Origin of the sequence: Microvirga arsenatis (assembly GCF_009910705.1) — a bacterium.
GTDB lineage: Bacteria > Pseudomonadota > Alphaproteobacteria > Rhizobiales > Beijerinckiaceae > Microvirga > Microvirga arsenatis.
On sequence record NZ_JAAAXJ010000020.1, the window covers coordinates 1 to 54,872 of the forward strand.

The following is a 54,872-nucleotide window of genomic DNA, read 5'->3' on the forward strand; positions in this document are numbered from 1 at the left end:
ACGGCTGGAAGACGCTGACACAAGCGTCAGCCCCGAAGGAGACGATTGACCTCGCCGCCTGACCCAATACGATGTTCATGCCGGAGATCGCGCCACCCGAATTTCAACACAGCTCGCGACGGCACCACCCAAGTAGCCATGGTGAGGATGATGGTGCAATCATAACTCATCCAATCAAGTATTCAGGTCATGCTGTCTCGGACAATTGGCCTCTTCGCCGGAGTGAAAGGCCACCCCAACAAATGCCGTTGAACATCACGCCCCTCCTGCGCGCTCTCTCGATAACCGCTTTCACTCTTGGCCTACCGGATGCGGGAGGCAGCAAAGCTCTCGCGGCGAATACGATCCACGGCTTTTATGTCGGCACTTGGCGCACTGGAGACATCGGCCAGGTGATCTACCGCTACCTGGAAAGGACGATCCTTTACCTGGATACCGGCGTCCGCGCCCACAGTTTTGCTCCTAAGCACAAATGCGACGATCACACATACAAGCCATTCAGAGAAACTTTGCGCGCCACACTGCCAAAAGCAGAGAGCGACAGGAGGCACCTCGTCTGGCTGGACGAGCTGAAAGCCCAATCGTGTGATTTGATCTTGGAGCACAGGATGAGCCGCGGCATGCTCAGGGTCGAATACAGGACAACCTTTTACAGCCCCGTCAGGTGCTCTCAGATTAACAGCTTCATCCGTTCAGACAGGTTCAGCAGCATTTACGATCGGCCAATCCTTGTCAGCGGTAGCATGTCGGGTGAGGCCAGACTGGAGAGTGACACCGAAATCCTCAGGGACATTCATGCAAAGTACGTGACATGCGACGATCTCGGGCCAAACCGGATCAGGGTTACAGCGCGTCTACCGAGGGTGTAGATTGGCTCGCCGCCTCACACAGGTACAAGACAATTGCCCCGAAATTCCGATCCGTTTCCTTACAAACCGTGCAGAGGCTCGGTTAGATTGTGATGGGCGTTCCCCACGACCGAGGATCAAGCTCCACCATGATGGCCGTCAAGATCATCTGCTTTGCTGCGATTGGAGCCATGCTCGGCCTCATAGTATTCTTTGTTCTAAGCTTCGTTGCAGTCATGCTTTTAGGAAGCTTGGTGAAGCCACTAGGACTAGATCTTCATCACTTATTCCCTCTCTATGCGGGAATCCTTTTTACACTATTGGGTTTACCTATCGGCGGTTATTATGGAATGATATTCGCGTTGAGGAGCCGTGGTTTCTCGATCGGTGATTATTATCGCTCAGTAAGGGACTTCCTGAACGGCCCTTAGCTCGACGGACAACCAGGCGCGTGCGCCGAGATTTATCCGCACCGTCCTTGGACGTCCCTTTATGAGGTTTATTGAAGCGCCTAACAGTCCACACTCCCAGGAGCGAAAGGGACGCAGATTCAGATGCGAGCAATAGCCATCATTACCTGTTTTCTGGCTGGCCCAGCGCTCATTCTAATATTCGCGCGGCATCTACGGCCTGTTATGACTTGAACCCTTTGCACCTGGAGGCGTTTTGCTCGTCCTGTTTGAGGAGGAGCCATGCTGACGGACACGCAATGGGCGATGCTGGAGCCTTTGGTGGAACAGTGCCGTCCGAAGGGCAAAACCCCACCGCACGATCTGCGTCGCACGATGGAGGCGATCCTGTGGCGGCATCAGAATGGCGCCAAGTGGCGCGCTCTCCCCTGTGAACTGGGCCCTTGGTGGCGGGCCGCTCAGACCTTCATCCGCTGGGCTCGCCTGGGTGTCTGGGAGCGTCTGCTAAACCTGGTGCAGGAACGTGGGATCCAGCTGGGCATGACATTCCTCGACGGCACCAGTGTGCGTGCGCATCAGAAAGCCGCCGGAGCGCGCCGAAAAGGGGCTCTCAAGCTCAACGAGACGATCGTGAAGCACTTGGCCGATCGCGTGGCGGCTATGGCACCAAGGCTTGCGTGATCGCCGACGGTCTCGGACGCGCCATCGCGTTTCGGATCGCGCCCGGTCAGGCGCACGAGCTGCCTGACGCCATTCCGCTGCTCGACAGCCTGTCGGACGTGCCGAACTGGGTGGTGGCCGATCGTGGCTATTCCAGTCACAGCTTCCGCGGGCACATCTGGAGCCTCGGTGCGAGACCGGCGATCCCGGCCAAGTCCAATGAGGCGCCGGTGGCATGCCCCGAGTGGATTTACAACAATCGCAATGTTGTCGAGCGGCTCTGGGCCAGGCTGAAGGAGTGGCGGGCTGTTGCAACCCGCTACGAGAAGACAGCCTCATCGTTCATGGGCATTCTCTGTCTCGCAGCCACACTCGACTGGCTCAAGACCTAACAGGACCTAGCCTTGCTCAAATAGCGCAAAGCTGACCAAGATCGGCAGGAACAAGTGACCCAGCATCATCAACTCCAGTGTTCCACGATGGGCAGCTGGGGGACATCCCGGTCAGGGATAAACTGTCGAGCCTAACGGCGCAGAGTTCATCGACATGGCAAGGATTGAGGTTGTCATCCAGAGCGATGACGCGGCTTCAGGATATCGTTCTTTCAACTGTTTCATGGTCCCAGCGGCCTCCTCCGAAAGGCAGTCGCAGAGAAGAATGACGTTGTGTACCGGAGCGCAGTGGCGCGACCTGCCCGAACGCTACGGTCCTTGGCAAACGGTTTATGAGCGCTCGACCCGGTGGCGCCGTGACGGGTTGTTCGACACGATCCTGGATCAGCTCCGGCTCAAACTGAATGCCGAGGGGCTGATCGATCTGGATCTGTGGTGCATCGACAGCACCAGTGTCCGAGCTAGCCGCTCGGTCTCTCCCGGGGCGGCTTCGGCAGCAAGATCCACCTGGTGAGCGATGGCGCAGGCCTGCCGCTGGCCTTTACGCTCACACCTGGGCAACGGCACGAGGCGCCGGTGTTCGAGCAGACCCTAAGGGCTGTCCCCCTACCCAATCCGAGAGGCCGTCCACGAACAAGACCCAAGTATCTGGCGGGTGACAAGGCCTACAGCTACCGGCCTGTGTTCCGTTATCTGCGGCGGTGCCATATTCGACCCGTGATTCTGCCACGCACCGGCGGCAACATGGGGCGGGGCTGCGCGCAATCCTTCCATACAGACCTCTACCGCAGACGCAACGTGATCGAACGCTGTGTGGGATGGCTGAAAGGTTGCCGTTCCATGGCCACCCGGCAGGAGAAGCTTGCTGTCAACTTCGCTGCGATGGTGAAGCTCGCTTTCATACGCCAGTACCTGCGCACGATCAGCCCGTCAGACAGGACCTGGTAGCGGCGGGTGCGGAGGCTTTCGCGATGTGTGCCTTTAGGTGGCTGGTCAGCCTTCAGCCGCTTCCCGTCTAAGCTGCTTTTATGCAATATGATCAAGCAATCCCAGATCCTGATGACGTTAGCCTGAACAACGATGAGCAGCCTGCACCAATACCCCGCCATATCGGCTCATAACGAAGAGACCGAGCAAGATCGCATCTCGCGGCTGCATCAGGCTTTTGGCGTGATGTGCGCAATTGCCCGCATAGTCTGGCCCGAAGAAACAGGCTCCGGCTCGGCTGAGCCAGGGCTGACTCATTCCCGCTGGGACGGGGCGGTAATAGCTTTGCGGGACACCAGTGGGCAACTCGAGGTGATCTGGGCCTCGGCCGCTCACCGGGAGCGCTTTGGTGTACTGGCCGAACTCGCATGGGAAGCCATGTCAGAGGCGCGGACGAATGTCGTTCACCGCCTCCCAATGTGATTCCCAGTTCGTCTTAAAGGGCGGATGATCCCTTGCCTTATGTGAGAAGAGAGCGCTTCTGCTGGGTGGTGTCTGCGCCACGCCGGCCGTACCGTCAGAGGCATGGATCAGTTTCAAGCACCGTTCCCGAATGCCAGTATAATGGCGTTCGAACTATCACGCTGGCCCAAGGGTTACCCGTGGTTTTCCGTATGCTTCACCGACGTGGGAGAGATCGCTAACCATGGCGACAGGAAGTGCTCTTTCATCCATCGCGCCCTTGCCGCACCTCCGTAGAACCCCTTAGGGGAAGCATCGGGATGTTGCGGTAGATCAAAAGCCGCTACTCCAAGGCTCATGTCAGCCACACGATGTGACGTGAGTTTCCCAATGCAGACTGCCCTTCCCGCTCCCGCAATCCGCGGTTATGCCGAGCCGGTGCGGCGTGCCCCCGAGGTGAAGGTGCTCGGCGCCACCCGCGTACTCGCCAAGGACGAGGAGCTGTTCGGCGAAGGCGACCGGGCTGCATTCTTCTACAAAGTCGTGTCGGGTGCCATCCGCACCTCGAAGCTCCTTTCCGACGGTCGCCGTCAGATAAGCGCCTTCCATCTGCCCGGTGACATCTTCGGGATTGAGGCCGGTGACGAGCACCGCTTTTCCGCCGAGGCCGTTGATGAGGCCACCGTCATTGCCTATCGCCGATGCAGCCTGGAAAGCTTCGCCAGCCAGGATGGCGCCTTTGCCTGCCAGGTCGTGAACGCCATGATGCGGTCGTTGGAGCGGGCGCAGGACCACATGATGCTGCTCGGCCGCAAGAGTGCGTTGGAGAAAATCGCGACTTTCCTGCTCGACCTCGCCGAGCGTCTTGGCGACGATCACGTGGACCTACCGATGTCGCGCACCGACATCGCTGATCACTTGGGGATCACCATTGAGACGGTCTCGCGCACGCTTACGCAGCTCGAGCGTCAGAACATCATCGAACTGCCAGCTCACCGCCGCTCGATCCAGCTCACGAACAAGGCAGCGCTCCGCCGCCTGGACAGCTAAGCCGACGGGCGGCACCGGGACGCTCCTGCAATCATCAGCTGCGGAACCGGTCCTGTGACTCGCAGCAACCATTCGACTGCCCTGGACAATGACGGGCGCATCCAGGCTGGAGTCTGCCTCGTGCCGGAGATCGGTGTCACATGATGCAGGCTTGCATCTCGGTGTTACGGCTATGCAGGTGACAGGCAGATCGTGCTTTCGGTTAAACGGGCACCGTCTCCTCTGTTTTGTACCCGTGCTTCTTGCCCTGCACAACGCTGAAGAGGCCTTTGGGATGGGGCAGGCTCTGCCCCTGCTGCTCGGTCAGGTACCCGACGTTCTCCGCGCTATCCTCCCCGATATCACGTTTTCGAGTTTTCTCGTCGCGCTCGTCGTCGTCACTGTTGCGCCAGTGCTGATCCTCGCTTCGATGGGTCATCGACAGCCTAGTGGCTGGCCGGCTTATGCTCTCCTAGCCGTTCAAGCGACAATCCTTCTCAATGTGCTCAGCCATCTCATGGCTGCAGTCAAAACAGGCGGCTATGTGCCAGGACTTTTCACGGCACTCCTGATAAACTTCCCCTTCTCAATGCTATTACTGGGGCGAGCATGGCGGGATCGCTGGTACTCAGGAAAGGCGATGGTTGCTCTTGTACCCCTGGCCTTCCTTCTCCATGGACCGCTTCTTCTCGCAATCTTAAGCTTGGCATCGCAATTGATTCCGCGCTTTTGAATTCGGTCGCGCTGCCTGGGCACCATGTTCTCACCATGGGCTTCGGCGAGCGCCATCCTGTGGCTCCGAACGCCAGGCCGGACGGAAGCGACGATCCGGAGGGGCGGCAGAAGAACCGCCGCGTCGAGATCCTGGTGACGCCGACCCGTTAGAGCGTCAGGTAAATCGTGGAGCCATTCCTGGCAGCGGCGACGAGGAGGTGTCGAGAACCGTGAGCTGATAGAAGGCATGCAAGCGCTCGGCCCCTTTGGTTGATTGTGGAAAAAGCACCGGCAATCGGCACCTCAATCAGCCGGTCAACAGGCAGGGCAACAGCGCACGCACTGCTGCGGGCCGCGGGGAACTACGGCCTGAGGCTGGAGTGGGGTCCTGTCGCAGGTCAGGACCGCATAGACAAGCCGCATGCTCCTGTCCTACCGGTCCGCCAGAACGGTGACGCCCTCTGCGATCAGTTGCGACAGCGGCCGCCCTCGGCGATGCAAGCGGCTTCTCTCGGCGAGTATGGCGTCGATGGTCATGATGTTGGGACAGTAGCGCCTCACGGCCGGCGCCCACCCGCGCTCGAGGTCGCGCCGGCAGAGCCTGGCCACCGGGCAGGCCGAGCAGACGATGCTCATCTCGCGAAGGACGGTGGGACGGGTGAGCTCGAGCCATTCCGGTGCAAGTCCCATGGCGTCAAGGAACCGGTGCAAGTCCGCTCCGCCCCTGGCGCCATGGGCCGCCATCCGGTCCAGCTGATCTGATGAGAGGCCGAGGTCCCGGGCAAGGGTCGCATGCTCATGGATGCTGAGACAGGCCAACTCCTTCCGTGCCTGCCTGCTGGACCACCAGCGCCTCAGTGTCGTCATCAAACTCATGAAAGCCTCCTGCCCCGGCCAAGATAGGCTGTCGTCCCCTGGCCGCTTTGCTCCAGCACAAACTTGGTGCTGGTGTCCGCCGGCACTGGAGCGCCTCAGAGGGGTCCCCTCCTCAAACCTCCGCCTTGGCTCGTTCCCAGTAGCCGGGGCAGGCCTGCGCGAGAGCCTGCGCTCCATCGCCACGTTCCTGTTCCTCAGCCCCGCTCGCATCGGTGCGGCTGTTGGAGCCTGCGTGGGTCCGCTGCTCCGAAAGAGATTGGCTGGTTACGGCCGGGGTACTCCATCTCAATGATCGAAACCCGCGCGCAAAGGTTTAGCTCTGAGCCAAGCGCTCCGGCCCGTCCGTGCCCCTGCGGCTCCGAGACCGAACGCTCGACGCCCCGCTCTGAGTGTGGTTCCACCCTCAGCGGGGCGTTTGCCTTGTGGCCAGGCCAGATGCTTGTCCCGGGTGAGATCACCCGCCCTGCCGATCGACCAATCGCGGACGAGCCAATCTCCGCCCAGAACTTGGTGACGATTAGGGTCAGGAGCGGCGAAGAAAGCTAGATCTTGGTGCGCGAGCGTCTGGTCCTTCCCTGGCAGGAGGGACAGACGCGGTGACAAGCATCGCTTCTTCCTGAACGGTATTGCCAGGAGAATAATCCGCATTCTACCCTCCGGGTTGTAGGCTTCAGCTTGGTGAATCAACCGAAAGCCGAGCCACCTTTGGGAGCGACAATGCGTCTTTCATTACTCACAGTCATGGCAGGATCCCTGTCGTTGGGGGCCTGTGCCACGGTCACGCGCGGCACGACGGAACAGATCACCTTCGACTCCTCGCCTCCAGCCGCGATGCGGACCTCAACCGGGCTGACCTGCCCCACGACACCTTGCACGTTACAAGTCGACCGCAAGTCAGAGTTCGTTGCGACGTTCTCCAAGGACGGCTACGAGAGCCAGGACGTGATGGTTCAGACCCGCGTTGCCGGCAGCGGCGCAGCGGGCTTTGCCGGCAACGTGCTCATCGGCGGCCTTGTTGGCATGGGCGTTGATGCAGCGACCGGAGCGACCCTGGAGCACTATCCCAATCCCGTCACGGTCAGCTTGGTGCCGCTGGCGGTCTCCTCGAAGTACCGAGCCCGCAAACCCGCCCCTGCTCGAGGGCCGGTCAAGGAAGCTGCTCCTCCGACATCGTAGCCGGTAAAGACGCAACCTCCACAGCCTCAGTCACCAGCCGGAGCTTGTTTTGCAAGCCAAGACCGATCCTGATGTTTTGGGTTGCCACTGAACTCTGGCTGGTCTGCCCCCTGAGAGGTGGTCCTCCCTGAGGTATGGCTTTCAAGCCGAATGGAGGACTAAAGATGAGCAAGAAGAGACACACGGCCGAAGAAATCGTCGCGAAGCTGCGGCAGGTGGACGTGCTGACGGCGCAAGGCCGCACGGTAGCCGAGGCGATCCGGCAGATCGGCGTGACGGAGGTCACCTACTACCGCTGGCGCTCCGAGTACGGCGGGCTGAAATCCGACCAGATCAAGCGCCTGAAGGAACTGGAGGCCGAGAACGCCAGGTTGCGCCGGGCCGTTTCCGACCTCACCCTCGATAAGATGATTTTGAAAGAGGCGGCCAAGGGAAACTTCTAAGCCCCGCCCGCCGCCGCGCCTGCGTGGAGCACGTCAGGGCCGAACTGGGCCTGTCCGAGCGACGAGTCTGCCGTGTTCTCGGCCAGCATCGTTCGACCCAGCGCAAGATCCCCACCACCCCGGATGACGAGGCGGCTCTGACCGCCGACATCACCGCTCTGCTGCGGGAGGCGGGCCGGCGGGTGAACAAGAAGCGGGTCTAGCGGATCTGGCGGCGGGAGGGGCTGAAAGTGCCACAGAAACAACCGAAGAAGGGGCGGCTCTGGCTCAATGACGGATCCTGCATCCGGCTGCGGCCGGAGTATCCCAACCATGTCTGGAGTTACGACTTCGTCGAGGATCGCACCCATGACGGGCGCAAGTTCCGCATGCTCAACATCATCGACGAGTTCACGCGCGAGTGCCTGGCTATCCGGGTGAACCGGAAGTTGAAAGCGGTCGATGTGATCGACGTGCTCTCGGATCTGTTTATCCTGCGCGGTGTTCCGGGCCATATTCGCTCCGATAACGGCAGCGAGTTTGTGGCCGAAGCCGTGCGTGAGTGGATCACGGCTGTAGGTGCCAAAACGGCTTACATTGAGCCGGGCAGCCCGTGGGAGAACGGCTGCTGTGAAAGCTTCAACTCGAAGCTTCGGGATGAATTGCTGAAAGGAGAGATCTTCTACACGCTCAAGGAGGCCCGGATTGTGATCGAAAATTGGAGGCGCCACTACAATACCATCCGCCCGCACTCATCGTTGGGCTACAGACCGCCCGCCCCGGAGACGGTGCTATGGCCGGCTGCGCAACCCCAACCAGCTTCGCCGGCCACCCCGGCCGTAGCACCGCGGCCGATCATGCACTAACATTAACCCCGGACCACCTCATGGGGGCTGGCCACTCATGGGACCGCAGCGATAGAGGGAGCCGACCGAGCCGACGGAGCACGGTGTTGCCTTGTCAGCCGACGAGCGCGGCTCCGAGGGCACCCACGCCGTAAGCCACGCCGGCTGCCAGCGCCCCCACGAGCAGCATCTCCAGGCCCGATACGAGCCAGCCGCGGCCGGTAAAGAAGGCACGGCCTGCCCCCACCGTGAACAGCGTCACTAGAGCCAGCGTGGTTGCTGCGGCGAACCGGTCGCCATCGAACCACGGCAGCAGATAAGCGAGAAGCGGAATGAGGCCGGCGATGATGAAGCCGAGGAAGGTTGCAAAGCCATGGCTGGCCGCGGCGGCCAGCGTCGGGATCGCGCTGCTCTGCACGTCCGAGCGGCGCGATAGGACATTGCTCGCACCCATGGAGAAGCCGTCCGCCACGAGGTTAGCGAAGCCCAGAATGAGGATGACCTTGGACGACAGCGCCGCACCGGTCACGCCAGACACCACCGCCAGGGTCGTGATGATCCCGTCATTGGCTCCGTATATGAGATCGGGAAGGTATTTGCCGACCAGGCGGTACACAGCCCCGTGAGGCGCCGGGCGGGTGGAGTGCGGGAACCCGTTGCAAGGCATGGATGTGCAGGAATCCATGAAAGTCATGTCGGTTCGATGCTGACAAGTTCCGTGTGGCCGAAGCCCTTCCGGTAATCGAGGACGGAGATCACTTTCGGGGCGATCCTGAAGAACGCGACACCCTCGAGCGTGCCCGTGGCATACTCCGCGATTCCTTGAGGAAACTTCCGGAGCAGGAGCTGTCCTGCCAGCGCGATCTCCCGCGGATCCGTGAGGCGGGTCGCATGACCTCCGAGCGAGAGGCCGCGGATCTCGCCCCAGTTTGTGTACGGCAGGTTGACCGTCAGGGATACCTTGTCGTTGCGGCCGATGTTGCGGGATTTCTGGGACCCTTCCGCACATCCGAAGTAGATGTCCAGCCCGTCGTGGGCGTAGCTGACCGTCGTGGCATGCGGGTATCCGTCGCCACGGACCGTCGCTATCGTCATGTCGTTCGCGCTGTGCAGGATGGACAGGATCTCTTCGCGCATGCTTGCGTTCATAACGTCATCCTCTACTCGTTTCCCGGACGGCCAGTCAGGCATCGGGACGGCCCGTCGAACCACATTGGCTTCATCCCCGCCGAAGCGCCTTGATCACGGTCAATGCCGAGTGGAATCGAGCCACCCATGATTTCAGCCGGGTTCGTCGGGAATGGCACCTCGGACCTCCGCCAGGCTGCCGCGCGCTCCCGCGGGTGTCTTGCCTGATCCTTCGGCATGACGCCTTAAGGAAAGTGAGTTTCCACGAATCGGAACGATGGCGCAGGATCCCATGCCTTCAATGCTGAAGAACGGCCCGGCACCCCTGTTCCTCCCCTGCCGATCCGACAAGGAGACGGCGGCGTTCCGGCGCTGCTTCTCCGGGCGAGAGCATGAAGGAGCTCTCGCTCGCCAAGATGTTGTTCCTCGTGGTGCACCGGGGAAGGCGAACCCTAGCCCTGTATGGAATTCAGGTAGGCGAGAAGATCGTTGATCTGCGCTGGATCGAGCTGGAACTGGGGCATGGAGGGATGGCCTGTCGTGATGCCCTCCGCGAAAGCCTCCGCCAGGCTCTCGATAGGATAGCGGGTATGGAGGATCCGGAAGGGCGGCGCCTCCGGAATGGGGCTCTCGCCGACGCGACCGATGGCATGGCATTGGGAGCAGTTCGTCTGGGCGAACGTGAACCCGCGCTGCACGCGTCCCGATTGGGCCATGAGGGCCGATGAACCCAGCGCGAGCGAAATGCCCACGAGTGTGAGGCGCCTCTTCATCGCTGCGCTTCCGGTCCTGCGGGTTCGGCCACCTTCACGGAGACGATCTGGAACGTATGGGGCTTCCCGTCATCGTCCTGCATGGTGACGTACTCGCCCACAACGAAACGATGCTGATGCAGGTGATAGCCCGCCTCCTCATCACCGGGACGATCCTGGTTATAGTCGATCATCCATGTCGCGCCACCAGATCCACCTGGACGATGGACCAGAATGCCATGCCGCTCGCCCTCGTCGGCCCAGAAGCGGCGGACCCGGCAGTACTCGCGCTTGTCCGCCCACTCGACCTGGTCCAGACGCCCCCGTGGATCGAGGGGAGCGGTGATCTCGTAGCCGTACCGTGGGCTCCCGTCCGGGAACTGCTTGCTGCGGGCCAGATGGAGTATGATGTGATGGAGCATCGATTCCTCCTTGGCATGGCTGCCTTTCCGAATGAGCCACGCCATTGTGGCAAAGCTTAAGGAGGGTTCCGCCCGGCCGCCTTGATCCGGATCAATACGGAGCCGGTCCCGGACCGAAAGGGCCAATCCGAGGCTACTCGCGGGCTCTGTCCTTCAGGGCGTCCTTGATGCGCCGGATGATCGCTCCCTTTGCCTTCTTGTCTGCGGCCGCCTCGATGGCATCGTTGATCTCGAGCAGCAGCTCGGCATAATCGTTGTGCCAGTCACGGTGCCCGACGCTCGCACCCGGCAGACGCTGCTCATGCCTCTCGATCCGAACCGCCCCCTCGCCCGTCAGGTCATAGATGTCATCGATCCCCGGAATGATGGCGGCCGGCGTGCGATCGAGATCGGCAAGGGTCGATTGCAGCGCCCTGAGCGGCGCGTCCTCGCCATGAACCAGGAAGATCCCACGCCGGACCGGAAGGCGATCGGCGAGCCACGACTTCAACTCCGGCCCGTCTGCATGCCCCGAGTAGAGGTCGAGCGTCCGCATGCGGGCACGGACCTTGATCTCCTCACCCTGGATCCGGACCTTCGAGGCGCCGTCCTGCAGGATCCGTCCGAGCGTGCCCTGCGCCTGGAAGCCGACGAAGAGGACGGTGGCCTCATCCCGCCAAAGCCAGGCTTTCAGGTGATGCCGTATTCGACCCGCCTCGCACATGCCGCTTGCGGCAACGATGATATGGAAGCTGTGGATGCGGTCGATGGCCTTGCTCTGCTCGACAGTCTCCGTGAAGCGCACCCATCGGGACTCGAGCGCCTGGACTAGATCGGCGCCATTCCTGAGTTCCCCGGCATGCCGCTTGAAGATAGCGCTGGCCTTCGAGGCCAGGGGCGAGTCGATGAAGATCGGAATGTCCGGCAGTTCACCCGCTTCCATCAGCTCCATAAGGTCGACGAGGAGTTCCTGCGTTCGTTCAACCGCGAACGATGGAATGAGCAACGCGCCGCTCGGATGCATCGCGGCCCGGACCTCGTCACGCAGCATCCGGCGGCGGCGCTGGATGTTGGTGCCGGCGCGGTCGGTGCCGCCGTAGGTCGATTCAAGGACGACGTAATCGAGGTCGCGCGGCCCGTCCGGATCGGGTTGAAGGAGTTTGTGGTCAGGACCAATATCCCCGGAGAACAGAAGACGGGTCGGTTCCTCGTTCACACCATGCGTCACCTCCATCTCAATGGAGGCCGAGCCCAGAAGATGGCCCGCATTCCAATAACGGGCCCGAAAGCCCGGGGCGACATCCTGCCATTGGCCATAAGGCACGGGACAGAAGTGCTCGAGGGACGCGACGGCATCCTCTTCCGTGTAGATGGGGGACACCGTCTCCCGTCCGCGCCGGCTGTTGCGGCGGTTGAGCTGACTGACCTCGATCTCCTGAATGTAGCCGGAGTCCGGAAGCATGATCGAGGCGAGATCGGCTGTGCCCGGCGTGGCATAAATCGGCCCGTCGAACCCGGCCTTCACCAGCTTCGGCACGAGACCGGAGTGATCGATGTGCGCGTGGGTGAGGCACAGGGCGCTGATTCCCGCCGCGCGGAAGGGGAAGCGCTGGTAATTGAGCTCCCTTTCCTCCTTCGATCCCTGGAACATCCCGCAGTCGACCAGCACGCGGGCCGCGTCCGTCTCAAGCAGGAAGCAGGAGCCCGTCACGGTGCGGGCAGCGCCAAGGAAGTGAAGGCGAAGCGACAAGACGGTCTCCTGGATCAAGGAAGGATTCGGGAATGGAAGATGCCATTTTGCTCTATCACCGTCGAGCCGCAGGCGATCTTCACGCCTACCGCGCTCTCGCTCCGAGCTTGCGCACGGCGGCGAGCCATGCCCTGCGTTTGGCCTCGCTCATCCCCTCGATCATGCCGACGAGGGTATGGCGGTTCGGGCCAATGCCGACCAGGGCCAGGATGCTGCGCTTGAGGCTCCTGAGGCTGTACGCCCCGAAGTACCAGCGGTAGGCGAAAGCGGGCATGCCCATGGTGATGACGATCCGCGACGAGCGGCCCTTGAGGGCGGTCTTCCAGCTCGCGCCAGCCGTGCCGCCCGTCATGAAGGCTGGCCGGAACGCCTGCTCCATGAATCCTTTGAGCAGCGCCGGCATGCCGCCGAGCCAGAGGGGATAGATGATGAGGACGTGCTCGGCCCACGCCAGCGCCTGTTGCGCCTCAGCAATCGCGGGAGGCGGCAACGCGCCCTCCCAGTCGCTCTTGGAGCGCAGGAGCGGAAAGTCGAGGTCGGCCACCGGAACGACGCGTACCTCGTGTCCGCCTTCGGCCGCTCCCTGGGCATAGGCATCGGCTAGGGCATGGCAGAAATGCCGGAGGTCGGACGTCGGATGACCTTGAATGATGGTGATGCGCGTCATGCCGGCTCCTCCAGCAGGGGCTGCGTTCCGCTCAATGGGCCAGGAGAACGGGGCGATCGGAGATTGTCAGCATGTCCAGGGTTGCCCCGCCGAACACCTGCTCCCGCAGGCGGGTGTGGCCGTACCCTCCCATGATGACGAGATCGGCGGATACGCGGCGCGCCTCGTCGAGAACCACATCCGCAACCCGGCGCCCCCGGCTCTCGACCGCAGAGACCTCCGCCGTGACCCCGTGGCGGGCGAGATGCCGTTCGATGTCCTGGCCCATAAGGGGGGCGGCCTTGGGATCGATCATCAGGACGACGGTGCGCGCGGCGTCCTGGACGAACCCCAGCCCTTCGCCCAAGGCGCGAGCGGCCTCCCGGCTGCCGTTCCAGGCCACCAAAACCGTCTTCACGGGCCCCGGCTGGCGGTAGCCGGGCGGAACGATCAGAAGACCGCGCCCGCTGCCGAAGAGCACCGACTCGACGAGGTCGAGCCAGACGGGCGTGTCGCCTGCACCATAGGGACGCGTGGCGACGAAGAGGTCGGCATAGCGGGCCTGCTCGGCGACCTTGATTGACATGGTACCGAAGATCTCGTCGAAGCGACGCAGTTCGGCGTTCTCTTGAAGGCCCGAGAGTCTGTCCGTCAGACGCCCTGCTGTTACATCGCCGTCCTTGCGGGTCTGCTGCTCCAATTCGGTCACAATCTGAACGATCGCGGCACCGCCGCCATCGAACGGCATGGTGATCGAGAGGTCAGGGAGCAGGTTGGTGAAGATGCCGATAAGATGGGTCCCTTCTCCGGATGCCAGAGCCCGACCGTACTCCAGACGATTGTCGTCTTCGGGGCTGCCGTCCAGATGGACCATCACGTCCTTGATCATCGTCTACTCCTCATTGGCCTGCCCAGGCGGGATAGTTCCTCGCCAGGGGAGCGGTAGAACCTTGATGTAGTCGAAATCCCGGATGATGCTTTGATTCAGCGCAACGCTCTGAGCCAGCGCACCTGCCAATGTGCGGCCGGTCCCCTGCCCTCCTGTGAGGGATAATGTCCGGAGCCTGAGATGCCCTCTCGCCGATCAGCGTCCCTCAGAAGCAGCCGCGGTCCCCGACGGACGTCGGAGGTTGTTCCACCACCTCCTTCCGCTGACAAGCCGGCACCCGACAGCATCCGGGCGACCGCGCCGCCGAGGCCTTTGGACACCTGGAACGATGCCGAATTGCACCAGCTCCGGGATTCCCTCGACCATATCGCCCATGCGGGGCTGGCACGCCTCACCGGCGGTCTTTCCCCGGCGGCCGTGGCCGGAGCCTTCATGGACTGGGCTGTCCATATGATGATCTCTCCAGGCAAACAGGTCGAGCTCGCCGCGAAGGGAGCTCGCGCATGGGAGCGCCTTGCGCAGTACGCGGCTCAATGTTCGGCCGCCGGGCGGACGGTCGAGCCCTGCATCCAACCCGTGCCCCAGGATCGCCGCTTTGCCGAGGCCGAATGGTGGCAATGGCCCTACAACATCATTCAACAAGGCTTCCTCCTCCAGCAGCAATGGTGGGGCAACGCCACGACCGGGGTCGACGGCGTCACGAGGCAGCATGAGGCGGTGGTCGAGTTCGCCGTGCGCCAGATCCTCGACATGACCTCGCCGACGAACTTCATCGCCACCAACCCCGTCGTCCAGCGGCGCATTATGGAGACGGGTGGGCAGAACCTCGTACAGGGACTGCGCAACTTCACGGACGACTGGGAGCGGATTGTCCATGGGAAGCCTGCCGCCGGCACCGAGGCGTTCCAGGTCGGTCGGGACGTAGCCGTCACACCCGGCAAGGTGATCTACCGCAACCGTCTCATCGAGCTGATCCAGTACGAGCCAACAACCGACAGGGTCAGGCCCGAGCCGATCCTAATCGTGCCGGCCTGGATCATGAAGTACTACATCCTCGACCTTTCGCCCCAGAACTCGCTGGTCCGCTACCTCACGGACCAGGGCTTCACGGTGTTCATCATCTCCTGGAAGAACCCGGCCGCCGAGGATCACGACCTGGGCATGGACGACTATCGCAAGCTCGGGGTGATGGCGGCGCTTGATGCGGTGAACGCCATCGTGCCCGATCAGAAGGTCCACTCGGTCGGCTATTGTCTCGGCGGCACGCTTCTGTCCATCGCAGCCGCGGCCATGGCACGCGACGGCGACAGGCGTTTGGCCACCATGTCCCTGCTAGCGGCGCAGGCCGACTTCCGGGAGGCCGGAGAACTCACACTCTTCATCAACGAGAGCCAGCTCCATTTCCTCGAGGACCTGATGCGGAGCCAGGGTTATCTCGACACCCGGCAGATGGCCGGAGCCTTCCAGCTCCTGCGCTCGAACGACCTGATCTGGTCGCGGATCGTCCGGCACTACCTGATGGGCGAGCGCACGCCCATAAACGATCTCATGGCCTGGAACGCCGATGCCACCCGCATGCCCTACCGGATGCATACGGAGTACCTGAGGCAGCTCTTCCTCGACAACGATCTCGCAGAAGGTCGCTTCCAGGTCGACGGCCGTCCCATCGCCATCAGTGACATCCGTGCACCGATCTTTGCGGTCGGCACCGAGCGCGATCACGTGGCGCCCTGGCGCTCGGTGTTCAAGATCCATCTCCTGGCCGATACCGACGTAACCTTCCTTCTCACGAAGGGCGGCCACAACGCCGGCATTGTTGCCGATCCCAGTCAGGCCAAAGGAAGCTTCCAGGTTCTGATGAGATCCGCCACGGGCCAGTATCTCGATCCCAACACCTGGACCAAGCTTGCACCTCGGTTCGAGGGCTCCTGGTGGCCGGAATGGACCCATTGGCTGGTTTCACATTCCGGAGAGCCCACCGATCCACCTGCATTGGGTGCGCCGGCGCAGGGTTACCCGGCCCTTTACTATGCGCCCGGCGTCTATGTGATGCAGGCCTGATGGGGGTCGTGGACGCGCTTCGATCCCACGGGCTGATCGCCACCTTCAGGATGCCATGGATCGTCGTGGTGGCGATGCGGCTCTGGGCATCAAGCGATCCCACGTGTCGAGCCTCGGTTTAAGGCGTGCGCTGAGCCTTTGGGCGAAGCGTCCTCGCCTTCCAGGGGTTCTGGCTCCTACTGCGACTTACGAAAGCGACTGAGCTCGATGGTCCATCGCGAGGGCCAGAATGCCAGGATGGCGACCACCGCGGTGATCAGCAGGAGGGCCACCATCACCTGCGTGATGCCGAAGATCGCGGCGTCTCGCGCGACGAACCAGCCTGTCACAATGCCAGCAACGACCAGAAGTGCCCGGACAATCCAGCCTAACATGGCGCCCTCCATCCTCGCGGGCCGATTGCGGATCTCCATCCAGTTCCGGACGAGCAATCAACCCTTGCGCCAAATTCACGCTGTCTTCGTCGAGGCGCCTTGATCTGCATCAAGGCTGATGATGGCCAGGAATCCGACGATGCCTCCAAGGTTGTAACCGATGACCGCAACCGCCAAGCTGCCCTGCGTCGATGAAAGTTCCGTGTGTGGTTCTATGCAGGGTTTAGATGGCCTGGGAAGCAGCCGAGGTGATGAACGGAGGGCGCAATGATCGCTTATGTGGAGCATTCCCCAATCCAAGACATGCCAAATGCGGGTCAGGTCTATGCACCGGACATTCTTCCGAGACTTCAATCCTTACTGGCGGTTCTGGCTGATATCGATTTAGCGTATGAAAAAAGTCTTAAGACCATCACAAGCACTCGATCGGATGGGAACTGGAGGGACGAAATGATTTCCGCCCTTCGGCGGGCCCATTCCGAGCAGCGCGCCCCTTATGTTCGGGAACTCTGCGCGCTGAAGGAGCGGATAGACGCACCGTTCGGCTGAGCCCCCAGACAGGGCAGTCCGCCCATGGAAAGGCGTAGATCCTCTACAGAGTGTGCTCACCTCTGGTCATTGAGGAGCGTCGGCTGCCCTCGCCTCGTCCCCAGGGAGATCCGTATCGCGGTGGAAGCTCGCGCGAGAGCGGCCGCTATCAATCAGCTTGATCACCGATCAGTCGGCCGACTGCCACGATGCCGTTCCGCGCCGAGAACCGCCCGCTGAAGCGGAACGGTACGCCGCCACCGACAAGAGCGCTTCGGCAGGGCCGGGCCGCAACGCATGGCTATGCCGATGCGGCTTCCCGGTTTTGCCGGAATTGCCGAGCGCGCCGATCCCCTCGTCCAGCGCGATCGCATCGACCACATACACTCTGACGCTGCCGTTCCGCAGGCGCGCCCGGAGGATGATGAACCCGTCGCAGCGTAGGATCACATAGTTGCCGGTCGCACGGGGCGAGGACAGGCTTGCTGAAGATCAGATACGCCTCGGGTTTGGCCAGCTGAACCAAACCGAAGCCTCCTGCCGCTGTGCGAAAGGCCATCCAGTCCACTTGGACGAGATCAACGGCATTGCGTTGTCCCCGGCGGCGCCAGAGCCGGGGGGTGTCTGCCCAGCCGATATAGGCGTTGACCAGCGCGGTCGAGCTGTCGCCGGCGACGTAGAAGGCGCCGTCCCGCAGCGGGAATTCAAGGTTGAGGATTGGATTGCCAGGCGGTGTGCGGCTCGAAAACGCAAGTTCCGACAGAACAGTCCCGAGGCTCAGCGAGGCAAGGGCTACGGCGCGCTCGGCCCACCGCCATGGGGAAGGCAGCGAAGAATGCCGTCTCCCCCGGAGGCGCCATGCCAACCGGGCGGCAGGGAGCGCCAGCAGCTTGGCCAAGACGAAAAGGAACCACAGTGGCAGGTAGGGCCAGATACCGGCGAGCCGCACCACCAGCAGGAGCTTCGCACAGGCCATGGTCCACAGGCCGAGATCCCCGGCCGAGACAGGGCCCGACGGCTGGTAGCGGAAGGCCCGCTCCGGATTGTCGTTGTCCAGCGCTGCATGGCAACGGAGAGCGGACGCCCGTTCTCTGCAACCGTGAGCTCCAGGGCGAAGCTCTCGCCATCGTGGCGGAGGACTGCCCGCGCACGGTTGGCGTCGATGGGCTCCAAGATGACGCCGTTGGCCGGCAGAAGCGAGGCTGGAGCCCAGAGTGCCTCAGCGAAGGCCTTGGCCTGAGCGGAGCGGACCAGATCGGGAGTTGCCTTGGCGCGGACTACCGGAACGGTGTCGAGGAGCCAGAAGCGCATCCAAGCCTAGTCCCCGATGCAGGCGTCTGGTCCCGAGATGCGGCCCAGCCTCGATCCGATCCGGGGCATCCAGTCGAACCCGTGCCACGGCGCTAGGATCTCGCCCACCATGTCGAGTACGACCACGGTGCGAAGCGGCGTTCCTCGGGTGATCGCAAAGGTGAAGTAGTGCCGGGCCGGTTCCGGCAGGGAGGCAACTATTGCAGGTGAGACAGGACCGTACCGCGCACATCATGAGCGGCAAGTTCGACCTATACCTGACCATCCTTCCATTCGTTGTGAGCCTGATAGCCTCGGGGACCGAGAAGCCACAGGGCCGGTACACCGGCGATCGAGACGGCAAGACCACTGCCCATACTCCCTTCTTCCGGTGTAGATGACTAGTAGCCCGTTGCCTCTGTTGCAGGGAAAATAAGGCGCATTGGGTGCATGGGCCTTAATCTCAATAAGCGGGGAAGGTGAGCCCCGAAAAGGTATTTGCTGCCACCTCCGTGTGCTCGCACCAACCGTCCTTTGATCCAGGTCATATCTCGGGAAGAAATAATGCATAAATTGGCTACTTAGGTCGATCACGAGATCGCAAGAAACCTTATCTGGGGCAGGCAGCGTGAGTGAAATGTTTTTCTGCTGAGCCAAGCAGATTGGATTCCGCTGGCCTTAGCCGTCCTCGTCTTCGAAATTCCACGCTACACTATCTCGCTGATCTCTCTCGCCGTGTTATGGATGACTCGAAAGCCTCAGCTGACTGAGGTCAGGAAGAACATCTCGATCAGCGTCATCATTCCCGCTTTCAACGGGGCTTCAGGGCTTCTTCGGTCCATTGCCTCGCTGCGCGAGCAGACGCTAGCTCCACTTGAAATTATTGTCGTAAACGACGGCTCGACTGATGGCACGCGCGCGATAGCCGAACAGGCGCGCGCGGCAGGCCTGATCGACTTAGTCATTCACCACGGCAGCCGCTGCGGCCGCAGTCCTGCAGTGAATGCAGGTGCCCGCTTCGCACGCGGCGATCTTCTTCTGGCCATGGATCCAGATACGGTCTTTGCGCCCACCGCACTTATGCGCCTCGCTGCAGCGTTCAACGATCCCCGTGTTGCGGCGGCCTGCTGCAATATCGGCGTCAGAAACGCGGGTGCAACACTCTGGGCGGCGCTTCAAAGCCTCGAATATCTGATGTCGATCAGCGCCGGAAAATCGTTCCTGAATATGATCGGAGCGATCTCGTGCTGTTCGGGCGCTTGCTCCATGTACCGGCGCGACGTGTTCGTGGATCAAGGCGGGCCCGATGTAGGCCCGGGCGAAGATCTCGAATTCACCCTGCGCTTGCGACGGCTTGGCTACCAGGTGCGTTTCGTGTCGGAGGCCTGGGCGGAAACGAGCGTTCCCGAGAGCGCGATCAACCTCGTGCGTCAACGCCTGCGATGGGATAGAGACGCCTTTCGGATCCGTCTCATCCAATACGGCGAGCTCAAGCTGTTCCGAGCCGAGATGTTGTCTGACACGCTCCAGCGCCTTGACTTCGTCGTCTTCGATCTGGTCCCGACCCTCTCGCTCCCGTTTTATATTGCCTATTGCGTGATCCTGTTCGGGCCTGAGACCCCGCTGTTCCTCGGGGGGGGTTATATACTGTCGCTCGGGATTTCACTGTTCAACATCGCACTCTCAAGCCTGATGGTCAGTCAGTCGCACACATTCTTCAGCCTTACGATCGCATTGATCTTCCCGCTCTACCAGGGAATTGCGATGAAGCTCGTGCGCGGCATGGCCTTTACGTTCGAGCTTCTGTTCTCCGCCTCACGTCATGACGATTACGTCCCTCCCCGGGTCAGGCGAGCACTTACGGCTCACCGCACTTGAAGGAAGTTGCCATGAACCTCCAACTCCACCGCCTTGACCCTTATATTCCTGACCCTGTTGAGAGCCGCCGCTCGCCTGCAGGACGTGTTGTCCGCCTTATATATGCGTTGGGCGTTCTGAGCGTAATCGGCTTCTTCGTCGTGCGGTTCGGCGCACCTGCTGTTATGCTAAGTGGGCCTGGAGTTGTCTCGGCTCCCCGTGAGATCGTCTCTCTGCCGTATATCGTTCAGGTTCAGCGTATGGAGGTGGAGCAAGGAGCCAAGGTCCGGGCAGGTACGCCTATCGCTCTCGTACGCTCGCCCCAGGTGAATGAGACGCGATCAAATATCACGCGTGCCATTGCTGATCTCACTAGCCGCGAGGCGGATCTGCGCGTTAAGGCACGCATCGCCCGCGACACGCTTGATGCTGTCCGCTCGCGCCTGCGTATCGCCGACGACACCCTGCGCCGCTTCGAAGCAAGCTCCAACCAGGAGAGCGCGAGTCTTGTCTATCGCACTGAGGTCTACCGAGAGAGAGCCCAAGCGATTCAAAATGTTGTGGCGTTGGAATCGGAGGCTGCTGAGGCCTCAACTCAGCTCTCCCGTTTGGCAGAGACGCGGCAGGAGATCCAAGCGCAGCTGGAGCGGCTGGACAAGGATTTCGATGGCGGTCGCGTGCTCGCGCCGGTGACAGGTATCATCGCGACACGTCTGACTAGAGCCGGTGAAACCGTGGTAGCCGGTTCGTCGATCGCCGAGATCTTCCAGGCAGGAGACATCTATATCGATTGGTACATTCCCGACTTCCGTCTGGTCGATCCGCAGCCTGGCCAGAAGGTCTTCGTCGTGCTCGGCAAGACCAGGGCTCTTGGAACAATTGACGAGGTCCTACCCATCTCCGATACCTTCGATACGCACCGCGGCTCAATCCTGCGCGAGCCTCCGGCTGGACAGGTCGCGCGCGTTCGTCTCGATCCCGGCGTTCAGGCGCCAGCGCTCAACTCTAGGGTCTATGTCCATATGTACTATACTAGCCTGACCGATCGGCTCGCCAGAGCCATCGTCAGAATCTTAGGATTGGATTGAGGTGAACAGCGATGCGGACCGATGCGGCCTGTTTGAGTTGCCCGAACTGTGGAGCCTTGGGCCTGAAGACCTCTCCGGTGATCCACCACATGATCTGCGCCTATGTCGGTCCTGATTACGACTTCGACACAACAGATGAGGGTTGCCGCTGTCCAAAATGCCGGAGAGTTCTACGTGATGAGAACAGCGATTGGGAGGTCGTCGGCTCAAGTGCGTTCTGCACAAGCTGCCGCACCGAGTTCGTCATAGCACCTTAGCGACACTCCCCAAGGTCGGGACCGAAGCGGCTCTGCGGTGTCCTCGCCCAACCCTCCCTTGACTTTTGGATTGAACATGAAGGCCAGAGCCGGCCCCGAGCGTCACAACCGAAGGCCAGACGGAGGACCGCTCCAACAGCGTTCTCGTCAATCCTGCTTGCTGATGCCCTTATCGGGCGATCCTCCCGACAGAGCCCTCATGCACGGCTTGGCCGGTGTGCTTGAACGATGTGATGTTCTCGACGGTCATCGCGACCCCATTGCTCAGTGTCTCCTCGGTGAAGAAGGCTTGGTGGCCTGTGATCAACACGTTCGGAAAGGTCAGCAGTCGCGCGAACACATCGTCATCGTTGAAGCGCTGCTACAGGGCCTCGAAGAACAGGTCCGCCTCCTCCTCGTAGACGTTCAGACCGAGATGCCCAATGGCGCCGTCCTTCAGCCCTCGCAGTACCGCCCGGGTATCGATCACCGCCCCCCGGCTTGTGTTAATCAGCATCACGCCGCGTTTCATCCGTTCTAGGCCTCCGGCATCGATGAGGTGATGCGTGGCAGGTGTGAGCCGCCAATGCAGGGTGACGTTATGGGAGAGCGACAGCAGTTCCTTCAGCGGCACGTCGCGCAACCCCATCTGCTTGCAGGTGGCGGTGGGCTGCGAATCATATGCTAGAACAGTGCGTCCGAAACCCGTGAAGACCCTGCTCACTACCTCGCCGATCTTTCCTGTTCCTGCCACGTCAGCCGTCTTCCCGACGAGGTCGAACCCGAGCAGACCTTAGAGGACGAAGTTGCCTTCCCTAAACCGGTTGTACGCCCAGTGGGTCTTGCGGTTCAGCGCGAGGATGAGCGGAATAGTGTGCTCGGCATGGGGAGAATAGGCTGGGACCCACGCCACCCTGACTCCCTCATGTCGTGCCGCAGATCGACGTTGTTTGATCCGGCCGCGCGCAGGGCCGCGAGCCTCACGCCCATGGAGGCTAGGCAGGCTACGATATCCGCGTTCAACTCGCCGTTGACAAATACGCACAACGCATCGGCGTCATTCGCCAAGCCACAGTTCTCAGCCGAGAGCCGAACCTCGAGATACGACAGCCCGGGCCCTGCCGCGGCATTTGCGGTATCGAGGCAGCGCCTGTCAAAAGGTTTAGTGGTGAAGATGGTGGCATGCATGCAGGGTATTCTTTTCCGGCAGAGGGTCGCACGGGCCCGATTCTCAGCGATGCTTGAGGTCTGGATTGAGCCCGCCCACGCGGCCCCAGAGGCGCTTCTCACCCTCAAGAATCAACAGCAGGATCATGCCCGCCGCCATGATGGCCACCCCGTCCAGGAGCGACACGGCCCGTGTGTGGAACAGGACCTGCATCGGTGGCAGGTAGGTAAAGGCGAACTGGGCCAGGACCACTGCCCCGACGCCGATCAGGACCGAACGGGTGCCCACGACGCCGTGCCATGTCAGGGACGGTGCGTGCAGGAAGCGCACGCTGAACAGGTAGAAGATCTCCAGCACCACGAGCGTGTTCACCACGATCGTGCGAGCCTCCTCGATGGGCAGACCGCGCCGGATCGCCCACGCGAACATGCCTGAGACGGCGACCACGAACAGCACTGACACGAGGACGATCCGCCACACCAGGAACCTGGACAGGATCGGCTCGTCTACGCGGCGCGGCGGGCGGCGCATCACGTCGGGCTCAGGCGGCTCGTAGGCGAGCGTCAGCCCAAGGGTCGCGGCCGTGATCATGTTGATCCACAGGATCTGGACGGGCGCGATCGGCAGGGTAAGCCCGAGCAGCATGGCGGTGATGATCGCCAGTGCTACGCCGCCGTTCGTCGGGAGGGTCCAACTGATCACCTTCTTGAGGTTGTCATGCACCGTCCGTCCCTCGTGCACGGCTGCGACGATGGAGGCGAAGTTGTCATCGGCCAGCACCATCCCGGCGGCTTCCTTCGCGACCTCGGTTCCCTTGCGGCCCATCGCGACGCCGACATCAGCCTGCTTGAGCGAGGGCGCGTCGTTGACGCCGTCCCCGGTCATCACCACGATCGCGCGATCGTGTTGCAGCGCCTGGACGATGCGTAGCTTGTGTTCGGGGCTGGTGCGCGCAAACACGCTCACGTCGCGAACCACGGACTGAAACTCGCTCTCGCTCATCCGGTCGAGGTCGGCACCCGTCAGGGCCCTCCCATCGCTCCCCCGGATCCCAAGCATCCCTGCAATTGCCGCGGCCGTGGCGGCATGGTCGCCGGTGATCATCTTGACTCTGATTCCGGCGGACTGGCACTCCCGCACGGCCACGAGCGCCTCGTCACGGGGCGGGTCGATGAGGCCGAGCAGTCCCAGCATGGTCAGGCCATCGTCGACATCGGCGAACGCCAGCGGTTTCGACGGCACCTGCGGCAGCCGCTTCGCGGCGATTCCGAGCACCCGCTGCCCCTGGCGGGCCGCGGCGTCCGCCTGGGCCGTCCACCAGCCAGCATCCAGCGGCCGCTCTCCCGATGAGGCATGCTCCCTTCCGCACATGGCAATCACCCGTTCCGGAGCGCCCTTCACGTAGAGGACGGCGCCGCCCTCGGGCAGGTGGTGCAGGGAGGCCATGAAGCGGTGCTGCGCGTCGAACGGGATCTCGTCTAGGCGACCGAACCGGCTGCGGAGTTCATGCGGGTCCATGCCGGCCTTCATGGCAAGGGAGACCAGTGCTCCCTCCATCGGGTCTCCGTTCACAGACCATCCTGCCTCTGTCCGGCGCAGGCTGGCGTCGTTGCACAGGCATGAGCCTCGGACCACCTCCGCCAGGCTGGTCCGGTCCTCGACGGATGCCCGCGTGCCGTCCAGCAAGAACCCACCTTCGGGAGCGTACCCGCTGCCCGTCACCTCGAAGCGGCCGTCCGACGTGACGACGGTCTGCACCATCATCTCGTTGCGGGTCAGGGTTCCCGTCTTGTCGGAACAGATCACGGACACGGAGCCGAGCGTCTCGACGGCAGGCAGGCGGCGAATGATGGCGTTGCGCGCCGCCATCCGCTGGACCCCGATCGCCAAGGTGATCGTCATTACGGCAGGTAGCCCCTCGGGGATGGCTGCGACAGCTAGGCCGACCACCGCCATGAAGGCGTCACCCCATGGCATCCCGTGAACCGCGACGGCGATCCCGAACACCGCCACCGACACGGCGAGGATCGCACCCGTGAGCATTCGGGCGAACTGGTCCATCTGGCGCACGAGCGGCGTGGCGAGGGTCTCCACCTCGCCGAGCAAGGAGGTGATCCGGCCGATCTCCGTGCCCGCGCCGGTGCCTGTGACAACGCCGGCTCCCTGTCCGGCCACGACGAGGCTTCCCGAGAAGGCCATGCAGGTCCGGTCGCCCAGCGCCGCATCCGCGCCGATCCGGCTCGTTCCCTTCTCCACCGGAACCGACTCGCCCGTGAGGATGCCTTCGTCGATGCGCAGGCTCCGCGCCCGGAGAAGGCGCAGGTCCGCCGGCACCCGGTCTCCGGCCTCGAGGAGCACGATGTCTCCCGGGACGAGTTCCTCGGCCTTGATGGTGTGGCGCTTCCCGTCCCGCATCACCGAGGCCTGGGCCGAGATCATGGCGCTGATGGCTTCTAAGGCGCGCTCGGCGCGTCCTTCCTGGATGAAGCCGATCACCGCATTAACGAGGACGACGAGGAGGATGACCGCCGCGTCGACCCAGTGTCCCAGGAGCGCGGTCACGGCGGCGGCCGCAAGAAGAACGTGGATCAGAACGTTGTTGAACTGCGCCAAGAAGCGGGAGAGTGCGCTGCGTCCCTCGCCTTCCGGCATCCGATTGTAACCATGTAATGCGAGACGCCGAAGGACCTCCGCAGTGTCCAGGCCCTCAGGGCTCGTGTCGAATGCCGTCAGCGTTGCTGCAACGGAATCCGCATGCCACGGTACTACCCTGAGCGGCTTCTGCGTGTCGATGGTCTCACCAGCCTCAGCAAAGCACGCCGGGTTATGCATCGTCGACCCCTTCAGGTTCTTAGGTGAGCCACTGCATATGATCCACGAGCAGTCAGGGCGTGATGGCAACCTTGAGCACGCCGTCGCGCTGGTTCGCGAACAGGTCGTAGGCCTCCTCGATTCGATCAAGCTTGAAGCGGTGGGTCACCAGGGGACGGGTGTCGACCCGGCCGGACGCGATGACATCCATCAGGCGGCGCATTCGCTCCTTGCCGCCTGGGCAGAGCGTCGTCCGGATCGTATGATCGCCCAGGCCCGCGAGAAAGGCGTCGAACGGGATCTTCAGGTCGCCGGAGTAGACACCGAGCGACGAGAGCGTGCCTCCCGGCCTCAGGACGCGCAGGGCCCCCTCAAAGGTCTGTTGGCGGCCAAGGGCCTCGATGGAGACATCCACCCCGCGCCCGTCAGTCAGCCGCATGATCTCCGCCACCGGATCGGCCTGCGTGAAGTCGATGACGTGGTCCGCACCCATGCGATGGGCCATCTCCAGCCGGGCGGGCACGCTGTCGACGGCGATGATGGTGGTCGCACCCATGAGCCGGGCACCGGCGGTCGCGCACAGCCCGATGGGACCCTGAGCGAAGACCGCCACCGTGTCGCCGATGCGGATTGCGCCACTTTCCGCGCCGGAAAAGCCGGTCGACATGATGTCCGGGCACATCAGCACCTGCTCGTCGGTGAGCCTGTCCGGCACCAAGGCGAGGTTAGCCATGGCGTCGGGCACGAGCACGTAGTCGGCCTGGGTGCCGTCGATGGTGTTCCCGAACTTCCAGCCGCCCATGCCCTTCCAGCCGTGCCTCGTGCCGGGACCGTCCTGGGCGTGGCACCCGCACAGCGCCGCGTGGCTATGGCCGGAGGTGCAGATCGCCCCGGCAATCACGCGTTGCCCGTCTCGGTAGCCCTGCACCGCCGAGCCGAGCTTCTCGATCACGCCGACGGGCTCGTGGCCGATGGTCAGGCCGCGGGCGACCGGATACTCGCCTTTGAGGATATGGACGTCGGTGCCGCAGATCGTGGTGGTGGTGATCCGGACGAGTGCGTCCAGTGGGCCCACGTCCGGGATCGGCTTCTCGTCGAGCACGATGCGGCCGGGCTCGACGAAAATTGCGGCTCTCATCTTGGGCAAAGCGATTCCTCCTGTGTGGCGCCAATGGCTCATAGGCCAGGGCGGTCGCCCTAGCGGAATGGGTGCGGGCAAGTCCGATGGCATGCCCTCTGGTAAACCTGGCTACGCGAGCCCGGCGCGAGCTGAACGCCAAAATCCTGAACCTGCACAATCGCCTCCTGGTATGGCGTTCCTAATCCTTTGTCCTCAGTACGCCATGAACAGGGGCACGGGACTCTGCTTGAGCAGTGACTGGGTGACGCCGCCGAACACCAGCTCGCGCAACCGCGAGTGGACGTAGCCGCCCATCACGATCATGTCGGCACGGGTTAAGGTGGCGTGACTGCGCAGCGTCTCGGCAACATCCCCTTCCTGGGCCGGCAGCGTCTGGACCTGCACGTTGACGCCGTGGCGGGTCAGGTGCGGCGCGATGTCAGCGCCGGTGACGCTGGCGGGCAGATCCTTCTCCCCCACCACGGCGACCACCTCCACGGTCTCAGCCGCCCGCAGGAACGGCAGGGCGTCGGCCGCCGCGCGGGCGGCGCGCCCGCTGCCGTCCCAGGCCACGATGATGCGCTTGGCATGGAAGACCTCCTGCCCGGGCGGGACGATGACGAGTGGGCGGCCGCTGTCCATCAGCAGGGCATCGATCAGGCCCCGGTCGGGAGTGAGGGCTTCCGCCTCGGCGTCGACGACGGTGAGGTCATGCAGGCGGGCCTGAGCCCTGAAGATGGCGAGCAGTTCTGGATAGCTGAGATGCAGGGCTGCGGTGGAACAGACGACCCCTGACGCGTCTGCATCGCCCTGCGCGCTACGGGCAGCCGCCTCGGCGAGGGCATGAAGGCGCCGGTTCTCCTCGTCGACGAGGCCGGCCACGACCTTGCTGATCCCGGCGCTCGACAGGGCCAGCTTCAGGGATGCGGCTTGCACCGTGACGTGGGCGCCCGCCTGCTGCGCCAGGGACAGGCCATAGCCTAGGGCAGAGGAGGTCTCGTCCGGACCGAACTCCTTCGTCAGGCCGATCAGCACGCTCTTGATGTTCCCGATCATGGCGTTCCTCCCATATGCGGCCGTGGTCGTTTCCTTCAATGATATGGTAGACGCAGGTAGGAAGGCTGCATTGATATGGCGCAAAGCCGTGCGCGGCGCATGCCGTCCAACCTCGTTCGATCGCTTCACCGGCGTGGTCCAGGTCGGAGACAGGCACCGCCCAGCCGAAACGTCTGGCTGCCCTGACATTCACCACCAGCAGGTACCCGGTCGGCTGCTCGATCGGCAAGTCGCCGGGGTGCGCGCCGTGGAGGATCTGGTCGACGAAGTAGGCCGCCCGCCGCATCTGGGCATGGCCGTCGATGCCGTAGGTGAACACGGCACCGGCTTGGGCGAAGAGCGAGTAATCGGCCACGACCGGAAGGTCCGGCTCTGTCATGGAAGCGGCCGGAAACGAGGTCCGTCGTCGTTCGCAGCAAGGACGGGACAGAAGCCCGCCTGTTCCCACGTCGGGATTACCCACAAGAGGAGTGTCGACGTCCTCGCCAATTGGGACGTAAGGCCCGATTCAATTGTGTGGGCTTCGGCCCGGCTCGTGCCCGATGATCAAGGTCAGGATCTGCCGTGGTCGCCGCAATTCAATTTAAACTGAGGCAATGCCTTCGGGAGCGAAGGTGTAGGCCAGGGTCTGCGCCGAACGATCGCCTGCTGGGCGCACCCTGGTTTGACAGTTTGCAGGACGTTCCTAGGTGTCACTCATTGACACCGGCCCCCTCCTCCTCTTTCCCGGATTTCATGAGAACCCGTAAGACACGAAACGTCTCGCTCACCCCTGAGCTGGAGGCCCTGGTCGACAACAAGGTTGCTTCCGGGCGCTACCGCAGCGCCAGCGAGGTGGTCCGCGCGGCGCTTCGCCTGCTCGACGAGAGGGAGCGCCGCATCGAGCAGATGAAGGGGGCGGCGACCCGAACATCTCATGCTGATTGAGAGGCTCTTGGACGCTACGTGGACCATGTGATCGGCAGGTATGGCGTCTCGGAGCGGCTGGCCTGCCGGGTTCTGGGCCAGCATCGCTCCAAGCGTCGCAAGATCCCGAATTGGCCAGAGCTGATCCTCCAGCCGCTTGGCTGAGATCCGGCTGCTCATGGAGCTTTCAGCGATTGTGTGCGTCAAGTTCTGCAAAGTGGGGCGGCCGGTCAGGCTGGCTAAGCGGCTTCGCGAAGAGTGCTTTTCTTGTGCTCCTTGAGATCCTCCATGTTGAGGTAGCGGTGGGCTTCCAGCCAGTTCTCGTGCGTCTCGACCGCCAGAGCCCGCACCAGCCGGCAGCATGAGGCGGCATTGGGGAAGATCCGCACCACGTAAGTGCGCCTCCTGATCTCCTCGTTCAGCCGCTCGAGCATGTTGGTGCTTTTCAGATGCTTGTGATGCTGACGCGGCAGCCGGTAGAAGGTCAGCGTCTCCTCGATCGTCTCCTCGGCCCAGGCGATTAGGCGCGGGTAGCGTCCCTCCCACTTGGCAATCCAGGCGGCCAGATCCCGCCGGGCTTCCTCGACCGAACGGCGGTCGTAGAGCCAGCGCAGCTCCTGCAGGCAATCATCATCGGCCTTGCGCGGCAGGTGATCGAGCGCATTCCGCAGGAAATGCACATAGCACCTCTGGTAGGCCGCCTCACTCAGCACCTCGCGGATGGCCGCCCGCAGGCCGGCATGATCGTCGGCCACCACCAGCTCGACCCCGGAAAGCCCACGCTCGCGCAGGCCCTGGAGAAAGGTGCGCCACGAGGATTGGCTTTCCCGGTTGGCCATCTCGACGCCCAGGATCTGGCGCCGGCCGTCCCAGTCGATGCCGACCGCAATCAGCACGGCTTGTGAGGCGACGATGCCGCCCTCGCGCACCTTTTCGTAGCGGGCATCCAGGATCAGATACGGGAACGGCTCCTCGAGCCTTCGGGAGGCGAACTGGGCCAGGCTCTCATCCAGGCGCTTGTTGATGGCCGAGATGGCGGAAGCCGAGAAGCTGTGGCCGCACAGCTCCTCGGTAATCGCCTTGACCTTGCGGGTAGACACACCCTGGACGTACATCTCGGCGAGCGTGGCTACCAGCGCCTGCTCGGAGCGCTGGTAGCGCTCGAACAGCTCGGTCGAGAAGCGCCCGTTGCGGTCCTGCGGCACGCGTAGCTCGAGCTTGCCAACCCGGGTCACCAGGGTGCGGGTATAGTAGCCCGAGCGGTAGCCCAGGCGAGCCGAGGTGCGCTCGCCCTTCTCAGCCTGGAGGGCATCGGTCATCTCGGCTTCGAGCATCTCCTGCATGACGGCGCGCACGATCTCGCGCAGCCCGTCCGGGCTCTGGCTGAGAAGGTCCTTGATGGCAGCGGCAGCAGGTTTATCCTTGGTGTTGGTCATGGTGGGGCTCCTCTCGGAGTGCGTGACGTTGAACATCACCATCCTGCCATGACCGCCCCAATCAGGCGATTTGCAGAACCTTCACCACACTACTCTTTCAGCAGCCGCTCACGGCCCGGCGGAAAACTTGTTGCGCTGAATCAATCAGGTCCGTCAGCCACCATGGCACGATAGTTCCAAAATCTCCCTTGACCCTCCCATGATTGGAAGGTGCACAACCATTCCGTCGTCAACGCCGAACGGAGTTCGTCCCATGTGCGGATGCAGCGCCCACCAGTCCCAGCAAAGCCAGGCCGCCGAACGCGAGCCGACCGCCCTCGCCCTCAGGCTCGAGGACATGACCTGCAGCCATTGCGCGGGAGCCATTACCAAGGCCGTCGAGGCCGGTCTGCGCGGCGTGAAGGTCGAGGCCGATCCAGCCTCGAAGCTCGTCCACGTCCGCGGCACTTCCGACCTAGCCGCGGTCCGGTCGCTGATCGCCGAAGCCGATTTCACCCCGAGCGCGGCCGGAGACCCTACCCGGGCGTTGGCGGACCATCGCCCGTTTTCACCGACGTGAGGAACACCATGAGACCTGTATCGTTTCTTGCCTTCGCCACCGCCTTCACCGCCCTCTCCGCCTTCGGGGCCACCGCGGATCCTGGTCACTCCGGCCATGACCACGCCGAGGAAGCGGCCTATGGACGCCCCGGCGATCCCGCAAAGGGCGGCCGCGTCATCCAGGTCGTCATGAAGGAGACCGACAGCGGCATGGCGTTCGCGCCGGAGCGCATCGAGGTCCGTCAGGGCGAGCAGATCCAGTTCGTCCTGCGCAACGGCGGCGAGCTCGACCACGAGCTCGTCATCGGCAGCGTCGAGGCCAACCGCCGGCACGCCGAGGAAATGGCGAGCCACCCGGACATGGCGCACGAGGATCCGAACGCCAAGCGCCTCGGCCCGAAGACCTCCGGCGTGCTGCGCTGGCAGTTCACCCAGGCCGGGACGTTCGAGTATGCCTGCCTGATCCCCGGCCACCGCGAGGCCGGCATGGTCGGGACCGTGGTGGTGAAGTGAGGGGAGTGGTTTGCCGTGGCGAACGAATCCGCCATACACGGCCCTGTGGCCTACAAAGACCCTAGAGGTAACCGTTTGGAAACCGGCCGCCCGTCAGATCATTACCTGATGTCAGGAGCGAATCGTTGAACACCTTGTGGACCCACTTCCGGCGCCTCGTCATGAGCCTGATGCTCGTGGCCGTGGCGTCGTTCGTGCTCCACAGCGGCGCGCTGGCGGGCCTGCACCAGCATGGGCAGGGCTCGCCCGACTGCGAGCAGATGGCCTCCGCCGGCACCGGGCATCAGCATGGTCCCCAGGTTGCGGCGCACGTCCACCAGGCCGCGCACGATCATGGCGATGGGGTGGCCCATCACCATGCCAAGGCCAAGGCGGCGGATGGGGTCGCTTCCGACGACCGGCAGGCCGATGTCGGCCCTGAGGGCTCCTGCTGTGTCAGCACCTGCCCGTTTGCGATGGCTCCCTTGGGCTTGGCTGCCATCTCCGCGCCGATGGGCATCGCAGTCGCGCTCCTGCCCACATCCCAAAACGGCTCGGGCATGAGCCTTGACGGCCTCAAGCGCCCACCACGAACCCTCAGCATCGTGTAGCCAGCGACCGGCCCCGACGCCGCGTCGCTACCGACGCCGTGCTCATGATCCGGGGTTCTCCCAATGCCTATCCGTACCAACGGCGCTCTGCGCCGCCTCCAAGCCATGCTGATCGGCCTGGGCCTTCTGACCACCATCGCCGCCGCGGTTGCCCACGAGGGACACGACCACGGCGCCCCGCCGCCCGCGGCGGTCACCACCAACAATCCACGGGTCACCGCCCAGTCGGATGCCTACGAGCTCGTCGGCATTCTCCGCGGCGACCGCCTCGGGATCTACCTGGACCGCTTCACCTCGAACGAGCCCGTGACCGACGCCAGGATCGCCGTCACCGTCGGCGGCAGCGAGGAGGTCCAGGCCGAGGCGGCCGACGACGACGGCACCTACACAGTGACATCGGCCAAGTTCGCCGGCGAAGGCCCGCTGGAACTCATCTTCGCGGTCACGGCCCCCAGCGGCGACGACCTGCTGATCGGCACGCTCCACTTGCCCGGCAAGCCCGTTGCCACGGCGCCTGCCCCGGCGCGTGGAACCCCGCTTCAGGTCCTGCAGAGCACACCCACGGTGAAGCTCGGCGGCATTGAGGTGTCCACACCCTACATGATCGCCGGCGTCGCACTCGCGCTGGGCTTCCTGCTCGGCCTGGCGGCCCGGAGACGGAGGAAGCTGGTGCCCATGGCGGGCCTTGCCTTGGTCGCGCTCGTCGTCTCGACAGCCTATGCCTTCGCCCATGAGGGACACGACCATGGTGCCGATGCGGCGAAGGCCGCTCTCCCCGCGGGCGACACGCCGCGCCGTCTGCCCGACGGCACCGTGTTCGTGCCCAAGCCGAGCCAGCGCCTGCTCAACGTGCGCACAACGGTGACAAAGCCCGAGGAAGCGCAAAAGGCGGTGCGCCTGATCGGACGCGTCATCGCCGACCCGAACCGCTCCGGCCTGGTGCAAAGCATCAACGGCGGGCGCATCATCGCTCCCGAGAAAGGGCTCCCCCGCCTCGGGCAGACAGTCCGGAAGGGCGACGTGCTCGCCCTGGTCGAGCAGGCGGTGCCCCAGGCGGACCGCACCACGCTGTCCGAGCGCGTGGGCGAGATCGAGCAGGAGATCGCGGTCGCCGAGACCAGGCTCAAGCGCGTGCGCCAGCTCTCTGATCGCGGCGTCGCGCCGCCGAGCCAGGTCACGGATGCCGAGATCGAGCTGGAAGGCCTACGCCGCCGGCGTGAGATCGTGCGCCAGACTCGGATCGAGCCCGAGGTCCTGCGGGCGCCCATCGACGGCACCATCGCCGCGGCCCGGGTGGTTCCCGGCCAGGTGGTCGCCTCCCAGGACGTGATCTTCCAGATCGTCGACCCGCAGGGGCTCTGGGTCGAGGCGCTCGTCTACGGCGAGATCGATCCCGCCAAGATCACCGGCGCCAGCGCCACGGCCGTCGACGGCACGTCCCTGAAGCTCACGTTCCAAGGGTTCAGCAAGGCGCTCCAGCAGCAGGCCACCGTGGTGCAGTTCGCCGTCGAGAGCCCGCCCGGCAACCTGTCCGTCGGCTCGCCTGTTACGGTCTTCGCGCAGAACGGGGCTTCCGTCAGGGACATCATCATGCCCCGGGACGCGGTGGTGCGCGGAGCCAACGGCGAGGCGGTCGTGTGGCGCCACACGGATCCCGAGCGGTTCGAGGCGCGTCCCGTCCGGACCGAGCCCTTCGATGCCACCCGGCTCGTGGTCCGAGCCGGCGTCGCTGAGGGCGAGCGGATCGTGATCCGCGGCTCCGAACTCATCAACCAGATCCGGTGAGGCACGGCGATGTTCAACTTCCTCGTCAGCAACAGCCTGAAAAACCGGCTCTTCGTCATCGCGGCGGCGCTCGTCCTCGTCGCCTACGGCTCGTGGATCCTGCCGCGGGTGCCGGTGGACGTGTTCCCCGACCTCAACCGCCCCACCGTCACCCTGATGACCGAGGCCGAGGGCCTCGCGCCGCAGGAGGTGGAGCAGCTCGTCACCTACCCGCTGGAGACCGCGATGAACGGCATGCCGGGCGTCACGCGCGTCCGGTCCGTCTCCGGTGTCGGTCTCTCCATCGTCTATGTCGAGTTCGACTGGAGCACCGACATCTACCGCTCGCGCCAGCTCGTCGCCGAACGCCTGGCGCTCGTGGGCGAGCAGCTCCCAACCGGTGTCACCCCGCAGATGGGACCGGTGACCTCGATCATGGGCGAGATCATGCTGGTCGCCGTGACCAGCGACACGGTCTCGCCGATGGAGGTGCGCGAGATCGCCGACTTCATCATCCGGCCGCAAATCCTGACCATAGCGGGCGTCGCCCAGGTCATCCCCATTGGCGGCGAGGTCCGGCAGTACCGCATCGTGCCCAACATTGCGGCCCTGCAGGCGCTCGACGTCACGCACGAGCAGATCGAGGCCGCGGTCACGCGCTTCGGCACCAACACCGGCGGCGGCTTCGTCGACCAGCACGGGCGCGAGTACCTAATCCGCAACGTGGGTGTCACCAAGCGCCTGGAGGACCTGCGCAACACGGTCGTGGTGCACAAGCAGGGCCAGCCGGTCTTCCTGCACCAGGTGGCGCAGGTCGACTTCGCCCCGCGCGTAAAGCGCGGCGACGCCGGCTTCCAGGGCAAGCCCGCCGTGATCGTGTCGATCCAGAAGCAGCCCGGCGCCGACACGGTCGACCTCACGGGCAAGATCGAAGCGGCGCTGGCCGAGATCCAGAAGACGCTGCCGCAGGGCGTGTCGGCCACGAACCTGCAGTTCCGGCAGGCCACCTTCATCGAGACCTCGGTCGACAACGTGAAGCGGGTCCTCCTGGAGGCCGCGGCCGTCGTCGCCATCATCTTGATCCTGTTCCTGATGAACGTGCGGGCGACCGTGATCTCGCTCACGGCGATCCCGATCTCGATCCTGGTGACGGTGCTCGTCTTCAACGCCTTCGGGCTCACCATCAACACCATGACGCTGGGCGGCCTGGCCATCGCCATCGGCGAGCTCGTCGACGACGCGGTGGTCGACGTGGAGAACATCCTGCGTCGGCTCAAGGAGAACCGGGAACTCCCCAACCCGAGGCCCGTTCTGGAGGTGATCGCGGCCGCAAGCCAGGAAGTCCGCTCGGGCATCGTCTACGCGACGATGATCATCATCCTGGTGTTCATCCCGCTCTTCGCCCTGTCCGGCATCGAGGGGCGCCTCTTCGCGCCGCTCGGCGTGGCCTACATCGTGTCGATCCTGGCCTCGCTCGTCACTTCGATCACCGTGACGCCGGTGCTGGCCTACTACCTGCTCTCCGGGCGAGTGAAGGGCCACGAGCACGACAGCTTCGTGGTGCGCCACCTCAAGCGCGGCAATGCGGCCCTGCTGTGCTGGGCCTTCGGGCACCGCAAGATCCTGTTCACAACCGTTCTGCTCGGCGTCGGCCTGGCGGCCTACGGGGCGACCCTGCTGCCGCGGGCTTTCCTTCCGCCGTTCAACGAAGGAACGCTCACGATCAGCCTTGCCTATAATCCCGGCATCGCCCTGGCCGAGAGCCATCGGCTCGGGCTGGTGGCCGAGAACCTGATCAAGGACGTGCCGGAGGTGATTTCGGTCGGCCGCCGCACAGGCCGGGCCGAGCTCGACGAGCACGCCGAGGGTGTGCACTCGTCCGAGATCGATGTCGACCTGAAACGGTCGGAGCGCTCTAAGGAGGAGGTGATGGCGGACATCCGCGCCCGTCTCGCCGTCCTGCCCGCGACGCTCAACGTGGGCCAGCCGATCTCGCACCGTCTCGATCATATGCTCTCGGGCGTGCGCGCCGAGATCGCGCTGAAGATCTACGGCTAGGACATCGACACCTTGCGCACGCTGGCGGAAGGCTTGCGCGAGCGGCTGTCGGGCGTCGAGGGGCTCGTCGACCTGCAGGTCGAGAAGCAGGTGCGCATCCCGCAGCTGCGCATCGACGTCGACTACGAGAAGGCCGCCCTCTACGGCCTCACGCCGGCGACGGTGACCCAAGGCCTGGAGACGATGTCGAACGGGCGCACGGTCTCGCAGATCGTGGAGGGCAACCGCCGCTTCGACGTGGTGATGCGCCTGTCCGACCAGGACCGCTCCACCACGGGGCTGGGCGACCTGCTCATCGCCACGCCGACCGGCCACGTGCCGCTGCGCATGATCGCGAGCGTGGTGGAGACGGACGGGCCGAACCAGGTCCTGCGCGAGAACGGCCAGCGCCGGATCGCGGTGCTGGGCAACACCGACGGCCAGCGCGACATGGCGGCCATCATCGCCGACATCCGCCGCATCACTGGAGAGACGCAGTGGCCGCAGGGTTATGTCACCCGCCTGGAGGGCACGTTCCAGGCGCAGGAGGAGGCCACGCTCCGGATCGGGGCGCTGTCCCTCCTGTCGCTCGCGATGGTGTTCGTGGTGCTGTACAGCCGCTACCAGTCGCCGGCGCTGGCGCTGATCATCATGGGCAACATCCCGCTGGCGCTCATCGGCAGCGTGATCGCGCTCAACATCGCCGGCCAGCCGCTCTCGGTGGCCTCGATGATCGGCTTCATCACGCTCGCCGGCATCTCGGCCCGCAACGGCATCCTGAAGGTCTCGCACTACATCAACCTCGCGCTCTACGAGGGCGAGCAGTTCGGCAAGGATCTGGTGATCCGCGGCAGCCTGGAGCGGCTGACCCCGGTGCTGATGACGGCCCTCTCCGCCGGGCTCGCCCTCATCCCGCTCCTCATCGGAGCGGACGAGCCCGGGCGCGAGATCCTGCACCCGGTGGCGGTGACGATCTTCGGCGGCCTGATCTCGGCGACGCTGATCGACACCTTCCTCACCCCGGTCCTCTTCCTGACCTTCGGCAGGAAGCCGCTGGAGCGCATTCAGGCCAGCCGTGCGGGACAGACAGATGCACTCACCCCCGCGGAAGCATTCTGATCCCATCAAGGAGAACCACCATGAAGCATCTCGTTCTCACCCTTTCCATCGCAGCCGCCCCCCTAGGGGCAACTGCCCACGAGGTCGCCAAGGGCCCGAACGGCGGCCCCGTCGTCGACAGCGCCGGCCACCACGTCGAGTTGGTCGCCATGGGCTCCGAGCTCGTCCTGTTCCTCACCGAGGCGGACGACAAGCCACTCGCATCCGCGGGCACCAAGAACGCCCGCGCCATCGTGCAGGACGGCGGCAAGACGTCGACCGTCCCGCTCCAGCCGGCCGAGCCCAACAGGCTCGTCGGCACCCTGGCCCAGCCGCTCGGCTCGGGCGCCCGCGTGGCCGTCTCGGCCACCATGGCCGACGGCCACGCTGTGCAGGCCCGCTTCGTCAACAACTGACCCCACACAGGAGACACAGCCATGAAGACATCCGTTCTCGCCGCCGCCCTCTTCGTGCTGGCCGGCCCGGCCTCGGCCCAGGCCCCGGCCGATCACCAGCAGCACCACCCGGGCGACACCTCCGCGCCCCAGACCCAGGCGCAGCCCCCCGCGCAGCCGCAGGGCCAGATGCCCCAAGGACAGATGCCTATGGGGCAGATGATGCAGAACATGCCCGAGCAGTGCCGGGCCATGATGCAGAACATGCCGCAGAACTGCATGGGCATGATGCAGCAGATGATGCGAGGCGGCATGATGGGTGGTGGCATGATGCAGGGCCAGAGCATGCAGGGCGCACCCTCGCAGGCGGCTACCCAGTCCGAGGCGACGAAGGCCTACACGGCAGCCATGGACAAGATGCATGCTCCCATGATGCAGGCCATCCAGAACCCGGATCCCGACGTGGCGTTCGTGAAGGGCATGATCCCGCACCACCAGAGCGCGATCGACATGGCCCGGGTGGTCCAGCAGCACGGCAAGGACGAGCAGACCAAGAAATGGGCTGCCGACGTGATCCGCGAGCAGGAGCGCGAGATCGGCGAGATGCGCGCTTGGCTGAAGGCCAAGGGCGCCGAGTGAGCCCGCATCCTGCAACCGAAGACCGTCTCTCTGATCGCTTCATGGGTCCTGGCCCTGCCAGGACCCACTCCACAGGGCCAAGGAACCTCCAAAGGGAAAAGCAGCGGCGGCCAGACGGCAAAGGTTGTTGTTCCTGGTCAAGGGAGCCAGCGGGCAGGCTGGCTATGGCTTCGAGGACAGGAGCGCGCGACGGCGTCCACCCAACCGAGATCGACCGCGTCTGCAGCGGATCAAGGCGCTTGACCTTCCCATCATGGGAAGCCCCAGGCTTCCCGCAGCTCATCGAGGCTCACGCGGAGAACCGCCATGACCGACACTCCAGCCACCAAGGGCCATGAGGGCCATAAGCGCCATCATGGCCATGGCACCCATGCCGGACACCACCATCACCATGAGCCTGCGGCGGAGGCCGGGAAGGTGAAGGATCCCGTCTGCGGGATGATGGTGGACCCGCACGCGACCCCGCACCGGGCCCAGTACGAGGGCAAGCCGTATTACTTCTGCTCCTCCGGCTGCCAGTCGAAGTTCATGGCCGAGCCGGTGAAGTACGTCGAGCCGACAGCGGCCCGGAAGGCCGAACCCGTGCCGGAGGGCATGATCTACACCTGCCCGATGCACCCGCAGATCCGGCAGGTGGGGCCGGGCTCGTGCCCTATCTGCGGCATGGCGCTCGACCCTGTCCTTGCGACGGCGGAGACGGGTCCGAGCCACGAACTCTTCGACATGACGCGCCGGTTCTGGATCGGGCTTGTCCTGTCGCTGCCCGTGGTGGCGCTGGAGATGGGCGGGCACCTGACAGGGCTGGGCCACTACCTCGGCCAGCAGACCTCGAACTGGATCCAGATGCTGCTCGCGACCCCGGTCGTGCTGTGGGCCGGCTGGCCCTTCTTCGTGCGCGGCTGGCAGTCGCTCGTCAGCCGCAACCTGAACATGTTCACACTGATCGCCATGGGCACCGGCGTGGCATGGGTCTACAGCATGATCGCAACCCTTGCGCCTGAAGTGTTCCCGGCAGCGTTCCGCGGGCACGACGGCTCGGTCGCCGTGTATTTCGAGGCCGCGGCGGTGATCACGGTGCTGGTGCTCCTCGGCCAGGTCCTGGAGCTGCGCGCCCGCGAGACCACCAGCGGGGCGATCCGCGCCCTGCTCGATCTCGCGCCGAAGACGGCCCGCAGGATCCTCCCGGACGGCACGGAACAGGAGGTCCAGCTCGACACCGTGCAAGCCGGCGACCGCCTGCGGGTGCGCCCGGGCGAGAAGGTGCCGGTGGACGGGGCCGTTCTGGAGGGACGCAGCGCGGTCGACGAGTCGATGGTCACCGGCGAGTCAATGCCGGTGACCAAGGAGGTCGGCGCCAAGGTGATCGGCGGCACCATGAACCAGTCCGGCGGCCTCGTCATCGAGGCCCAGAAGGTCGGGCGCGACACCATGCTGTCGCAGATCGTCCAACTCGTGGCCGAGGCCCAGCGCAGCCGCGCCCCGATCCAGCGCCTAGCGGACCAGGTCTCCGGCTACTTCGTGCCGGCGGTCATCGGAGTCGCGGTGCTGGCCTTCATCGCCTGGGCGATCTGGGGGGCCGAGCCGCGGTTCTCCTACGGCATCGTAGCAGCCGTGGCGGTCCTGATCATCGCCTGCCCCTGCGCCCTCGGGCTGGCGACACCGATGTCGATCATGGTCGGCGTCGGGCGCGGCGCCGGGGCGGGCGTGCTGATCAAGAACGCCGAGGCGCTGGAGCACATGGAAAAGGTCGACACGCTCGTGGTCGACAAGACCGGAACCCTGACCGAGGGCAGGCCCGCCGTGACGGCCATCGTCCCGGCGCCAGGGTTCACGGAGTCCGAGGTGCTGCGCCTCTCCGCCAGCGCCGAGCGCCCGAGCGAACACCCGCTCGCCTTGGCCATCGTCGAGGCGGCCGAAAGGCAGGGCATCGCGACCGCTCCGGTCTCGGACTTCGACTCGCCCACCGGCAAGGGTGCGCTCGGCACCGTGGAGGGCCGGCGTATCGTGCTCGGCAGCGCCAAGTTCCTGGCGGAACACGGCATCGACGTCAGCCCGCTTGCCGAGCAGGCCGAACGGCTGCGCGAGGACGGCGCGACGGCGATCTTCGCCGGCATCGACGGGAAGGTGGCGGGCGCCATCGCCATCGCCGACCCGGTGAAGGCCTCGACGCCCGAGGCGCTGGCAGGCCTGAAGGAGGAGGGCATCCGCGTCGTGATGCTCACCGGCGACAACTGGACGACCGCGAAGGCGGTCGCGCGCCGGCTCGGGATCGACGAGGTCGAGGCGGAGGTGCTGCCGGATCATAAGAGCGCCGTGGTCGAGAAGTTCAAGCGCGAGGGCCGCGTGGTGGCCATGGCGGGCGACGGCGTCAACGACGCACCGGCGTTGGCGGCCGCGGACGTCGGCATCGCTATGGGCACCGGCACCGACGTGGCGATGGAGAGCGCGGGCGTGACGCTGCTGAGAGGCGATCTGACTGGCATTGTGCGGGCGCGGCGTCTGTCGCGGGCGACCATGCGCAACATCCGCCAGAACATGTTCTTCGCCTTCATCTACAACGCGCTCGGCGTGCCGGTCGCGGCGGGCGTGCTGTACCCGTTATTCGGCATCCTGCTCTCGCCGATCATCGCGGCGGCGGCGATGGCGCTGTCGTCGGTAAGCGTGATCGGCAACGCCATCCGCCTGCGCACGGTGCGGCTGTGAGCATGCTCGGGTGCCGTCGGGGCCTTTGGCGCGAGATCAATGCCGCGCCGGGAGAAGACGTGACAGAGGAGACACAGACATGGACGTGCATGCACCTGGCCGGCAGCGGGCCGAAGCGTCCAGGTTGACGGGCTTGATCCCGTCCCCATTTGCCTGGATCCTGACGCTGGGCGCGGGCCTTCTCGGGCTGTACCTCATCGCGACCCACACGGGACACGTCTTGGAGGCCCTGCCCTACCTGCTGCTCGCCTGCCCGATGATGCACCTGGTCATGCACCGGGGCCAAGGCTGGCATGGCGGGCATCGCCATTGATGGTCGCTCGCCGGATCCGCTTGGCCGAGCTGACCTCGGGGGGTGGCGCGGTCGTTCTTAGCATCGGCCTGGGCGTGCTCATGGCTGACCATCTCGATGGCCTAGGCCCCACAATCCTCGCTGCCGGCATCGCGGGGCATGCCTGGGGCATGGTCGACAGGCACCGCCAGGATCGCCTTCAGGGCACCATCGGTCGTAGTGGGCGACCGCCCTATACTGGGCCTGCTGGATTGGACTGGCCGGGATGCTTGCGTGGATCGCGGTCCGGCCATGAACGCCTGTCCCAGGATGTGTCGCAAACGTTTTGTTTCAGAGTTTCAGCTATAGCCTCTTCGGCTTTAGGGAAAAGGGCGGCATGTTCAAGGGTAGGCATTTTGATCGGTTCGTGATTCTGCTCTGTATCCGGTGGTATCTGGCCTGCAATCTCAGCCTCCGTAACCTACAGTCGATGATGGCGGAACGGGGTATCTCAGTCGGTCACGCAACAGTGCATCGCTGGGTTGTTCGTTACTCACCGGAGTTTCTGGAGCGCTTCGCTGACCGTGAATGCCTGCTCCAGGCTCAAGCTGCCGCTGTCGGTGACCCGCACTCGCACCTGGTGGCTGGCACCCTGCTCGACTTTGAGCAGGGTGCCAGCCACCACGAGCGTGTTACCATCAATCAGAAACTCGCTTCCAACAAGCGCACCGTTGGCATCATAGCGTGGGCCCACGCCATAGTCAGCGCCGTCTCTTCAACAGGACGCCCAAGTCACGACAAAGCCGCCGTCTGCGAGCGTCGTAATGGCTGGGCTTGTCTGTGCATCATACAGATGGCGCAGAGCGGCTTCCAAACTCCTGATGATTTGGAGCACATTGGCGCATCAGCGGCACGGCACAACCTGCGTTTCACAGGCCCGCCCCTTGGGGCAGAGTAACGGAAGCCTGATCAGAGTTCGGATCCGAATTAGCCCAACGACCTATAGAGGACATCCTGCTCTGCAGCAGGCTCAAGTGCCTAAGCGTCGTGGCTGGCTTGAGGGATCGATAATCACGAGAGTTCCGGTGATCGGATCGAGAATCGTCATGAGCAGCCCTCCTCCTACTCGCGCACGACCGTGGTCGCGCCGAAATTTAGATGGGAGCCACCAGCGGTTGGGCTGACGGACAGCGCCAGCAGCCCATAGTCCCAAAGAAGATCGAGACGGTTCATCCGCGCTCTAAGAGCTTTGCAGGAGGAGCCGATTGGCAGGGTCACCAACTAGGCCATCGTAGCGCTTAAAGGGTTAACACAAGCTTGATGCGTTCATCTCCTTCCAGATGTCCTATCGTGCCGCTAACGCTCCTGTGCGCTGGGTGCATACCACCCTACCACTAGCAAGGGTTGTGATCTTAACTCTGTCCGGTACTGTGTGAGGTGTCGGTCCCCCCGACAGTTGGACAAGTTCCATGTCACTCAGGCTGCTCCTCCAGCAGCCTTTCTTTTTGGGCCGCATCCCAGTGCAGGCAGGGAACGGACAGCATCCCCGTCTTCGGCCACGTCAAGTGCTTAGCTGCGACAGCCGGGTTCTTTAGCAGTCCATGGAGTAAACCACTCTACCTCTGCGGATTATGGAAGCAGGGCATCAGAGGATCAGCCTGCTCCTGGGCAGAGGGCATCAAGAAGCTCTGAACTTCCGTTCCCTCGTTTTCACGTCATCGATGGCTCCACAAAGCCAAGCACTGCCTTCAGCGGAGAGCGGCAGGCGCAAAACGCCCCAGCCGGAGGAGGTTCGTGGGCCTCCGGCCGGGGCGTCCATGGCGGAAGGGGGACCTACTCTGCCACCCCGTCGAGGGTAGACCATGCAAGGAGGTTCACAATGGCGCATCCGAGGTGAGCGACAGATTGCCTCTACCCATTTGGGTAGGGTTCAGCGCTGGCGGATACAAGCGAAAGGCAACGCCGCGGCCGAGGGTGGCTTCGAAAGCCCCCTGCAAGGGCGCCTTCCAAGGGCGTAAGGGTGAGGAACTGTCGGGCTGATATGTAACGCGCCCGTATCTGCAACTGCTACACACCTACGATAAACAATCCCTGGCTGAATTGTACCCGCACAGGTCAAGCTTCTGACCTCCGTAGTTTACCGGAGAGGACAGAAGTGGACCCGGTGTGTATAAGTCGGAAAAACTAGCCCAGGCCGTCTGGCCTACCCGATCAATGGGCTGGACCTGAAAGCGCCCTGGCCCCCAAGGGCGCTTCTCTTTTTTGGGCGTGTTGGTCAAGCGCAGGATATCGCCCCGGATCACAAGCTCCAGGCTCTGACAATGAACGCACAGGGGTATCAGCCATCCAGAGGCTGCCGCCGGACGTTCATGAGCTCCCGCCAGGGGTCTGGCTTCTCTTCGAAGTCGGCACCAGGCCGCTTCATGATCGGGTTGGACGGAGAGGCCTCTCAATCTTTCTTGCGAACTGACCAGAGGACTGGCGTTCAGCGCCCATTCGAGATGGCCTACCCACCCGTCCCTGCACGGGACCTCAATCCGCTGGGCAGCGCGGAACTCGTATCTAGGTTCAGGCAGGGGCCTGCCAGCGATAGGGTACGTTGTCGACCCACATCCGGTGCAGGATCGCGGCCAAGCGCCGAGCCACTGCCACGATTGCCTTAGGCATCCCTCGGCGCTTGGCCACTTCTAGCCCCCACTCCCGCAGGGGCGACGACTTCTTCGTTATCCGCAGCAGCACACCAGCCGCTTCGACCAAAGCCCAGCGAATGCCTGGATCACCGCACTTGGAGATCCCTCTTCCCTGGTCGATTTCGCCTGATTGGTAGCGCGTTGGCGTCAGTCCGAAGTGAGCGGGCACCGATCGCGAACGCCCGAACCTGGCCGGCTCATCGACGCCAGCCCGGAAGCTCAAAGCCACCATGGCTCCGACACCGGGAGCTGTCATGAGAAGCTGACAAACCTCGTCGGCTTCCGCCAATTGCTCCATGGCTTTATGCAAGCGCTGATACTGCTCTCTCAGGACGCGGCGTACTTCCAAAAGCGGTTCGATCGTCAATCGCAGATGAGGAGACTGCTCCAGTAGCTCAAGAATGCGCTGGTCGAACTTGAGGCGGGACACGATGCCCACCTTGAGGCCGAAGTTACGCAGCAGACCACGAAGATTGTTCTCGGCATCCACCATCTTGGTTTGGACAAATCGACGGGCCGTCAGCAGCATCCGGATCTCCTGGCTGCGGATGGTTTTGACATGCACGGGCTTGTAGAGCCCCACCCGCATCATCTGGGCGATCCCTCGCGCATCATTGCGATCGGTCTTGTTGATCTGGGCCGATAAGGCCGCCTTCATATGCCGGGTCTCAACGCAGATGACCGGATACCCGGCGGCAGCCAGCCCACTGTAGAGCCATTGCGAGAGCGGACCGGCCTCCAGGCCGACCCGTTTGTAATGATCGCTGATGGAATGGAGCAGTGCCCCGATCGCATCCGGCTCGGTCTCAACCTTGCTTTCCTTCAGGATCCTCCCGGTGGCATCCATGATGCAGACGCTGGTAGTGCGGACGGAGACATCGAGGCCGACGAACAGATCCATGGCAGGGCTCCTTGACCAGTTAAGCTTCAGGAGCCTGCCCGGAGATTGAAATCCTGTCACTCCCAAGCCGGGAGTGCCGCGGGAGCCCCAATCATCCGATCTTTCTTTTTAGCCTCATCAATCTTGAGACGCTCCGCCGGCGCTTTGCGTGAGCGCGGTTCCTAAGCAGAGAGCACGGCCGCTGCGACCCTGAGGGGGTTTGAAGTGCTACACATCATCCGCTGCGGCCCATGCGTTATGGCACAGCACGGCGCGGCAGGCGAGAGCCGTCTCTTGAACCGGCTCTTTGGTTTTGCAGCCTGAGTAAACTGGTCGAATGAGTTTAATCACGTCAGCGGACGCTCTGTGGATGCGGTGCTTGTGCAGAAACCCGCCCGACTGGAAGGCTGGCAGGATCCATACATTCAACGGCCCACGGTCCTGCCTCTTTCAAGGCTGAAAAATAGAATTTCACGGGATCAGGCAACAGCTGAGGACGCCTCGCGAACCTTGATTGTTGCGAGGCTAACGAGTTCAGCGGAGCGGGCAATCTCGCTCATGCTAGTGCTGATGGATGACACGCTTCGTGAGGCAGTCTGCATGCTGACTGACATCTCCTGCGTCACCGCTGATTGCTCCTCGACAGCCGCCGCGATCGCCATCGAAATCTCGTTGATGTTTGCAACTGTGGACGTAATCGTGTCGATAGCGCCAACGACATGATCTGTCGCAACCTGAGTCTGCGCGATCTGCCCACTGATCTCCTCGGCGGCCCTTGACGTCTGGGTTGCGAGATCCTTTACCTCGGACGCTACGACGGCAAAGCCTCGGCCTGCTTCCCCGGCACGAGCGGCTTCGATCGTTGCGTTGAGTGCCAAGAGATTGGTCTGGGACGCGATTGCCTGAATCAACGTGGTGATCTCGCCAATCTTCTGAGCCGCCGCTGTAAGGCCTGACACGATAGCGTTGGCTCTCTGTCCCTGCTCCACCGCCTTGGTAGAAATGGCAAGAGCATGGCTCACTCTTCGGCTGATCTCGCCTACCGAGGCAGCAAGCTGCTCCGCACCGGCGGCGACCATCTGAACATTCATTGATGTTGCAGTCGAGGCTTCTACCGCATGGGTCGTCTGACGGGTGACATCGGTAACAGCGCTGGTGATCTCTCCTAAATCGGATGCAATTGCCTTCAGTAGTTCGCCTCGGCGCATGCGGTCTCTGACCTGAGCTGTTACATCAGTGGCAAACTTCACCGCTTTGTAAGGTTGTCCATTGGCATCAAGGATCGGGTTGTAGGAGGCTTGGATCCAGATCTCCCTTCCACCTTTGGCAACGCGCTTGTACTCCGCTGCTTGGTATGCGCCCCGACCCAAGGTCGTCCAGAATGCACGATACTCGGCGCTGTCCCAGAACGAGGGCTCCACGAACATGCGATGATGCTGACCTTGGATCTCCTCTAGACGATATCCCATCGCTGCGAGAAAGTTCTCGTTGGCGAACAGAATCGTTCCGTCGAGCTTGAACTCGATAACCGCTTGCGATCGATGAATCGCGGCAATCTGGCTCTCAAACTCCGCGTTGCGCCTCTTCTCCTGCTTGATATCAGTAGCGAACTTGATGATCTTGACGATCCTCCCGGTACGCCCGACAAGCGGGCTGTAAGATGCTTGGATCCAGACCTCCCGCCCACCTTTCCCAATGCGTTGGTACTCTGCCACTTGGTGCTCCCCACGATTGAGGGCAGCCCAGAAAGCTCGTTATTCCGAACCCGCGCTTTCCACAGGATCAACAAACATGCTGTGGTGCTGCCCCCTGATCTCGTCGAGGCTGTAACCGAGCACATTGAGGAAGTTAGCGTTCGCGGTCAGGATCGTGCCGTCGGTGTCGAACTCGATTACCGCCTGGGATTGCTCAATAGCCTCAAGCTTGGCCTTCATCTGTCGTGCTGACCAAAATGCGAACATCGACCTTGATCCTCCAGGCGGCTCTTGTTGCGTGCACGTCTCGGATTGTGTCGAGATAAGCCAGCAAGGCTAGGTGCGCGGCAGTCGTGACGCTGGTGCCGCCGTCCACCTGGGCCAATTTAGATCAAAACTTCTTAATGAAATGTAAGAATGAGCTTCAGGTCACAAGCACAGGGAACTTTTAGCGCGGTCGAACACCCGGATTTGTCCCTGGTTCGAACAGGAACTCGACACCGGCTTGCTCCAGTGCCGATTGTATAGCCTTTGCGTTTTCGTCCTTAACTCTCAAGGGCTCGTCATCAGCCTCAAGGCGCTTGACAGTCATGGGAGCAACTCCCGCCGCGGCGGCCAAACGTCGGACCGACCATTTAAGCATGCCGCGCCCGGCTCGCACCTGCGCGGCGGTCACGACTGGCTCAATGCGAAAGTCTAGGCCGCTCCCCTTTAGAGCGCGAGTCTCCACGCTCGTCAGGCCAGTCCGTTGGAGCTGATGAAGCCATAACTCGTCAACTGTCAGCCTCGCTAGGTTGGCGAGAAGTCTCATGTGCCCGGGAGTAAAGTCGCGGGGCACATGATCAACTAGGCAAATTGAGCCAATCCTGATCCCTGGCTCGGTTACGAAGGGCGCACCAGCATAAAACCGCAACGGAGGATTGGCCGTCACGTAAGGATGTTCCGCGAAGCGCCGGTCGGCCTTGGCATCGTTCACCACGAATACCTCATCATGCATAATGGTGTAGTTGCAAAATGACAGTTCCCTAGGCGCTTCTTCCAGTTTAGCGTCGTATCCTCTCTTGATCCAGGCGAGGCTCTCGGCAAGGAAGACCATCAGAACGACCGGGACTTGAAACAGGTCCTGGGCAACTGAGCAGATCCGGTCAACACCGGCTGGCAAACCGCCGTCGAGTATCTTCAGGCGATGCAAAGCCTGAAGCCGCTCGGCCTCGTTGGAAGGGACTGGGTATGGGAACGTCATAACAAGACTTAGGCTCTTGAGAGGGAACAAGCTATCAGAAGCGAACTTTGGGATGCTGTCCAGCCTCGTTCCCATATCTAGAGTATTTTGTCTTTAGACGGGCTCATAGCCTGATTTCCTGATGTAGTTGCCGCGCTCGGCTGGAGTGAAGGCATCGAGCACATCACCGATTGTGCTCCACAGGCTGTCGCGACTGCGAGCCGCGGCTTTGCGCAACAGGGCTTCCAGCTCTGCGAACAGTTGCTCTATTGGATCAAGACCGGGCGAATACGGGGGCAGGTACATTAGGGTCCAACCACGCGTGGTTATCGCCTCCCTGACGCCGGACACCTTATGTGCGGCGAGATTGTCCAGCACCAGCGGGGCGACAATGCCGTTTTGACGAAGACCAGCCAAAGGTAGTGGTCTTCCAGTGCCCCAAGGGCTTTCGCAACCAGACGCTGGCCTTTGGCGCAACGGCCATAGCGGCAGGTTATGTTGGTGGCCGTGCCGGTCTCGTTTAGGAACACGAAGCGGGTGCTATCCATGTAGCGCTGCCACACGCGCCAGCGGTGACGCTCGCGGGCGACATCGGGCCGATCCCGCTCGGCGGCTCTCAGCGACCTTGTTTACGCTGCAGGCCAAGCCGGCGCAGATGGTGATAGATGGTCGACAGATCAGGCGTGAGGCCAACGCGGCGCGAGAGTTCCGCCTGGATCTCTGCTAGGGTGATTTCCTCACCCTCAGCAAGCTCGCGCAGAAGAGCCTCGTATGGCTCCATGACGGGACAGCGATAGCCGCCGATCTGTGCAGGCTTGAGGCTGCCCGTCTTGCGCACACGCCGCATCAGCTTGATGGCGGCTGAGACGCTGACAGAAGAGCGCCTTGCCGCTTGGCGGATGGAGCTGCCCTCCTCAACGGCAGCGACAATGCGTTGGCGCAGGTCGAGAGGCGGAGGTGCCGTCATGCGGGAACCGCTCGTCGGTAGCCCACAGCTATGGAATCAAACCAGAGGAATCCGTGCAACCTCGAAATGCTCTAACAGCATGGTGTGCATTGACTGAAGCAGGTGAGCCCGCATTCGCGTGCAGTGAAGGCCAAGCAAATGTCTGCACGTCGTTTATAACACATGGTGGGATGGCAGAAGCGATTGTGCGATAACCGACGCAGGAAAGTTCCGTGTTCGCTGCTTCAACGCCGTTGACCTACCACAGTATGCCCCATGAGTTGCTGAGACGGATCAAGCAAGTCTGGCGCAACGCGGACTAGGTTTCAGCCTGAATTGCCATTCGCGGCCGCGGGAGGATAGCTGCCTCCTCGTCGGGCGCGGAGACAATGCCCGTCCGTTGCTAGATGCCATCGCAAGCGCGCTGCACCACCTCTAGACCGTAGATCCGCTCCAGCCGGCACACGGTGAAGTGGGCGCGGGCGAGATCCTGATAATGATCCATGAAGGCAGTGTTCACTGCTGCGCCGCCGAGCGCTCGGACGACGGGCACAGCTTGAGCTGCAACTTTCTGCGAGACCACGATGCCGAATCGAGTGGCGATCTCTGAGGCCAGCCGAATCATGACTGGAATGCCCTGCCCGACAAAGCCATGCTCAGTGATAAAGCGCACCGCCTCCGCCATGGACTGCGCCAGCGCCGCACGCACGGCGAAGTAGCTGCTCTCGGCGGGGTTCGCGTGTTCCGTGCCGCCGCCCAACGCGAAGACCTGCACGCAGGCCAGCGCGGCCGCCGAGCTCGCTAGGTCTTCGCCTTCTTGCCGCGCGATCTCAGCCACGGAGCTCAAGATCAAGGTGGTCGATATCGGCAGTTCGACCGGCAGCATAGCGAGGCCGAAAGCGCCGCCCACGGCGCCTAGCTGACAGCCGCCACCTTGTGCAGCAACTCGCTGCGCCATAGAGGCTTGGCGGTCAAGGTCGTCGCCGCCAAGCCCACGGCCACCAGCAGGGCCTTCTGGCTGGCACGCGTGACGAGGACTGAGACAGCTTTCGGGGTCAGGTTGCCAATCATCTCAACCGGCTTGTCGGCCAAACCAGCCAAGCGGGTGATCCAGTTGGGGTGCTCCAGGATGGCGACGGCCCGCTCCAGGGCGGCGCGATCGTGCGTGGCGAGGTCCAGTTGCAGGATGCTCATCTGGCCTCAACGCGCCAGGAAGCCGAAACTTTCCGCCGGGAGCCCTGCTCACCGGTTTCAAATGGTCCCGAAAGAAAAGCCACGATCGATTGCGGCGTCTGCGGTCAGCGCACGCTTGAGGCACGGCTTTGCTGGGGAGGTGATGTCGCCACAAAGACTTCTGCAACTCCCAAGCAGTGTCACCTACGGGCGGCGAGGTCTGCCCTCAGAGCGGCAATCTCCGTCCGTAACGCGTCCAAGTCGGTACGGCTCGCGGTGCTCGTCTCCGGGGATGCGGTATCCCGCTCGACGAAGAAGGAGGCAAAGCTCGCCGTGATGTAGCCGAAGACGGCAAAGCCATACAGCGACAGCAGGAAGCACAGGATGCGGCCCTCCAGGCTTCTAGGCCAGTATTCGCTGCCCATCGTAGTTAGAAGCATGCCGGTCCACCAGAGAGCATCCCAATAACTGGAGAAGCCCCCCTGCACCTCCGAGGCAGGCTCGAAGGCTAGCATGCCGCCAGCCCCGAGCAGGGTGATCAACGTGGTCAGGACGACGGCATAGCCAAGGCCGCGGCGGCTCAGGCTGGCCCGCAGGGCGTTCATACCCCGGTTGGCGGTGCCAACGATGCGCACAAGCCGGAAGCTTCGCGCCGCCCGCGCGGCCTTGAGAAAGCGCAGACCCCTCAGCAGGCGGAAGGCAGGCACGACCAGGGCAATCACCGTAAGCCAATTGCGCCGCAGAAAGGAGCCTTTGCGGGGTGCAAGCGCAAACCGGACGGTGAACTCAACAATGAAGGTGATCCAGATCGCGGTGCCAAAGACCTCCAGGGTCCGAGTGCTCCCCCAAACCAGTTCCACGATGACGAGAAGGAGCCAGGCGAAGCTGAGCAACAGCATCGGCGTCTGGAGCCAGTCCTCCAAGTCACGGAGCACACTCCAGCGCTCCTCCGTCTGGTCCGCGGCGGCACGGGGCCTGTCGTTCATCGTTCGGGCACTCCTGTTCGAGCTCAGATGCCGAGGAGAACGAAAGACCGCTCGTGCAGGTCCAGGGAGGCGTCAGGCTCTCCGCAGAACTGGACCTTGTTCACCCGAATGGTGGCCAACGTCTGTCCAGGGTTACCGCTCAGCTGATTGCTTGAGGTTGGCTGCGGCTTGGCCGAACAGGATTTTCTTGCCTTCCTCAGTCACACCAGGGCGGCTCATGTACGGTTTGCCCTGCTGGTAAGCGCGCCGTCGCCGGGCGCTCCCGCACCCGCTCGAACCAGCCCTTCAGGTCCGGGAAATCATCTATATTCTGTTGCTGGCGCTCGTGAGGCACGAGCCAAGGGTAGCAAGCCATTTCCGCAATTAATTACTCGCCCGCAATGTAGGCCTGGCTGACAAGCTGCCAGTCGAGCAGGCCGTAAGTGATTCGTCTCTTCACGTGGCGGTTGATGGCGTACGGATTTTTGTTGGAGCGTACTGCACGAAGTGATGGTTCTGCCCCGTGATTGGGCCAAGACCGCCCACATGCCAGAACAGCCATTCCAGCACGGCCCTTCAGGCTGCGCAGATCCGCCAGCAGGAAGCGCCCGGTCTTCTCGGCCAGGCACGCCAGGATCGACCCCGACTCGAACACCGACACGGGCTCTCCTCTGCCGGGTGGCTCGTCGTCGACAATAGCCGGAATGCGGTTGTAGGGTGAGCTGGCCAAGAACTCGGGCTTGAACTGGTCGCCCGCACTGATGTCCGCCGGGCGAAGACCCGCCTCCTCCGGGAACAAGCTGATTCTATGTCCGTTCGGCGTCGGCCAATAGTACAGCTCGATCATCCCTGCCTTCCTTGGCAGTTATCTAGGCTGGGCAGTAACGCCCCTGCTCAAAGCACCCCTAACTGAATCACCAGGTATGACGATCGAGCTCTATGAACTCGCAGGTGCCGAGGACGACCGGCCCTTCAGCCTCTATTGCTGGCGGATCCGTTTCGCCCTGGAGCACAAGCAGCTCGACTTCGAGCCAATGGGATGTCGCTTCACAGACAAGGATGTGATCGCGTTTTCCGGTCAGGACCAGGTGACGGTGCTGGTCGATACAGGCTATGTGATCTCAGCCTCTTGGGCCGTCGCCTGCTATCTTGAACAGGCCTATCCTGACCGACCGTCGCTCGTCGGCCGGTCGGCGGAGCAGCCCCTGTCGCGCTTCTGTGTGGACTGGACCGACACCGTCTTGCACGGCACGCTGATCCGGCTACTGGCGAGCGACATCTATGCGCACCTGCACGAGAAGAAATAAGGCTGCTTTCGGGGGCGGGAGAAACGGTCTGGGGCAACGCTGGAGGAGTTCTGCTCCGATTACGCTCAGGCCCTGCAGGAGCTAAAGCTTATCCTCACGCCTCTGCGGCGAACGTTCAGAACCTGCCCTATCTCGACGGGGAAGTTCTTCTTTAACAAATGGCCTGCTATCATCCCCATTCCCTGAAGGGAATGGGGATGATAGCAGGCCAGCCGCGTAGCGGCTATTTCCCTCGGAATTCCTTGATATTGCGTTGGATTGCCTCCGCTGCGACCTGCTCCGCAGTGCCGACGTAATAGGTCTGGGTCCATGACTGGTCCCGCCCGCAAATTCGCTTCAGCTCCGGGAATTGCTCGTGAAGGTACCGTGAGGTATAGCCCTTCAGCAGGTTGGCGATCTGGGCAGGAGCCCATCGCGGCGGCGCTGAGACGAAGACATGGACATGGTTAAAGTCCGTCTCAACGGCAAAAAGTGCGGGTTCGAGGGGCACCGCAACATCGTGGGCGCCGCGAACATGCACGTGAACGGCTCCGGCCGGAAGGTCATGTTCCCCGCTTCTGTGACGTATCAACGAGCCGGCCCGATGCGGGCGGCACGGGGAATGAACAGCCCCGCTCCGAGCTTACCGGCCCGTCGTAGTAGCCTGGACACGGGCCTGCGGGAGGGGCTTGCCCCATCCGCACCGCAGTCGCCTGCGACCTCCCTTCCACAAAGAGGAGCTTCACGCGGCGACAGGACAGCCGGATCGCCGGCGCGCCGAAAGGCGCACTCCCAAGTAGCCTGAAAAAGCAGGAAGCCCTTTCCCTTCACAGAATGGGAGTGTCACTGCTCATTCATCATAAACATCAAGCTCAAATGAGTTTACCGCGAGCCGGCCGTTCCAAACTGGTCCCCGGCTCCCCCAGGGCAGGAAGAGCCAGGGCCACGTTGGCTCTAACGGGCCTCGTGGCTGTTATGCGGGACCGAGCCCCCTTTGCGGCCCGCTTCGGCAGCAAGATGGCGGTTCCGGGAGAAGGACCTCTTTTCCGCCGGAACGCTCTTGCCGCCCTTGCTGGCGATCTCACGCTGCTTCTCTGGGCTCATGGAGGCAAAGCCACGTCGTGATGTACTCATGCTCTGTTCTCCCGATCACCTGAACAAAGGGAACTGGAAAACGGAAAAAACCGAGAGGATGGTTCAAGCTTGACCTTGCCAAAGACCCACTGATGATCTGAGTTCATTCTCTCGCTGTCCGGTCAGACTGCATGTCTAAAGGCTTCCTACCGGTGACGCGCAACCTCGTCTTAACGAGACAGGTTTACAGAGGCGAATCCGATCGACGGGTGCATTGCCTTGATGAGGTTTTGGTAGCAAGACCCTGCTGATATGCCGGGATGCGTCGAACTCCTCCCTGGCTTGAGGAAAGGGGCTGTCCCGGCATGCGCGACGGGGCAGGGAGTTCGTCTACCATAGCCTAGCCCTGTTTGGCTGGTGCGAAGGCTGGGGGCGGAATGGTAGCCGCCGGGGCTGCGATAGCAAGTGCTGAGGTCAGACCAATCATGGTTGTTCTGTTGACGAGTCCTCTAAAGATTAAGTGCCGAAGGCACTCTGCATTTTCAGTTCCGTCACAAGAAATTCGATAGCCCGGTTCTTGCGAGACGAGTTATCGCTGCGCGGAAGGGAGGCCGCAGTGTGTTATAGCGCACTGCTTCTTTCCGCGGCGCAATAACATTGACCGTTTGGGAAGGTTCCGGTCCAACGCTCACCCCGCTGTGAGTGGCTTGAACGCTGACATCAGCGATGAACGGCTGGGGATTGTCGAGCCATCGTCGATCTGTTGGATCTCGCCTGTAAGGGATGGCTCCCTAGGCAACGCATTGGTCCGAAGCGCGCTCGACATATCACCCGCACCGGAAGGGCATACATCCCTGAGCTGGGTCGTCGACGTGCTTCCATACACGGATCCGGATCGCCGGGACCAGCGTTGTGAACCTGGGTCAGGAGCGCGTGAAACGTACGAAAGGAGTTGTGACGCTCGGCTGAATGGAGGGAGGTCGTGACCGAGTCCCCTTACGAACTGCTCGGCGTGAAGCCCAATGCGTCTGCGGACGAGATCCAGAAGGCGTACCGGAAACTGGCCAAGAAGTACCACCCGGACCTGAACCCCGGCGACCGGAAGGCCGAGGACCGCTTCAAGGCGATCTCGGCCGCCTACGACCTGCTGAGCGACCCTGAGAAGCGGGCCCGCTTCGATCGCGGCGAGATCGACGCTTCCGGCGCCGAGCGGCCCCGGCGGCGGTACTACCGCGACTTTGCGGCTGAGGACGCTGGACCATCCTACCACAGCGATGCCGGCTTTGCGGATTTCATGGATCAGGACATCCTGTCCGAACTTCTCCGGCGCGGCGCACGAAGCCGGTTCGCGATGCCCGGGCATGATCTCCGGTTCCGCCTCGCCGTCGACTTCCTCGAGGCGGTGAACGGCACCCGCAAGACGGTAACCCTGCCGGACGGCCAGTCGCTCGACATCACCATTCCAGCCGGCATCCGGGACGGCCAAGTGGTACGCCTCGCGGGCAAGGGGGAGCCAGGCATTGGTGGCGGTCCGCCCGGCGACGCCTTGATCGAGGTCCATGTGCGCCCGCACCGCCTCTTCACACGGCAGGACGACGACATTCGCCTCGAGGTGCCGATTTCCCTGCGCGAGGCCGTCCTCGGAGGCCGAATTCAGATCCCGACGCCGACCGGGCCCGTCATGGTCGGCGTTCCGAAAGGCAGCAACACGGGACGAGTCCTGCGCCTCAGGGGCAAGGGCGTGCCACGGGCGGACGGTACGCAGGGCGACCTGCACGCGGTCCTGAAGGTCGTTCTGCCCGCCCGCCCGGATCCGGAACTCGAAGCCTTTGCAGAGCGGTGGACAGGCGGCGCATCCTACAATCCCCGAGATGGCATGGAGGCGTAGATGCTGACCCTGGAGGAGTTCCAGCTGCGTCTGGACGTCGATGCGGGCACGGTTCAGGTCTGGATCGAGGAAGGCTGGCTTCTTCTGCAGCGGGACCAAGCTGGCTTCGCCTTTTCGGATTTTGTCGGGCATGAACACCTGGCCACCCGCATCAGGGCCTTCGTCGACTTCCTGGCCGAACGGATTGGACGTCGTGGTTCCTGATACGGGAGTAAGGAGGCCTCCCTACGCGGGGTTCCAAACCTT

50 protein-coding genes and 7 pseudogenes are annotated in these 54,872 nt (G+C 63.1%); 29 read left to right on the forward strand and 28 right to left on the reverse strand.

Going from position 1 to position 54,872, the window contains the following annotated elements:
• Nucleotides 1-248: 248 nt before the first annotated feature.
• The 8 genes from GR303_RS21100 (at nucleotide 249) to GR303_RS21135 (ending at nucleotide 5,613) form a co-directional block, all read left to right on the forward strand.
• Entirely contained in the window at nucleotides 249-869 is a 621-nt protein-coding gene (locus GR303_RS21100; RefSeq protein ID WP_161725662.1) for a hypothetical protein, read from the forward strand.
• A 128-nt stretch (nucleotides 870-997) separates the two neighbouring features.
• The gene (locus tag GR303_RS21105; protein WP_161725663.1) at nucleotides 998-1,279 is read left to right on the forward strand and encodes a hypothetical protein; all 282 of its coding nucleotides are present in this window, start codon (nucleotides 998-1,000) and stop codon (nucleotides 1,277-1,279) included.
• A gap of 261 nt (nucleotides 1,280-1,540) precedes the next feature.
• Nucleotides 1,541-2,310 (forward strand): IS5 family transposase gene (locus GR303_RS21110; protein ID WP_161725664.1). Its coding sequence is split into 2 segments (ribosomal slippage): nucleotides 1,541-1,862 and nucleotides 1,862-2,310, totalling 771 coding nucleotides; the frame shifts between segments, so codons are not numbered across the junction.
• Nucleotides 2,311-2,575: 265 nt separating this feature from the next.
• The gene (locus tag GR303_RS21115; RefSeq protein ID WP_161725666.1) at nucleotides 2,576-2,824 is read left to right on the forward strand and encodes a transposase; all 249 of its coding nucleotides are present in this window, start codon (nucleotides 2,576-2,578) and stop codon (nucleotides 2,822-2,824) included.
• A complete protein-coding gene (locus GR303_RS21120) occupies nucleotides 2,821-3,258 on the forward strand; it encodes a transposase (RefSeq protein WP_161725667.1) in 438 nt (145 codons plus the stop codon). Before GR303_RS21115 ends, GR303_RS21120 begins: the two co-directional genes overlap by 4 nt.
• Before the next feature lie 831 nt (nucleotides 3,259-4,089).
• Nucleotides 4,090-4,749, forward strand: coding sequence for a helix-turn-helix domain-containing protein (locus GR303_RS21125; protein ID WP_161725669.1), 660 nt, complete (start codon nucleotides 4,090-4,092; stop codon nucleotides 4,747-4,749).
• A 274-nt stretch (nucleotides 4,750-5,023) separates the two neighbouring features.
• A complete protein-coding gene (locus GR303_RS25520; RefSeq protein ID WP_246205753.1) occupies nucleotides 5,024-5,461 on the forward strand; it encodes an HXXEE domain-containing protein in 438 nt (145 codons plus the stop codon).
• The gene (locus GR303_RS21135; RefSeq protein ID WP_201752176.1) at nucleotides 5,458-5,613 is read left to right on the forward strand and encodes an OmpA family protein; all 156 of its coding nucleotides are present in this window, start codon (nucleotides 5,458-5,460) and stop codon (nucleotides 5,611-5,613) included. Before GR303_RS25520 ends, GR303_RS21135 begins: the two co-directional genes overlap by 4 nt.
• A 261-nt stretch (nucleotides 5,614-5,874) precedes the next feature.
• Here the strand turns inward: GR303_RS21135 and GR303_RS21140 are convergent, their stop codons facing one another.
• Nucleotides 5,875-6,318: a hypothetical protein gene (locus GR303_RS21140; RefSeq protein ID WP_161725672.1), complete on the reverse strand. Its 444-nt coding sequence runs from the start codon at nucleotides 6,316-6,318 to the stop codon at nucleotides 5,875-5,877.
• 717 nt (nucleotides 6,319-7,035) lie between these two features.
• On the opposite strand from GR303_RS21140, the gene GR303_RS21145 reads away from it, so the two are divergent.
• Nucleotides 7,036-7,494: a translation initiation factor 2 gene (locus GR303_RS21145; RefSeq protein ID WP_161725673.1), complete on the forward strand. Its 459-nt coding sequence runs from the start codon at nucleotides 7,036-7,038 to the stop codon at nucleotides 7,492-7,494.
• A gap of 164 nt (nucleotides 7,495-7,658) precedes the next feature.
• Nucleotides 7,659-8,782 (forward strand): annotated as a pseudogene (locus tag GR303_RS21150) (IS3 family transposase).
• Between the two features lie 94 nt (nucleotides 8,783-8,876).
• On the opposite strand, the gene GR303_RS21155 reads toward GR303_RS21150, so the two are convergent.
• From GR303_RS21155 to GR303_RS21185, 7 genes are all read right to left on the reverse strand, one after another.
• On the reverse strand, nucleotides 8,877-9,446 hold the full coding sequence (locus GR303_RS21155) for a VIT1/CCC1 transporter family protein (protein WP_201752467.1): 570 nt from the start codon (nucleotides 9,444-9,446) through the stop codon (nucleotides 8,877-8,879).
• 5 nt (nucleotides 9,447-9,451) lie between these two features.
• Nucleotides 9,452-9,910 carry a pyridoxamine 5'-phosphate oxidase family protein gene (locus tag GR303_RS21160; RefSeq protein WP_161725675.1) on the reverse strand — a complete coding sequence of 153 codons (459 nt, stop codon included), beginning with the start codon at nucleotides 9,908-9,910 and terminating at the stop codon, nucleotides 9,452-9,454.
• Between the two features lie 431 nt (nucleotides 9,911-10,341).
• Complete coding sequence (locus tag GR303_RS21165; RefSeq protein WP_161725676.1) at nucleotides 10,342-10,662, reverse strand: c-type cytochrome; 321 nt, start codon at nucleotides 10,660-10,662, stop codon at nucleotides 10,342-10,344.
• Complete coding sequence (locus GR303_RS21170; protein WP_161725678.1) at nucleotides 10,659-11,063, reverse strand: hypothetical protein; 405 nt, start codon at nucleotides 11,061-11,063, stop codon at nucleotides 10,659-10,661. The genes GR303_RS21165 and GR303_RS21170 overlap by 4 nt, the downstream gene beginning before the upstream one ends.
• 133 nt (nucleotides 11,064-11,196) lie before the next feature.
• Complete coding sequence (locus GR303_RS21175; protein ID WP_161725680.1) at nucleotides 11,197-12,792, reverse strand: MBL fold metallo-hydrolase; 1,596 nt, start codon at nucleotides 12,790-12,792, stop codon at nucleotides 11,197-11,199.
• A gap of 85 nt (nucleotides 12,793-12,877) precedes the next feature.
• A complete protein-coding gene (locus GR303_RS21180; RefSeq protein WP_161725681.1) occupies nucleotides 12,878-13,459 on the reverse strand; it encodes an NAD(P)H-dependent oxidoreductase in 582 nt (193 codons plus the stop codon).
• A 31-nt stretch (nucleotides 13,460-13,490) separates the two neighbouring features.
• The gene (locus GR303_RS21185; RefSeq protein WP_161725683.1) at nucleotides 13,491-14,327 is read right to left on the reverse strand and encodes a universal stress protein; all 837 of its coding nucleotides are present in this window, start codon (nucleotides 14,325-14,327) and stop codon (nucleotides 13,491-13,493) included.
• Nucleotides 14,328-14,507: 180 nt separating this feature from the next.
• On the opposite strand from GR303_RS21185, the gene GR303_RS21190 reads away from it, so the two are divergent.
• Nucleotides 14,508-16,388 (forward strand): PHA/PHB synthase family protein, encoded by a 1,881-nt coding sequence (locus tag GR303_RS21190; protein ID WP_161725684.1) that lies wholly within the window; start codon nucleotides 14,508-14,510, stop codon nucleotides 16,386-16,388.
• A 176-nt stretch (nucleotides 16,389-16,564) separates the two neighbouring features.
• On the opposite strand, the gene GR303_RS21195 is transcribed toward GR303_RS21190, so the two are convergent.
• Nucleotides 16,565-16,762, reverse strand: coding sequence for a hypothetical protein (locus GR303_RS21195; RefSeq protein WP_161725685.1), 198 nt, complete (start codon nucleotides 16,760-16,762; stop codon nucleotides 16,565-16,567).
• A 267-nt stretch (nucleotides 16,763-17,029) separates the two neighbouring features.
• Here GR303_RS21195 and GR303_RS21200 point away from each other — a divergent pair, with 267 nt between their 5' ends.
• A complete protein-coding gene (locus GR303_RS21200) occupies nucleotides 17,030-17,311 on the forward strand; it encodes a hypothetical protein (protein ID WP_161725687.1) in 282 nt (93 codons plus the stop codon).
• 168 nt (nucleotides 17,312-17,479) lie between these two features.
• On the opposite strand, the gene GR303_RS24490 is transcribed toward GR303_RS21200, so the two are convergent.
• Nucleotides 17,480-17,677: a hypothetical protein gene (locus tag GR303_RS24490; protein WP_210254034.1), complete on the reverse strand. Its 198-nt coding sequence runs from the start codon at nucleotides 17,675-17,677 to the stop codon at nucleotides 17,480-17,482.
• Between the two features lie 405 nt (nucleotides 17,678-18,082).
• Nucleotides 18,083-18,601 carry a DUF6544 family protein gene (locus GR303_RS25525; RefSeq protein WP_425515148.1) on the reverse strand — a complete coding sequence of 173 codons (519 nt, stop codon included), beginning with the start codon at nucleotides 18,599-18,601 and terminating at the stop codon, nucleotides 18,083-18,085.
• A 723-nt stretch (nucleotides 18,602-19,324) separates the two neighbouring features.
• Here GR303_RS25525 and GR303_RS21210 point away from each other — a divergent pair.
• The 3 genes from GR303_RS21210 to GR303_RS25530 are packed head-to-tail and all read left to right on the forward strand — an operon-like array spanning nucleotide 19,325 to nucleotide 21,782.
• A complete protein-coding gene (locus GR303_RS21210; RefSeq protein WP_246205758.1) occupies nucleotides 19,325-20,458 on the forward strand; it encodes a glycosyltransferase family 2 protein in 1,134 nt (377 codons plus the stop codon).
• An 11-nt stretch (nucleotides 20,459-20,469) separates the two neighbouring features.
• Nucleotides 20,470-21,525: an HlyD family secretion protein gene (locus GR303_RS21215; RefSeq protein WP_161725690.1), complete on the forward strand. Its 1,056-nt coding sequence runs from the start codon at nucleotides 20,470-20,472 to the stop codon at nucleotides 21,523-21,525.
• Nucleotides 21,526-21,536: 11 nt separating this feature from the next.
• Nucleotides 21,537-21,782 (forward strand): TackOD1 domain-containing metal-binding protein, encoded by a 246-nt coding sequence (locus GR303_RS25530; RefSeq protein ID WP_161725691.1) that lies wholly within the window; start codon nucleotides 21,537-21,539, stop codon nucleotides 21,780-21,782.
• 169 nt (nucleotides 21,783-21,951) lie between these two features.
• Here the strand turns inward: GR303_RS25530 and GR303_RS21225 are convergent.
• The 5 genes and pseudogenes from GR303_RS21225 to GR303_RS25535 all read right to left on the reverse strand — a co-directional run.
• Nucleotides 21,952-22,949 (reverse strand): annotated as a pseudogene (locus GR303_RS21225) (2-hydroxyacid dehydrogenase).
• Between the two features lie 43 nt (nucleotides 22,950-22,992).
• Entirely contained in the window at nucleotides 22,993-25,761 is a 2,769-nt protein-coding gene (locus GR303_RS21230; RefSeq protein ID WP_161725693.1) for a cation-transporting P-type ATPase, read from the reverse strand.
• Nucleotides 25,762-25,813: 52 nt separating this feature from the next.
• Nucleotides 25,814-26,887: an NAD(P)-dependent alcohol dehydrogenase gene (locus GR303_RS21235; protein WP_161725694.1), complete on the reverse strand. Its 1,074-nt coding sequence runs from the start codon at nucleotides 26,885-26,887 to the stop codon at nucleotides 25,814-25,816.
• Between the two features lie 186 nt (nucleotides 26,888-27,073).
• Nucleotides 27,074-27,916: a universal stress protein gene (locus GR303_RS21240; RefSeq protein WP_161725695.1), complete on the reverse strand. Its 843-nt coding sequence runs from the start codon at nucleotides 27,914-27,916 to the stop codon at nucleotides 27,074-27,076.
• A gap of 214 nt (nucleotides 27,917-28,130) precedes the next feature.
• Nucleotides 28,131-28,295 (reverse strand): annotated as a pseudogene (locus GR303_RS25535) (ABC transporter substrate binding protein); the annotation flags it as partial.
• A 356-nt stretch (nucleotides 28,296-28,651) separates the two neighbouring features.
• Here GR303_RS25535 and GR303_RS21250 point away from each other — a divergent pair.
• A complete protein-coding gene (locus GR303_RS21250) occupies nucleotides 28,652-28,843 on the forward strand; it encodes a type II toxin-antitoxin system ParD family antitoxin (RefSeq protein WP_161725698.1) in 192 nt (63 codons plus the stop codon).
• A 218-nt stretch (nucleotides 28,844-29,061) separates the two neighbouring features.
• Here the strand turns inward: GR303_RS21250 and GR303_RS21255 are convergent, their stop codons facing one another.
• Complete coding sequence (locus tag GR303_RS21255; RefSeq protein WP_161725700.1) at nucleotides 29,062-30,258, reverse strand: IS256 family transposase; 1,197 nt, start codon at nucleotides 30,256-30,258, stop codon at nucleotides 29,062-29,064.
• A 253-nt stretch (nucleotides 30,259-30,511) separates the two neighbouring features.
• On the opposite strand from GR303_RS21255, the gene GR303_RS21260 reads away from it, so the two are divergent.
• The 10 genes and pseudogenes from GR303_RS21260 to GR303_RS21305 all read left to right on the forward strand — a co-directional run.
• Complete coding sequence (locus GR303_RS21260; RefSeq protein ID WP_161725701.1) at nucleotides 30,512-30,817, forward strand: heavy-metal-associated domain-containing protein; 306 nt, start codon at nucleotides 30,512-30,514, stop codon at nucleotides 30,815-30,817.
• A gap of 8 nt (nucleotides 30,818-30,825) precedes the next feature.
• On the forward strand, nucleotides 30,826-31,311 hold the full coding sequence (locus GR303_RS21265) for a cupredoxin domain-containing protein (protein WP_161725703.1): 486 nt from the start codon (nucleotides 30,826-30,828) through the stop codon (nucleotides 31,309-31,311).
• Between the two features lie 125 nt (nucleotides 31,312-31,436).
• On the forward strand, nucleotides 31,437-31,901 hold the full coding sequence (locus GR303_RS21270) for a hypothetical protein (RefSeq protein ID WP_161725705.1): 465 nt from the start codon (nucleotides 31,437-31,439) through the stop codon (nucleotides 31,899-31,901).
• Between the two features lie 63 nt (nucleotides 31,902-31,964).
• Nucleotides 31,965-33,686: an efflux RND transporter periplasmic adaptor subunit gene (locus GR303_RS21275; protein WP_161725706.1), complete on the forward strand. Its 1,722-nt coding sequence runs from the start codon at nucleotides 31,965-31,967 to the stop codon at nucleotides 33,684-33,686.
• A gap of 9 nt (nucleotides 33,687-33,695) precedes the next feature.
• Nucleotides 33,696-36,821: pseudogene (locus tag GR303_RS21280) on the forward strand (efflux RND transporter permease subunit).
• A 20-nt stretch (nucleotides 36,822-36,841) separates the two neighbouring features.
• Nucleotides 36,842-37,216 (forward strand): hypothetical protein, encoded by a 375-nt coding sequence (locus GR303_RS21285; protein ID WP_161725708.1) that lies wholly within the window; start codon nucleotides 36,842-36,844, stop codon nucleotides 37,214-37,216.
• 21 nt (nucleotides 37,217-37,237) lie between these two features.
• The gene (gene copM, locus GR303_RS24935; protein ID WP_246205760.1) at nucleotides 37,238-37,834 is read left to right on the forward strand and encodes a CopM family metallochaperone; all 597 of its coding nucleotides are present in this window, start codon (nucleotides 37,238-37,240) and stop codon (nucleotides 37,832-37,834) included.
• A gap of 306 nt (nucleotides 37,835-38,140) precedes the next feature.
• Nucleotides 38,141-40,537, forward strand: a complete 2,397-nt coding sequence (locus tag GR303_RS21295; RefSeq protein ID WP_161725709.1) for a heavy metal translocating P-type ATPase — start codon at nucleotides 38,141-38,143, stop codon at nucleotides 40,535-40,537.
• A 79-nt stretch (nucleotides 40,538-40,616) separates the two neighbouring features.
• On the forward strand, nucleotides 40,617-40,850 hold the full coding sequence (locus GR303_RS21300; protein WP_161725711.1) for a DUF2933 domain-containing protein: 234 nt from the start codon (nucleotides 40,617-40,619) through the stop codon (nucleotides 40,848-40,850).
• A 355-nt stretch (nucleotides 40,851-41,205) separates the two neighbouring features.
• Nucleotides 41,206-41,385: pseudogene (locus tag GR303_RS21305) on the forward strand (IS6 family transposase); the annotation flags it as partial.
• A gap of 1,991 nt (nucleotides 41,386-43,376) precedes the next feature.
• Here GR303_RS21305 and GR303_RS21310 read toward each other — a convergent pair.
• The 9 genes and pseudogenes from GR303_RS21310 to GR303_RS21345 form a co-directional block, all read right to left on the reverse strand.
• Complete coding sequence (locus GR303_RS21310) at nucleotides 43,377-44,399, reverse strand: IS110 family RNA-guided transposase (RefSeq protein WP_161725712.1); 1,023 nt, start codon at nucleotides 44,397-44,399, stop codon at nucleotides 43,377-43,379.
• A 458-nt stretch (nucleotides 44,400-44,857) separates the two neighbouring features.
• A pseudogene (locus tag GR303_RS21315) lies at nucleotides 44,858-46,339 on the reverse strand (methyl-accepting chemotaxis protein).
• A gap of 181 nt (nucleotides 46,340-46,520) precedes the next feature.
• On the reverse strand, nucleotides 46,521-47,315 hold the full coding sequence (locus GR303_RS21320) for a GAF domain-containing protein (RefSeq protein WP_161725713.1): 795 nt from the start codon (nucleotides 47,313-47,315) through the stop codon (nucleotides 46,521-46,523).
• A gap of 93 nt (nucleotides 47,316-47,408) precedes the next feature.
• Complete coding sequence (locus GR303_RS25540) at nucleotides 47,409-47,711, reverse strand: transposase (RefSeq protein WP_425487131.1); 303 nt, start codon at nucleotides 47,709-47,711, stop codon at nucleotides 47,409-47,411.
• A gap of 199 nt (nucleotides 47,712-47,910) precedes the next feature.
• On the reverse strand, nucleotides 47,911-48,261 hold the full coding sequence (locus GR303_RS25545) for a helix-turn-helix domain-containing protein (RefSeq protein ID WP_425487132.1): 351 nt from the start codon (nucleotides 48,259-48,261) through the stop codon (nucleotides 47,911-47,913).
• A 382-nt stretch (nucleotides 48,262-48,643) separates the two neighbouring features.
• Nucleotides 48,644-49,150, reverse strand: coding sequence for an EcsC family protein (locus tag GR303_RS21330; RefSeq protein ID WP_161725715.1), 507 nt, complete (start codon nucleotides 49,148-49,150; stop codon nucleotides 48,644-48,646).
• A gap of 5 nt (nucleotides 49,151-49,155) precedes the next feature.
• Nucleotides 49,156-49,434, reverse strand: coding sequence for a hypothetical protein (locus GR303_RS21335; RefSeq protein ID WP_161725716.1), 279 nt, complete (start codon nucleotides 49,432-49,434; stop codon nucleotides 49,156-49,158).
• 179 nt (nucleotides 49,435-49,613) lie between these two features.
• Entirely contained in the window at nucleotides 49,614-50,399 is a 786-nt protein-coding gene (locus GR303_RS21340; RefSeq protein WP_161725718.1) for a potassium channel family protein, read from the reverse strand.
• 132 nt (nucleotides 50,400-50,531) lie between these two features.
• Nucleotides 50,532-51,225 (reverse strand): annotated as a pseudogene (locus GR303_RS21345) (thiol:disulfide oxidoreductase).
• A 76-nt stretch (nucleotides 51,226-51,301) separates the two neighbouring features.
• On the opposite strand from GR303_RS21345, the gene GR303_RS21350 reads away from it, so the two are divergent.
• Entirely contained in the window at nucleotides 51,302-51,685 is a 384-nt protein-coding gene (locus GR303_RS21350) for a glutathione S-transferase N-terminal domain-containing protein (RefSeq protein WP_161725720.1), read from the forward strand.
• 223 nt (nucleotides 51,686-51,908) lie between these two features.
• Here the strand turns inward: GR303_RS21350 and tnpA are convergent, their stop codons facing one another.
• Nucleotides 51,909-52,205 (reverse strand): IS200/IS605 family transposase, encoded by a 297-nt coding sequence (tnpA, locus tag GR303_RS21355; RefSeq protein WP_161725721.1) that lies wholly within the window; start codon nucleotides 52,203-52,205, stop codon nucleotides 51,909-51,911.
• 413 nt (nucleotides 52,206-52,618) lie between these two features.
• A complete protein-coding gene (locus GR303_RS25550) occupies nucleotides 52,619-52,798 on the reverse strand; it encodes a con-10 family general stress protein (protein ID WP_161725723.1) in 180 nt (59 codons plus the stop codon).
• A gap of 922 nt (nucleotides 52,799-53,720) precedes the next feature.
• On the opposite strand from GR303_RS25550, the gene GR303_RS21365 reads away from it, so the two are divergent.
• Together GR303_RS21365 and GR303_RS21370 are read left to right on the forward strand one after the other, a co-directional pair.
• Nucleotides 53,721-54,626 carry a DnaJ C-terminal domain-containing protein gene (locus tag GR303_RS21365; protein ID WP_161725724.1) on the forward strand — a complete coding sequence of 302 codons (906 nt, stop codon included), beginning with the start codon at nucleotides 53,721-53,723 and terminating at the stop codon, nucleotides 54,624-54,626.
• A complete protein-coding gene (locus GR303_RS21370) occupies nucleotides 54,627-54,830 on the forward strand; it encodes a hypothetical protein (protein ID WP_161725726.1) in 204 nt (67 codons plus the stop codon). It begins immediately after the preceding gene.
• The last annotated feature ends 42 nt before the right edge of the window (nucleotides 54,831-54,872 follow it).

Bases quoted from the DNA above. Each gene is read 5' to 3' on its own strand.
- GR303_RS21105 (WP_161725663.1), top strand. From the start codon at position 998: ATGATGGCCGTCAAGATCATCTGCTTTGCTGCGATTGGAGCCATGCTC.
- GR303_RS21115 (WP_161725666.1), top strand. From the start codon at position 2,576: ATGACGTTGTGTACCGGAGCGCAGTGGCGCGACCTGCCCGAACGCTAC.
- GR303_RS21125 (WP_161725669.1), top strand. From the start codon at position 4,090: ATGCAGACTGCCCTTCCCGCTCCCGCAATCCGCGGTTATGCCGAGCCG.
- GR303_RS25520 (WP_246205753.1), top strand. From the start codon at position 5,024: ATGGGGCAGGCTCTGCCCCTGCTGCTCGGTCAGGTACCCGACGTTCTC.
- GR303_RS21140 (WP_161725672.1), bottom strand. From the start codon at position 6,318: ATGAGTTTGATGACGACACTGAGGCGCTGGTGGTCCAGCAGGCAGGCA.
- GR303_RS21145 (WP_161725673.1), top strand. From the start codon at position 7,036: ATGCGTCTTTCATTACTCACAGTCATGGCAGGATCCCTGTCGTTGGGG.
- GR303_RS21155 (WP_201752467.1), bottom strand. From the start codon at position 9,446: ATGGATTCCTGCACATCCATGCCTTGCAACGGGTTCCCGCACTCCACC.
- GR303_RS21160 (WP_161725675.1), bottom strand. From the start codon at position 9,910: ATGAACGCAAGCATGCGCGAAGAGATCCTGTCCATCCTGCACAGCGCG.
- GR303_RS21165 (WP_161725676.1), bottom strand. From the start codon at position 10,662: ATGAAGAGGCGCCTCACACTCGTGGGCATTTCGCTCGCGCTGGGTTCA.
- GR303_RS21170 (WP_161725678.1), bottom strand. From the start codon at position 11,063: ATGCTCCATCACATCATACTCCATCTGGCCCGCAGCAAGCAGTTCCCG.
- GR303_RS21180 (WP_161725681.1), bottom strand. From the start codon at position 13,459: ATGACGCGCATCACCATCATTCAAGGTCATCCGACGTCCGACCTCCGG.
- GR303_RS21185 (WP_161725683.1), bottom strand. From the start codon at position 14,327: ATGATCAAGGACGTGATGGTCCATCTGGACGGCAGCCCCGAAGACGAC.
- GR303_RS21190 (WP_161725684.1), top strand. From the start codon at position 14,508: ATGCCCTCTCGCCGATCAGCGTCCCTCAGAAGCAGCCGCGGTCCCCGA.
- GR303_RS21195 (WP_161725685.1), bottom strand. From the start codon at position 16,762: ATGTTAGGCTGGATTGTCCGGGCACTTCTGGTCGTTGCTGGCATTGTG.
- GR303_RS21200 (WP_161725687.1), top strand. From the start codon at position 17,030: ATGATCGCTTATGTGGAGCATTCCCCAATCCAAGACATGCCAAATGCG.
- GR303_RS25525 (WP_425515148.1), bottom strand. From the start codon at position 18,601: ATGCGCTTCTGGCTCCTCGACACCGTTCCGGTAGTCCGCGCCAAGGCA.
- GR303_RS21210 (WP_246205758.1), top strand. From the start codon at position 19,325: ATGACTCGAAAGCCTCAGCTGACTGAGGTCAGGAAGAACATCTCGATC.
- GR303_RS21215 (WP_161725690.1), top strand. From the start codon at position 20,470: ATGAACCTCCAACTCCACCGCCTTGACCCTTATATTCCTGACCCTGTT.
- GR303_RS25530 (WP_161725691.1), top strand. From the start codon at position 21,537: ATGCGGACCGATGCGGCCTGTTTGAGTTGCCCGAACTGTGGAGCCTTG.
- GR303_RS21230 (WP_161725693.1), bottom strand. From the start codon at position 25,761: ATGCATAACCCGGCGTGCTTTGCTGAGGCTGGTGAGACCATCGACACG.
- GR303_RS21240 (WP_161725695.1), bottom strand. From the start codon at position 27,916: ATGATCGGGAACATCAAGAGCGTGCTGATCGGCCTGACGAAGGAGTTC.
- GR303_RS21250 (WP_161725698.1), top strand. From the start codon at position 28,652: ATGAGAACCCGTAAGACACGAAACGTCTCGCTCACCCCTGAGCTGGAG.
- GR303_RS21255 (WP_161725700.1), bottom strand. From the start codon at position 30,258: ATGACCAACACCAAGGATAAACCTGCTGCCGCTGCCATCAAGGACCTT.
- GR303_RS21260 (WP_161725701.1), top strand. From the start codon at position 30,512: ATGTGCGGATGCAGCGCCCACCAGTCCCAGCAAAGCCAGGCCGCCGAA.
- GR303_RS21265 (WP_161725703.1), top strand. From the start codon at position 30,826: ATGAGACCTGTATCGTTTCTTGCCTTCGCCACCGCCTTCACCGCCCTC.
- GR303_RS21275 (WP_161725706.1), top strand. From the start codon at position 31,965: ATGCCTATCCGTACCAACGGCGCTCTGCGCCGCCTCCAAGCCATGCTG.
- GR303_RS21285 (WP_161725708.1), top strand. From the start codon at position 36,842: ATGAAGCATCTCGTTCTCACCCTTTCCATCGCAGCCGCCCCCCTAGGG.
- copM (WP_246205760.1), top strand. From the start codon at position 37,238: ATGAAGACATCCGTTCTCGCCGCCGCCCTCTTCGTGCTGGCCGGCCCG.
- GR303_RS21295 (WP_161725709.1), top strand. From the start codon at position 38,141: ATGACCGACACTCCAGCCACCAAGGGCCATGAGGGCCATAAGCGCCAT.
- GR303_RS21300 (WP_161725711.1), top strand. From the start codon at position 40,617: ATGGACGTGCATGCACCTGGCCGGCAGCGGGCCGAAGCGTCCAGGTTG.
- GR303_RS21310 (WP_161725712.1), bottom strand. From the start codon at position 44,399: ATGGATCTGTTCGTCGGCCTCGATGTCTCCGTCCGCACTACCAGCGTC.
- GR303_RS21320 (WP_161725713.1), bottom strand. From the start codon at position 47,315: ATGACGTTCCCATACCCAGTCCCTTCCAACGAGGCCGAGCGGCTTCAG.
- GR303_RS25545 (WP_425487132.1), bottom strand. From the start codon at position 48,261: ATGACGGCACCTCCGCCTCTCGACCTGCGCCAACGCATTGTCGCTGCC.
- GR303_RS21335 (WP_161725716.1), bottom strand. From the start codon at position 49,434: ATGAGCATCCTGCAACTGGACCTCGCCACGCACGATCGCGCCGCCCTG.
- GR303_RS21340 (WP_161725718.1), bottom strand. From the start codon at position 50,399: ATGAACGACAGGCCCCGTGCCGCCGCGGACCAGACGGAGGAGCGCTGG.
- GR303_RS21350 (WP_161725720.1), top strand. From the start codon at position 51,302: ATGACGATCGAGCTCTATGAACTCGCAGGTGCCGAGGACGACCGGCCC.
- GR303_RS25550 (WP_161725723.1), bottom strand. From the start codon at position 52,798: ATGAGTACATCACGACGTGGCTTTGCCTCCATGAGCCCAGAGAAGCAG.
- GR303_RS21370 (WP_161725726.1), top strand. From the start codon at position 54,627: ATGCTGACCCTGGAGGAGTTCCAGCTGCGTCTGGACGTCGATGCGGGC.